The sequence below is a fragment of the Lentzea kristufekii genome (assembly GCF_033949925.1).
Classification (GTDB): Bacteria; Actinomycetota; Actinomycetes; order Mycobacteriales; family Pseudonocardiaceae; genus Lentzea; species Lentzea kristufekii.
This window is the reverse complement of the sequence record NZ_JAXAVV010000017.1, coordinates 55862-113356: the sequence shown is the minus strand read 5'-3', so window position 1 is coordinate 113356 and position 57495 is coordinate 55862. Positions and strand designations below refer to the sequence as shown.

47 protein-coding genes and 6 pseudogenes (1 of these 53 running past the window's edge) are annotated in these 57495 nt (G+C 68.3%); 24 read left to right on the top strand and 29 right to left on the bottom strand.

The window, feature by feature from the left end:
* Nucleotides 1-78 precede the first annotated feature (78 nt).
* Nucleotides 79-987 (top strand): hypothetical protein, encoded by a 909-nt coding sequence (locus SK571_RS30740; protein ID WP_319987572.1) that lies wholly within the window; start codon nucleotides 79-81, stop codon nucleotides 985-987.
* 165 nt (nucleotides 988-1152) lie between these two features.
* Here SK571_RS30740 and SK571_RS30735 read toward each other — a convergent pair whose 3' ends face one another.
* From SK571_RS30735 to SK571_RS30710, 6 genes are all read right to left on the bottom strand, one after another.
* The gene (locus SK571_RS30735) at nucleotides 1153-2124 is read right to left on the bottom strand and encodes a C40 family peptidase (RefSeq protein ID WP_319987571.1); all 972 of its coding nucleotides are present in this window, start codon (nucleotides 2122-2124) and stop codon (nucleotides 1153-1155) included.
* 7 nt (nucleotides 2125-2131) lie between these two features.
* Nucleotides 2132-3199 (bottom strand): replication-relaxation family protein, encoded by a 1068-nt coding sequence (locus SK571_RS30730; protein WP_319987570.1) that lies wholly within the window; start codon nucleotides 3197-3199, stop codon nucleotides 2132-2134.
* A 69-nt stretch (nucleotides 3200-3268) separates the two neighbouring features.
* Nucleotides 3269-5917 (bottom strand): helicase HerA domain-containing protein, encoded by a 2649-nt coding sequence (locus tag SK571_RS30725; protein WP_319987652.1) that lies wholly within the window; start codon nucleotides 5915-5917, stop codon nucleotides 3269-3271.
* Between the two features lie 56 nt (nucleotides 5918-5973).
* On the bottom strand, nucleotides 5974-7920 hold the full coding sequence (locus SK571_RS30720; RefSeq protein WP_319987569.1) for a VirB4 family type IV secretion system protein: 1947 nt from the start codon (nucleotides 7918-7920) through the stop codon (nucleotides 5974-5976).
* Nucleotides 7917-9152 (bottom strand): PrgI family protein, encoded by a 1236-nt coding sequence (locus SK571_RS30715; RefSeq protein WP_406602062.1) that lies wholly within the window; start codon nucleotides 9150-9152, stop codon nucleotides 7917-7919. The genes SK571_RS30720 and SK571_RS30715 overlap by 4 nt, the downstream gene beginning before the upstream one ends.
* Nucleotides 9153-9181: 29 nt before the next feature.
* Complete coding sequence (locus SK571_RS30710; protein ID WP_319987567.1) at nucleotides 9182-10807, bottom strand: hypothetical protein; 1626 nt, start codon at nucleotides 10805-10807, stop codon at nucleotides 9182-9184.
* On the opposite strand from SK571_RS30710, the gene SK571_RS30705 reads away from it, so the two are divergent.
* Complete coding sequence (locus tag SK571_RS30705) at nucleotides 10794-10943, top strand: hypothetical protein (RefSeq protein WP_319987566.1); 150 nt, start codon at nucleotides 10794-10796, stop codon at nucleotides 10941-10943. The genes SK571_RS30710 and SK571_RS30705 overlap by 14 nt on opposite strands.
* A 281-nt stretch (nucleotides 10944-11224) precedes the next feature.
* On the opposite strand, the gene SK571_RS30700 is transcribed toward SK571_RS30705, so the two are convergent.
* Together SK571_RS30700 and SK571_RS30695 are read right to left on the bottom strand one after the other, a co-directional pair.
* Entirely contained in the window at nucleotides 11225-11590 is a 366-nt protein-coding gene (locus tag SK571_RS30700) for a pilin (protein ID WP_319987565.1), read from the bottom strand.
* 155 nt (nucleotides 11591-11745) lie between these two features.
* The gene (locus SK571_RS30695; RefSeq protein ID WP_319987564.1) at nucleotides 11746-12654 is read right to left on the bottom strand and encodes a hypothetical protein; all 909 of its coding nucleotides are present in this window, start codon (nucleotides 12652-12654) and stop codon (nucleotides 11746-11748) included.
* Between the two features lie 914 nt (nucleotides 12655-13568).
* Here SK571_RS30695 and SK571_RS30690 point away from each other — a divergent pair.
* The 8 genes from SK571_RS30690 to SK571_RS30655 all read left to right on the top strand — a co-directional run bounded on the left by SK571_RS30690 (nucleotide 13569) and on the right by SK571_RS30655 (nucleotide 23179).
* Complete coding sequence (locus tag SK571_RS30690; RefSeq protein WP_319987563.1) at nucleotides 13569-14444, top strand: hypothetical protein; 876 nt, start codon at nucleotides 13569-13571, stop codon at nucleotides 14442-14444.
* Nucleotides 14441-15640, top strand: coding sequence for a TRM11 family SAM-dependent methyltransferase (locus tag SK571_RS30685; protein WP_319987562.1), 1200 nt, complete (start codon nucleotides 14441-14443; stop codon nucleotides 15638-15640). Before SK571_RS30690 ends, SK571_RS30685 begins: the two co-directional genes overlap by 4 nt.
* The gene (locus SK571_RS30680) at nucleotides 15637-17157 is read left to right on the top strand and encodes a DNA cytosine methyltransferase (RefSeq protein WP_319987561.1); all 1521 of its coding nucleotides are present in this window, start codon (nucleotides 15637-15639) and stop codon (nucleotides 17155-17157) included. Before SK571_RS30685 ends, SK571_RS30680 begins: the two co-directional genes overlap by 4 nt.
* Nucleotides 17154-17996 carry a hypothetical protein gene (locus tag SK571_RS30675; protein ID WP_319987560.1) on the top strand — a complete coding sequence of 281 codons (843 nt, stop codon included), beginning with the start codon at nucleotides 17154-17156 and terminating at the stop codon, nucleotides 17994-17996. The genes SK571_RS30680 and SK571_RS30675 overlap by 4 nt, the downstream gene beginning before the upstream one ends.
* 298 nt (nucleotides 17997-18294) lie before the next feature.
* Nucleotides 18295-18501, top strand: coding sequence for a helix-turn-helix domain-containing protein (locus tag SK571_RS30670; protein ID WP_319987559.1), 207 nt, complete (start codon nucleotides 18295-18297; stop codon nucleotides 18499-18501).
* A 114-nt stretch (nucleotides 18502-18615) separates the two neighbouring features.
* Nucleotides 18616-19788, top strand: a complete 1173-nt coding sequence (locus SK571_RS30665; protein ID WP_319987558.1) for a tyrosine-type recombinase/integrase — start codon at nucleotides 18616-18618, stop codon at nucleotides 19786-19788.
* Between the two features lie 147 nt (nucleotides 19789-19935).
* Entirely contained in the window at nucleotides 19936-20427 is a 492-nt protein-coding gene (locus tag SK571_RS46445) for a transposase (protein WP_406602058.1), read from the top strand.
* Between the two features lie 532 nt (nucleotides 20428-20959).
* Nucleotides 20960-23179 (top strand): helix-hairpin-helix domain-containing protein, encoded by a 2220-nt coding sequence (locus SK571_RS30655; RefSeq protein WP_319987556.1) that lies wholly within the window; start codon nucleotides 20960-20962, stop codon nucleotides 23177-23179.
* A gap of 87 nt (nucleotides 23180-23266) precedes the next feature.
* Here SK571_RS30655 and SK571_RS30650 read toward each other — a convergent pair whose 3' ends face one another.
* On the bottom strand, nucleotides 23267-23545 hold the full coding sequence (locus tag SK571_RS30650) for a hypothetical protein (RefSeq protein WP_319987555.1): 279 nt from the start codon (nucleotides 23543-23545) through the stop codon (nucleotides 23267-23269).
* Between SK571_RS30650 and SK571_RS30645 the strand changes: the two genes are divergently transcribed.
* Together SK571_RS30645 and SK571_RS30640 are read left to right on the top strand one after the other, a co-directional pair.
* Nucleotides 23544-23897 (top strand): STAS domain-containing protein, encoded by a 354-nt coding sequence (locus tag SK571_RS30645; RefSeq protein ID WP_319987554.1) that lies wholly within the window; start codon nucleotides 23544-23546, stop codon nucleotides 23895-23897. The genes SK571_RS30650 and SK571_RS30645 overlap by 2 nt on opposite strands.
* Before the next feature lie 393 nt (nucleotides 23898-24290).
* Nucleotides 24291-24692 (top strand): annotated as a pseudogene (locus tag SK571_RS30640) (helix-turn-helix domain-containing protein); the annotation flags it as partial.
* Here SK571_RS30640 and SK571_RS30635 read toward each other — a convergent pair.
* A complete protein-coding gene (locus tag SK571_RS30635; protein WP_454780189.1) occupies nucleotides 24653-25321 on the bottom strand; it encodes a cytochrome c biogenesis protein/redoxin in 669 nt (222 codons plus the stop codon). The pseudogene SK571_RS30640 and the gene SK571_RS30635 sit on opposite strands and share 40 nt — an antisense overlap.
* Here SK571_RS30635 and SK571_RS30630 point away from each other — a divergent pair.
* From SK571_RS30630 to SK571_RS30610, 5 genes are all read left to right on the top strand, one after another.
* Nucleotides 25320-25694, top strand: coding sequence for a DinB family protein (locus SK571_RS30630; RefSeq protein ID WP_319987551.1), 375 nt, complete (start codon nucleotides 25320-25322; stop codon nucleotides 25692-25694). The two genes, SK571_RS30635 and SK571_RS30630, sit on opposite strands and share 2 nt — an antisense overlap.
* 150 nt (nucleotides 25695-25844) lie before the next feature.
* Nucleotides 25845-26054, top strand: a complete 210-nt coding sequence (locus tag SK571_RS30625) for a hypothetical protein (RefSeq protein ID WP_319987550.1) — start codon at nucleotides 25845-25847, stop codon at nucleotides 26052-26054.
* 39 nt (nucleotides 26055-26093) lie between these two features.
* The gene (locus SK571_RS30620) at nucleotides 26094-26429 is read left to right on the top strand and encodes a hypothetical protein (protein ID WP_319987549.1); all 336 of its coding nucleotides are present in this window, start codon (nucleotides 26094-26096) and stop codon (nucleotides 26427-26429) included.
* Nucleotides 26426-26866, top strand: coding sequence for a MerR family transcriptional regulator (locus SK571_RS30615; protein ID WP_319987548.1), 441 nt, complete (start codon nucleotides 26426-26428; stop codon nucleotides 26864-26866). Before SK571_RS30620 ends, SK571_RS30615 begins: the two co-directional genes overlap by 4 nt.
* A gap of 228 nt (nucleotides 26867-27094) precedes the next feature.
* A complete protein-coding gene (locus SK571_RS30610; protein ID WP_319987651.1) occupies nucleotides 27095-27430 on the top strand; it encodes a YnfA family protein in 336 nt (111 codons plus the stop codon).
* A gap of 283 nt (nucleotides 27431-27713) precedes the next feature.
* On the opposite strand, the pseudogene SK571_RS30605 reads toward SK571_RS30610, so the two are convergent.
* A pseudogene (locus SK571_RS30605) lies at nucleotides 27714-28118 on the bottom strand (YkvA family protein); the annotation flags it as partial.
* A gap of 146 nt (nucleotides 28119-28264) precedes the next feature.
* Between SK571_RS30605 and SK571_RS30600 the strand changes: the two are divergent.
* Both SK571_RS30600 and SK571_RS30595 read left to right on the top strand, forming a co-directional pair.
* A pseudogene (locus tag SK571_RS30600) lies at nucleotides 28265-28653 on the top strand (ArsR/SmtB family transcription factor).
* A 13-nt stretch (nucleotides 28654-28666) separates the two neighbouring features.
* Nucleotides 28667-29788 (top strand): annotated as a pseudogene (locus SK571_RS30595) (heavy metal translocating P-type ATPase); the annotation flags it as partial.
* A 97-nt stretch (nucleotides 29789-29885) separates the two neighbouring features.
* On the opposite strand, the pseudogene SK571_RS30590 reads toward SK571_RS30595, so the two are convergent.
* The 4 genes and pseudogenes from SK571_RS30590 to SK571_RS30575 all read right to left on the bottom strand — a co-directional run.
* A pseudogene (locus SK571_RS30590) lies at nucleotides 29886-30155 on the bottom strand (cytochrome c biogenesis protein ResB); the annotation flags it as partial.
* A 253-nt stretch (nucleotides 30156-30408) separates the two neighbouring features.
* Nucleotides 30409-30576, bottom strand: a pseudogene (locus SK571_RS46440) (M56 family metallopeptidase); the annotation flags it as partial.
* A 353-nt stretch (nucleotides 30577-30929) separates the two neighbouring features.
* Entirely contained in the window at nucleotides 30930-31283 is a 354-nt protein-coding gene (locus SK571_RS30580; protein ID WP_319987546.1) for a BlaI/MecI/CopY family transcriptional regulator, read from the bottom strand.
* A gap of 26 nt (nucleotides 31284-31309) precedes the next feature.
* Nucleotides 31310-32245 carry an NlpC/P60 family protein gene (locus SK571_RS30575; protein ID WP_319987545.1) on the bottom strand — a complete coding sequence of 312 codons (936 nt, stop codon included), beginning with the start codon at nucleotides 32243-32245 and terminating at the stop codon, nucleotides 31310-31312.
* Nucleotides 32246-32379: 134 nt separating this feature from the next.
* Here SK571_RS30575 and SK571_RS30570 point away from each other — a divergent pair, with 134 nt between their 5' ends.
* Together SK571_RS30570 and SK571_RS30565 are read left to right on the top strand one after the other, a co-directional pair.
* On the top strand, nucleotides 32380-33204 hold the full coding sequence (locus SK571_RS30570; protein WP_319987544.1) for a DUF3105 domain-containing protein: 825 nt from the start codon (nucleotides 32380-32382) through the stop codon (nucleotides 33202-33204).
* A gap of 108 nt (nucleotides 33205-33312) precedes the next feature.
* Nucleotides 33313-34911, top strand: coding sequence for a peptide chain release factor 3 (locus SK571_RS30565; RefSeq protein WP_319987543.1), 1599 nt, complete (start codon nucleotides 33313-33315; stop codon nucleotides 34909-34911).
* 4 nt (nucleotides 34912-34915) lie between these two features.
* Here the strand turns inward: SK571_RS30565 and SK571_RS30560 are convergent, their stop codons facing one another.
* From SK571_RS30560 to SK571_RS30550, 3 genes are all read right to left on the bottom strand, one after another.
* On the bottom strand, nucleotides 34916-35116 hold the full coding sequence (locus tag SK571_RS30560; protein WP_319987542.1) for a hypothetical protein: 201 nt from the start codon (nucleotides 35114-35116) through the stop codon (nucleotides 34916-34918).
* A 164-nt stretch (nucleotides 35117-35280) separates the two neighbouring features.
* A complete protein-coding gene (locus tag SK571_RS30555) occupies nucleotides 35281-36690 on the bottom strand; it encodes a DUF1996 domain-containing protein (protein WP_319987541.1) in 1410 nt (469 codons plus the stop codon).
* Between the two features lie 139 nt (nucleotides 36691-36829).
* Nucleotides 36830-37711 (bottom strand): DUF4142 domain-containing protein, encoded by an 882-nt coding sequence (locus SK571_RS30550; protein WP_319987540.1) that lies wholly within the window; start codon nucleotides 37709-37711, stop codon nucleotides 36830-36832.
* A gap of 193 nt (nucleotides 37712-37904) precedes the next feature.
* On the opposite strand from SK571_RS30550, the gene SK571_RS30545 reads away from it, so the two are divergent.
* Nucleotides 37905-38387 (top strand): hypothetical protein, encoded by a 483-nt coding sequence (locus SK571_RS30545; RefSeq protein WP_319987539.1) that lies wholly within the window; start codon nucleotides 37905-37907, stop codon nucleotides 38385-38387.
* 12 nt (nucleotides 38388-38399) lie between these two features.
* On the opposite strand, the gene SK571_RS30540 is transcribed toward SK571_RS30545, so the two are convergent.
* From SK571_RS30540 to SK571_RS30530, 3 genes are read right to left on the bottom strand one after another with little or no spacing between them, the layout of a single operon-like run.
* On the bottom strand, nucleotides 38400-39014 hold the full coding sequence (locus tag SK571_RS30540) for a DNA-binding response regulator (protein WP_319987538.1): 615 nt from the start codon (nucleotides 39012-39014) through the stop codon (nucleotides 38400-38402).
* Entirely contained in the window at nucleotides 39011-40150 is a 1140-nt protein-coding gene (locus SK571_RS30535; protein WP_319987537.1) for a hypothetical protein, read from the bottom strand. Before SK571_RS30535 ends, SK571_RS30540 begins: the two co-directional genes overlap by 4 nt.
* On the bottom strand, nucleotides 40131-41297 hold the full coding sequence (locus SK571_RS30530) for a sensor histidine kinase (RefSeq protein ID WP_319987536.1): 1167 nt from the start codon (nucleotides 41295-41297) through the stop codon (nucleotides 40131-40133). The genes SK571_RS30535 and SK571_RS30530 overlap by 20 nt, the downstream gene beginning before the upstream one ends.
* 379 nt (nucleotides 41298-41676) lie before the next feature.
* Here SK571_RS30530 and SK571_RS30525 point away from each other — a divergent pair, with 379 nt between their 5' ends.
* A complete protein-coding gene (locus SK571_RS30525; protein ID WP_319987650.1) occupies nucleotides 41677-41982 on the top strand; it encodes a helix-turn-helix domain-containing protein in 306 nt (101 codons plus the stop codon).
* Nucleotides 41983-42000: 18 nt separating this feature from the next.
* On the opposite strand, the gene SK571_RS30520 is transcribed toward SK571_RS30525, so the two are convergent.
* Genes SK571_RS30520 through SK571_RS30500 form a run of 5 tightly spaced genes read right to left on the bottom strand, consistent with a single transcriptional unit; the run spans nucleotide 42001 to nucleotide 52027 of the window.
* Nucleotides 42001-43521: a PfaD family polyunsaturated fatty acid/polyketide biosynthesis protein gene (locus SK571_RS30520; protein ID WP_319987535.1), complete on the bottom strand. Its 1521-nt coding sequence runs from the start codon at nucleotides 43519-43521 to the stop codon at nucleotides 42001-42003.
* Nucleotides 43518-45536, bottom strand: coding sequence for a hypothetical protein (locus SK571_RS30515; RefSeq protein ID WP_319987534.1), 2019 nt, complete (start codon nucleotides 45534-45536; stop codon nucleotides 43518-43520). The genes SK571_RS30520 and SK571_RS30515 overlap by 4 nt, the downstream gene beginning before the upstream one ends.
* Before the next feature lie 9 nt (nucleotides 45537-45545).
* Entirely contained in the window at nucleotides 45546-51128 is a 5583-nt protein-coding gene (locus tag SK571_RS30510; RefSeq protein ID WP_319987533.1) for an SDR family NAD(P)-dependent oxidoreductase, read from the bottom strand.
* A complete protein-coding gene (locus SK571_RS30505; RefSeq protein ID WP_319987532.1) occupies nucleotides 51125-51376 on the bottom strand; it encodes an acyl carrier protein in 252 nt (83 codons plus the stop codon). The genes SK571_RS30510 and SK571_RS30505 overlap by 4 nt, the downstream gene beginning before the upstream one ends.
* Nucleotides 51377-51397: 21 nt before the next feature.
* A complete protein-coding gene (locus tag SK571_RS30500; RefSeq protein ID WP_319987531.1) occupies nucleotides 51398-52027 on the bottom strand; it encodes an RNA polymerase sigma factor in 630 nt (209 codons plus the stop codon).
* A 209-nt stretch (nucleotides 52028-52236) separates the two neighbouring features.
* Between SK571_RS30500 and SK571_RS30495 the strand changes: the two genes are divergently transcribed.
* Nucleotides 52237-53706: a CehA/McbA family metallohydrolase domain-containing protein gene (locus tag SK571_RS30495; protein WP_319987530.1), complete on the top strand. Its 1470-nt coding sequence runs from the start codon at nucleotides 52237-52239 to the stop codon at nucleotides 53704-53706.
* A 43-nt stretch (nucleotides 53707-53749) separates the two neighbouring features.
* On the opposite strand, the gene SK571_RS30490 is transcribed toward SK571_RS30495, so the two are convergent.
* The 3 genes from SK571_RS30490 to SK571_RS30480 all read right to left on the bottom strand — a co-directional run.
* The gene (locus SK571_RS30490; RefSeq protein ID WP_319987529.1) at nucleotides 53750-56122 is read right to left on the bottom strand and encodes a type I polyketide synthase; all 2373 of its coding nucleotides are present in this window, start codon (nucleotides 56120-56122) and stop codon (nucleotides 53750-53752) included.
* Nucleotides 56123-56142: 20 nt separating this feature from the next.
* Entirely contained in the window at nucleotides 56143-57192 is a 1050-nt protein-coding gene (locus SK571_RS30485) for an adenine nucleotide alpha hydrolase family protein (protein ID WP_319987528.1), read from the bottom strand.
* An 86-nt stretch (nucleotides 57193-57278) separates the two neighbouring features.
* Nucleotides 57279-57495: the final stretch of a non-ribosomal peptide synthetase gene (locus tag SK571_RS30480; protein WP_319987527.1), read on the bottom strand. It continues 3521 nt past the right edge of the window; 217 of the gene's 3738 nt are visible here — the last part of the coding sequence; the start codon falls outside the window, past its right edge; its stop codon occupies nucleotides 57279-57281.

Sequence of the window (57495 nt, the reverse complement as noted above, 5' to 3'; positions counted from 1 at the left end):
GATGATGTCGCGGCGACGATCGCGGGCACGCTGGCAGTTCAGCTCCCGGCGTCGGAATTGTTCTACGTCTCCTCCACCATGACCGAACTCGCCCGCCACGCGGCGAGCAGCCTGCCCGACTACCGCCTGCACCCCGAGGATCTGCCTTCGCCGGTCGGGTTCATGGTCTATGCGCAACCGCCGGTGCCGGGCACCGCATCGGGACCCCACGACGACGTGTGCATCGTGTCGTGGGGTCCCGGGCGCGGCGGCGTGTGGGTCCACACGTGGGCGCCCACGTCGATGTCACCGGCCCAGCGCGGCGTCGTGCAGATCGGCCGCAACCTCGCGAAAGCCGATCACCACGACGCGTTGCAGCGAGCAAGGGCAGCCGCCGCCCGCAACCTGCCAACGCCGTCACCGGACAACAAGCCCGCGACAAGCGAGGAGGCCGCCGATCTGTGGGGTGCTCACCTGCTCACCACGTGGCTGCCGAATCTGGAACGCGCGCCGATCCCGCCCTCGTTCTGCCCGCCGCACGGCTACGAATGGTGCGCGCTCACCCCGATGGAGTTCACGGAGATGGAAGGCTGGCCGGACGGGGTGTCCGACAACCAGTCCTCGGTCGCCGCCGAGGCCAAGATCGCCTTGCAGCGCACCATCCTCGCCACCTGGCTACTGATGGGACAGACCCTGGTCCACTCCGAACGCGTGCACGCCCCGCGCGCCGCCCGGCGCCGGATCGAGACCCTGGACCCGGCGATAGGGACTGCGGTGCGCTACATCGATCTCCGGCGCAGCCGCACCGAACCTTCCGATCACAGCACGGACGACCGGGAGAAGAGCGGACGGGAGTATCACCACAGCTGGATCGTGCGCGGACACTGGCGTAACCAGTACTACCCCAGCAGAAACGAGAATCGTCCTATCTGGATCGACTGGCATCGGGCCGGGCCGGACGACAAGCCACTCATCGGTGGCGAACGGGTCAACGTCCTGCGCCGCTGAGAAGCCGTTATCGCGGCATGAACTCCGGCCCCCCGCGTGGCGGGTGCGACAACGTCCAACGGTCTTCTCTCATAGTCGTGTTCGGCGGCGTCCGCTGTCCACGACCTGATCACGTCCTCTGGCACTCAATGACGCCCTGCCGGTAAGACGGCGGCGTGGCCCGGTTCAGCCTCGTGATCCGCCGGACACGGGACGGGTGGCGGCGAGAGGGCGTCCGATCTTGTCGATGCGCACGGTGGTGCCGGGCTCGGGCGCGTTGACCATGTGGGTGGGCGAGATGGCGATGCCCACGTGCGTGACGCTCGCGGTGCCGGTCCCGTAGTACACGAGGTCCCCTGCCTGCAGCGGTGATCCAGCTGGCACGAGTGGGCCCATGTCGTATTGGTCTTGCGCGACTCGCTCGAGCTTGATTCCCGCTGCGGCATAGGCTGCTTTGGTCAGGCCAGAGCAGTCCCAACCGCCCTCGGCAGGGCCGTCACCGCCCCACACGTACGGCTCGCCGAGCTCCCCACAAGCGAACCTCACCGCCACGACCGCGGCGGGCGCGCCCGCGAGATCACCGGCTGATTGCGAGGCAGCGCACGCGCCGGCCGCGTCGGACGCGGCCTGGGTGTAGAGGGCGGCTTGGTCGAGGACTTTACGGACGTACCAGTCGGCGCGGTTGTAGGTGAAGATCGCCCGGTAGAGGTCTGTGCCGTCGCGGGCACCGGAGTCGCACAGGTAGAAGGCGGCGGCGTGGATGGCGTCGTGCGGGTCGTAGCGCGACGGCGGGGTCCGGCCACCGGGCGGGATGATGTGCCGGGAGGTCACCGAGGCGAAGGTCGGGGCCAGAAACTGCATCACCCCTGCCGCACCGGCAACGTTCTCACCGGAGTGCACGCCCGGCAGGGTGGAACGGCCGTGATCGGTCTCGATCTTCCCGATAGCGGCAAGGATCGACCAGTCCAGCCCCGGACACACCCCGGCCGCCGCGCGGTACAGCGCGAGGTAGTCGGCGGGGATATCGGCCAGCGCGGTCGCGCTGGGCCGGCCACCGCCGCCGAGAAGCGCCGAGATCGCGCCTGACACCCCACCAACGATCAGCATCGAGATCACCAGGATCGCCGCCATCACAGCGGCACCGACCTTCACGATCATGGGGTGTTCACCTCCTGCCTGTGCTCGGTCCGCGTGAAATGGGCTTCGGTGGCATCGGCGCGGGCGCGGGAGCCGTCAGCGGCAGCGACAGGTCCGCCCCCGGCGTCGTATCGCTGCCCTCGCCGGTGCTGGGCGGTGAGACGTGCGGCCAGGCGTCGAGCAGCCGGCACAGCTCCCGCCGTGCGCTCACGCCGCCCCCAGCGGTGCCGAGGGGAAGCCAGACCTCGTCGGCGGGACTCGGGTGCGGGGCCTCGGGGTCGAGCAGCTCGGCCGCGGCGGTGGCGACCGGGACCGAGCGCGGATCGTCGAGCTCGCGCCAGGCCCGTACCAACAGCCGGCGGGCGGTGGCCTCGCGGCGTGAGGTCGGCAGCCACACCAGCAGCGGGGTGATGATGCCGGTGGCCGCGGCGAGGGCGGCGTAGCCGGCCAGTTTCCCGGCGAGCTTGGCCAGGACCTCGGTGCCGAAGTCGTACTCGAGGAAGAACTCGATGTCCCTGCCGCCGGAGCTCCAGCGGCCGTAGGCATCGGGTTTGACCAGGTCCCCGAAGTGACGGGCGCACCGGGCCTCCGACCACCACGCGCCCAGCGCGGTGTGTCCGGCAGGATCGGCGTGGCGGGCGCGGTCGACCAGGGCGGTGAACCACTCAGCGACGCCGACGGTGTGCGCGAGCCGCAGCGAGTGGGCGATACCGAAGGCCCGGTCGTGCCGGTAGCCGAGTTCCTTGACGTCCAGGCCGTCCTCGGCGGCCAGCACCGCGGCCCCGGCGGGCGCGAGGATGTAATGCATCGGCGCGGTGCCGGAGGTGATGAACGGCTGGAACCGATCGACCACGCCCCACTGGAACAGCTCCCGTAGCCGCATCCGGCCAGACCGGAACGACGGGAACGCCAGCGCGGTGATCTGGTGTGCCGTGAGCACGCGATGTTCGTGCAGCATCCGGATGATCCACCGGTCCCGCGGCGTCAACCGGCCCGCCAGCACCGCCTGGTGATCGGCGTTGTTCGCCGCACGCGGAGTCGGGCGAATTGCCTTGTGACCTCGAAGGGTTCGCTGCCTGGTGGGATTAGTGATCATGCCACAAACCTCCGAGAAGTTGTTGTGCGGAAAAGACTTTCGTCCGCTGCGCGGTGCGAGCCGCGCGAGTCAGGGCTGCTGGCGGCGCGGGTCGGCGTTGCGCGCCCGAACGCTGGGCTGGCCTCGGCGATCGCCGTTGGCCGGCCGTGTCTGCTCTGAGGCTGTGGCAGGATGCCGCGGAGAGCGAGTTGGGGCCTGCGGACCAGACACGGGCGTGACGCCACCCGGAGCACAGCTGCGCAAGGCACGACGAGCGATACCGCGGATTTCCCGTGCGCGGCCTGGGATTGCGCGCGGGAGCGGCTGGGTAAGCATGGTGAACGGCTGCGACTCCTCCCCGTTCAGCACAAGGCGGACGGCGGCGTGGTAGACACCGAGGTGGGCCAGGTCGTGATCGGACAGCCGGGGTGCGGTGTGCCGGGACAGCTCGCGGGCGTCCTCTGGACTCGCGTTGAAGAAGATTTTGCTCCGGGCGTTGGTGGACATGCCTTCCCGCAACTCGCGGGGAAGCTGGCCGAGATGCTGATGCGCCAGGGTCATCGCGACCCGGAAACCTCGTGCCTCGGCGAGCATGTCCTCGATCGGGTACGGCAAGTTCAAGAAGTTGTGACACTCATCGATCACCAGTGACGCGTCCATGCGCTGGCGTTGCGGAGTGCGGGCGCGGGCGGTGGTGGCCTGCCAGGTGCGCGCGACCACCAGTGACCCGACCAGCCGGGTGGTTTCCTCGCCGAGCGAGCCTTTCGGGATGCGTACCAGGCAGATGCCGCCGTCGAGCACGGCGGCCATGTTCACTGTGGAGTGTCCGCCTGCGATGGCGTCGCGGACGAACGGTCGCAGCAGGAACGCGCGCAGCTTGTTCATCAGCGGGCTGATCACCTGGCTGCGGCTGGAATCGGTGAGTTCCTCGTACCAGGACCAGAACCCGCGCAGCACCGGGTCGGTGACCCCGGCCGTGACCCGTGACCGGAACGCGGGATCGGCCAGCAGCTTCGGCAGGTCCGCGAGGGTCGCCACACCTTCCTGCGTACGCAGGGTCAGGCACGCGGCACGCATCACGTCGTCGGTTCGCGGCCCCCAGAACGCGGAGTACACCCGGCGGAACACCGAGACGAGATTGTCGACGGTCAGGTCGGTTTCCCCTCCATCGAGGGGGTTGAGGCACGGCGGCCGGGACTTCGAGTCCGCATCGAAGATCACGACGCGATCGCCGGCCGATTTGGGCAGCCGGGAGAGCACGTCGGTGACGAGGTCGCCCTTGGGATCGATGAGCACGATCCCGCGACCGGCCTCGGCGTCGGCCAGGATCATGTTGCCCAGCAACGTGGACTTACCGGAGCCGGTCGCGCCGATGACATGCAAGTGGTGGCGCGCGTCCGGGACGCGCAGCGCGACAGCGCGTTCGTGTCCGGTGTCGGTGACGCCGATCGGCTTGGCCCCCGGCCCCGGTGTGGCGATGCCCGGTGGCGGCGCGATCGCGCGGGCCCCGGCGCGCTGGACGCCGGGGATCGCCTCGTCGGTCGGCAGGTGCGCCAGGACAGCGAGCTCTCCCACCGACAACAGGTCGCCGTTGCCGAGACGCCGCTCGGCCAGTACGACGCCGGGGTGGCGGACGCGGTGGCGGGTGTAGTGGTTGTGCTCGGTGTAGGAGGCGAAACTTGCCGCGAGGGCGTGTGCCCGGCCACGGGCGACATCCCGTGCCGTGCGGATCTCGGTGTCGGCGGCGTCGGCGGGCAGGAGGGTGGCGACGGCGTAGCGGATGACCGTCTCGTACTGGGAGCCGCGTTGCTTGGCGACGATGGCGCGGTTCTGTGCCGCGTACTCGAGCGAGGTCTGCGGATCTGTATGCAATGCCCCTGCGCGCGTCGAGTTCCGTGCGGACCTGGTCGTCGCGCCGGGAGTGAGCAGGTCGAGCAGGCGGCCGGCCACGCGGGTGGAGCCGCCGGTGTGCACCCGGCGCGCGGCACGCCGTGCTCGGGCAACGCGGCGGCCGGTGACCGGGCGGGCCAGGATCTGCACGCAGGCGTACTCGTCGCGGCCGAGCCCGACCGGGGCACCGATCAGTGCGCGCAGCGGGTCGGCGCCGAAGTTGATGCGGATCGGGAGCGCCTCGGACCGGGCCAGGCGCAGTTCTCCGCCGATGACCAGCCGCCGCTGCCCTGCCTGCGGTGGTGGCAGGGGTGGTTCGGCGGGACCGACGCGGGTGTGCGAGCCGGGCCAGGCCGCCTCGACCGCGCGTTCGACCAGGCCCGGCGGGATCACCCCCGGCACCCACAGCCGGATGGCGACCCCGGCCTCAGAGAACAGGTACTCGCACGCCACGTGCGGTTGCCCGGTGAACCACCGGCGCCAGGCCGGGCGCAGCAGCCCGACGAGGTTGGCCCACAAGGCCTCGCCGCCCGCGGGATCCACCGTGGGTGGCGCGAGCACGGTGACCTGGCGGGCGTCGGCGACCAGCCTCGCGTGGCAGCGCCGCGCCCACCGGCGCCGGCCGATCAGGAATCCCGCGACGCCGACCGCGAGCACCGGGACGACGACCGGCCCCCAGGTCACCGCCCACTCCCGCAGGTGGCCCAGCAACCTGAGCAGTGCACCGCCGGGGTCGCGCAGGTAGTCCCCGAGCCACCCGTCGGTCAGGCCCGTCCGCACGATGGCGTGAGCAACCAGCGGAGCGGACAGCTCGGAGCGGGTGAGGGCAGCCGGAATCCAGGCAAGCATCACGAGTTCTCCCAAGAAAGTAGCGAAATGCTCGATCAGAGACAGGACGACCGGAGTCAGGGGGCGTCGAGTTCGATGTCGTCATCACCGCCGAACGATCCGAACTCATCGCCGTCGGTCGCGTGCGCCTGCTGGTCGGCGAAGCCGAGATCGACGAAGGACTGTTCGTCATCGGACTCGCCGGTGGGGTCGGCGTCCGCCGCGTACCCCGCGAGTTCGGCGGGCGCACTCGTAGCGAGATAGTTCTCGCTCGGCGAGGCCACACTCTGGAAGGCGACCCGCTGAGTACCCGACGACAGCAAGCCCTGGCCCCGGTCAGCTGACAGCAGGAATTGACGTTCCCCTGCCGACAGGTCAAAGGTCTGGGTGATCTCGTCGATGGCTTGGGACGCTTGCCGCAGAAGGATCTGGGTTGCCGCGTTCGCGACCACGGCTTTGCCGAGATCGTTACCGAGCACGTCGGCGGTGTCCTGGGTCGCGACGGTCAGTCCCGCCCAGTGCTTGCGGGCGGCTTTGGCCATGCGGAACAAGAAGTCCGCTCCGGACGGGTCTTTCATCAGCAGCCACGCCTCGTCCACGACCACCAGGCGCGGGCGCCGAATCGCGGGATTGGACACCCGCCGCCACACCGCGTCCAGGGTGAGCAGAGTGCCGATGGCTTTCAGCTCGTCGGGCAGGTCCCGCAGGCTGAACACCACCAGGTGACCTTCGGGAGTGGTGGAAGTCGGCCCGTCGAACAACTGCTTGAACGCGCCCTCCACATAGGGATGCAGCCTCGCCGCGAGCTCGGCCGCGGCACGGTCGCCGGCCTGGCCCGCGGTCGCGAGCTGATCGCGCAAGGTCAGCAGGGTGGGTGCGGGTCGGGTCCAGGTGCGGGCGTCGGCGGTGATCCCGGCCGACTGGTAGGTTGCGGCGATGCCCCGGTCTAGCGCGGCCCGTTCGGCGGCCTGCAACTCGCTGCCGACGAGCACGGAGATGACGGTGTGCAGGAACAGCGACCGGCGCACGAGCGCGTCGCGTGGCGCGGTCCGGTGTCCATCTGGGCGGGTGTGGATGGGCAGGTCGAACGGGTTGAGCCGGACACCCGCGGCACCGAGGTGGACATAGGTGCCGCCGACCGCGTGTGCGAGGCGAGCGTATTCGTCCTCGGGGTCGACGACCGCGACTTCGATCCCGCGATACAGGCTGCGCAGCAGCTCCAGCTTGACCAGATAGGACTTGCCCGCGCCGGAGCGGCCGAGGATGACGGAGTTGTGGTTGTGCATGCCCGCGCCGAAACGGTCCCAGTGCACCAGTCCCTGCGAGCCGACGTTGTAGCCGTAGAGCACCCCGGACGGCGCGGCCACCGAGGTCGGATCGGCCGCGGGTAGGTCGGGCGAGGTGAATGGGAACGCCGCGGAGAGCGCGGAGGTGTCGAAGGTGCGGCGTATCCCGATCAGGTCGAGGCCCATCGGCAGGGTCGACACCCAGCCCTGCAGTGCGCGGTAGGTGGTGTGCTTGGCGTCGAGCAGCAGGCTCGCCGCGAGCGACCGCAGCGCCGCTACCTCATCGGCCAGCGCCCGCTCGGACGGCGCGTGGATTGTGAGATACAGGCCGACGCGGAACAACTTGCCTTCACCCCGAGCCACGCGAGAACTCAGGTCGTAGGCGTCCTCAGTGGCCGCTTCGACGTGCGGGTCGTACAGGCGGCCGTGCTCGGCGGTGTGCCGCCGACCCGACTCGAGCTTCGCGAGCTGCTTCTTCAACCGCGAGGCGGCCGTAGCCGGGTCGATCGGCTCGACATGCAGCGCGACGTCCAACCGACCGGGATAGGTCAACAATGGTGTGAGCCAGCCGGGGTGGACCTCACGCGGGAACCCGGTCACCGCGAAGCTGGAGACCCACTCGGTGCCGACCTCCAGGTGCCGGGCACCGATGGACAGTGCGTCCGGGGTGAACGCGGTGGCCCGCTGGTTGGCGGCAGCCCGGCGGTGGCCGCGCCGGGAACGTGGTCGGGTGGTCATCGCACCCGCCCCCTCTCTGGGAAGTCGTCGTCTTCGTCCTCGTAGTCCCAGCCGTCGTCTTCGTCGTCTGGTTCGTGCTCGCCGGTGTTGGCGGTGCCGCGGCCGGCCTGCCAGAGCGGGCGGTCGTCGGCGAGGTCGCCGTCGGCCAAGTCGGTGCCGCCGGCGGTGGTGATGACCTCGTCGGCACCGGCTAGCTCCGCCGAGGGCGGCAGCAGGGTGTCCGGGTTGCACGCCGAGGCGAGCACGGCGGTGGCCTGCCTGGCATCCAGCGGGGTCACCACGATCCCGGCGGGCGCGAGCAGCTCGATCGCTTCGTTCAGGCGGCGCACCAACCGGGATTCCGCCGCGCGCCGCGCCGCGGCGCTCGCCTGGGTGGGCTCGCCGCGCCCGCGGCGTGTGCCGCGGGTGAGCGAGGACAGCACCGCGAGCGGGCCGGGGCCGCCGAGCCCGTCGGCCGGCGCGGTGGCGCCGAGCGGCTCGCGCAGGATCAGCAGCACCTGGCGGCGCAGCAGGTCGGTCTGCTCACCGAGCTGTACGAGGTAGTCGGCGTGCTCGAGGGCGGCGGCCTCCAGCGCCGGATGCGGTAGCCCGCCCGCGCGTGCCCGCAGCCCCTCGATCTGGCCGGACAGATCGAGCCGTTCGGTGCGCACCAGCACCTGCACGGGCGCGGTCAGGCTGTGCAGGTAGCGGCCGAAACTGGCGACCAGGGACTCCTGCTCGGACGGTGTGCGCAGGGCAAAGTTCACGGTCGAGGCGACCGCTACGACGGCCAGACCATCGGTGCCCAGGTCCACGACGCCGGTGTCGGTCACCGCCTCGGCGGGCAATCGCAACGCCGATGGCGAGATCTCCTGCGACTTCGGCACCGTGGTCTTGCCGGCCTCGGCCGACCTGTAATTGCCAGTGCCCGCGGTCCGGCTCGCCGTCGTGACGGCGGTCTGGGCGGTCAGCCAGTGCGGCGCGGGCCGCACGCCTTCGGGGGCGGCCACTTGGTGGCGTGGTCGGATGCGTTGCCGGATCGCGGCGACCAGCAGCCGGTCCATCGAGATCCCGTCACGCTGGCCGAGCGCGATGACTGCCGCGCCCACCCCGACCGGGATCGCCACCGCGAGGAACACCGGCAGCGGCACGACCGCGCGAGCGGCGGTCCACGCGGCGTAGAGCACCAGGCCGGTCACCGCGAGGATCGCGAGCTGGCGGGCGGTCAGCGGGCCGACGACCTTGTCAGCCATGTCGACGTCAGCGGGTATGCGCACAGGATTCACGGGGTACCTCCAGGCGTGGGTGGCGGCGGCGAGGAGCGCCGCGGGCGTGTCGGAAGGTCCAGCGGGAGTCGCAGCTGCCGGGCTGCGGGCGAGGCCGGTCGCGGTGGTGGCGGCGCCGGTGCGGGTGTCGCTGGTGGGACGCGGCGTACGCCGTCCAGCGGCAGCGGGTACTGCCCCGAGCGACTCGGCCGGTTGCCCTTGTACGGGTCGAACGGCAACTCCAGCTGTGTGCCGCGTGCCCGTGCCGGAGGCGGCGCCGGGGACGGTGCCGGGCTCGGCGGACGCGGTGTGCGGCGCACACCGTCGAGCGGCAGCCGGTACTGCCCGGAGCGGTCCGGCCGGTTACCCCGGTACGGGTCGAACGGCAGTTCCAGCTGCTGCCCGCCACGACGCCGCCCACCTGTGCGCGGCGTGCCGGGCGGGACCGGAGGCGGTGGCGTCGGCTTGACTCGCTCGACATCCAGCGGCAACCGGTACTGGCCGTCCCGTCCGAGAACCGGCTTGTTCTCCGGCCAGTCGCCGCCCAGCGGCAGAGTCAGCTGGCGGCCCTGCCTGGCAGTTGGTTTCGGCGCGGGAGCGGGCTTGGGTGTGGCGGCCGGCCGGTGGCGGCGCACACCGGCCAGCGGCAGCATGTACTGCCCATCGGCGGTGGTGCGGGTATGGGCGTAGGGGTCCGCCGGTCCACGGCCACCGCCGCTTCCTCCTCGGCCGCCACCGCCGGTGGGGTGTGGCCTGCTGCCGCTACGGCCCCCGCCACGCAGCAGGCCGAAGGTCTTGTACGCCACGAACGCGCGCACCAGCGAACCGAGCATCGAGCGCTTGCCGCCCCCGAGTTGGACGTGGTGCATGACCCAGCTCGGGATCTTCACCAGGATCCAGAGCAGCCCACCCGTGGCGATCAGATTGACCACACCATCCGGCGTCGGCCCGAGGAAAGTGAAGCCGCCTTCCGAGAAGAACACCCGCAGGGCGGTGATCAGCGTGAGCGACTGTCCGACCTGGATGCCGAGCACTCCGAAGAACGCGCGCCACCACCAGAAGGCGACGCCTTCCGTTTGCGCCGAACCGTGACAGCTCAACGCCATCGGGGCGCCCGCGACCAGCACGGCGGTCAGCGCCACGCGCACGACGTAGCTGCCGATCAGCGTGACAAGGAGAACGACCAGCCCGAGCGCGATCAGCACACCGAAGAAACCGGCCGAGGTAATCGAGTTCATCACCGTGTGGGTCAGCAACGCCGACAACGTCTGCGCCGCGCCACTGGGGTCCACGCCCCCGCCGACAAGCGCGTAGGACAACGCGTTGGCGAACTCGATCGCCTTCGCCGCGAAGATCCAGGAGAGGTTCGCGGCGAGGAATCCGACCACGAGCCGTGGCGCGGCCTGGCGGATCGTGGTGCGGGCCTGCAGCGTCTCGTAGGCCATGACCACGATCCCTGCCACCATGATTAGCAGCGCGTAACTGGCGATCGCGATCCCGCGCGAGGACTCCCACAGCTCACCGATCCGCGGCAGCTGATCGAGCGTCGGCGTGGCCAGCAGCGTCTGAGCCACCAGCCGCAACAGCGAGTTCAACGCGGCGACAACCAGCGCCCAGAAGAAGCTGTTGATGCCGTCGGCCATGCACGCGCCGATGTCGGTGATGCCGCACTCCCCGCTGGGCGGGCTGAGCGGCGTCACCGGTGGGGGCGGGCTCGGCGTTGTCGTGCTCGGCGCGGTCGTGACGGGCGTCGACGACGTGGTGCTCGGCGGGGTCTGAGGGGGGCCGCTCGGTGGCGGTGCAGGCGGGCATGATGTCGGCGATGAGGTGCCGGGCTGCGGGCAGGGGGCGGGCGTGACCGGGCTCGGTTGCGCCACCGCCACCGCGGCACCACCGCTCACGACCGCGAGCAACACGACCAGGAGCAGCCACAGGGCGCGCCGACGCAGGACGCCGCGCCAATCGTCAGCAGACCGGGCCAGGATGGGGCGCGGCAGGCGCGGGCTGTGGCACGCCGGGGTGCGGCGAGCGTGCCGCACGGGGATGGTCGCGGACATCGCCTACGCCCCCACGATGCCTTTGAGCACGCTGACGACCAGCGGGGCGAGCGCGGCCAGGCCGTAGCCGATCGCGGCGGCCTTGAAGCAGTCCTTGGCCTTCTCGTGCTCGCCGGGATCGCCCCCGCCGATGACCCGGCGGACTCCGCCGATGGTGAGGAACACCGTCGCCAGCAGGGCGAGAATGCCCATCAGCCAGTTACGGATGTTGGTCAGGACCTGGTCGACCGACTGCACCTGCGCCAGCACCGTGACGCTCTCCGCCTGCACGGCCGAGACGGGCATGACCAGCACCACGACCGCCACGCCGGCCAGCACTACGAGCGTGCGCCGCAGGCAGGCTCGCCACTCCGCCGCCGCAGTAGACATCCGAGGTGTGACGGTTGCGGCGGTGCACGAGCTCGAGGCGTGTAGGCGCGTGCGCCGGGCTCGGCGAGCCAGTCGAACAGGCGGGCTCACAGGACTGCGGCGAGGGCGGAGCGCGCCACTGCGGTGGCGCGGTGAGCGGTGAAGGAGGGAACGGGTCAGGCGCATCGCGGCACTCCCGGAGTCGGGTCCGACGGCCGCCGGGTGGTCCCGGTCGGACGGTCGGGCGAGGTGGTGTGTGCGGGAGCGGCTGCTTCTGTCCCGCAGCCCTCGACTCCGGATTTCGGGGTCTTTTTTGACACGTCGCCCCGAACTTTTTCTGACGACTTCCCACCGACAGTGGTCACTGTGCGTGCCTGACCGGGTGGAGGTGTCGAGGGGCGCGCTGCTTGGCGGGCGGCGGCGATGACGGTCGCCGCGTGGATCGCCTGGACCTCCACCGCGCCTTCGCCGCGTTCACCGGGGTCGTCGTGCGCGGCCTGCTCGCGCAGCCAGGCGACCAGCCGCCGCTCGGCGCGGACGCGGATGTGCGCGAGGGTGTCGTAACTGACGCCCCAGTCGGCGGCGGCGTGGGCGAGGGTGTACTCCGGCTCCAGCCGGGTGGCGCCGATCAGCTCGGCTTGCTCGCCGGTGATGACTCCCTCTGCGACCGCGCGGGCGAGCACGAAGTCCTCGTGTCCCCACGGCGGGCGCGGCTCGCTGGAGCGGAACGCGTCCTCCGACGGCATCGGACGCTCCAGCGCCTCCCGGATGAACAGGTGGCCCGCGCGCAACGCCGCGCAGCGCAGCCGCCACATCACCCACGGCCGGGTCAGGTCGATCGTCGCCAGCTCCGCGAGGAACCCGGTCAGCAGCGCGGCGTGAATGTCGTGGTGGTCGTCGACGAACGGCTTGCACAAATCGGCGGCAATGTGGAACAGCGCGGGCAGCGCGACGCCGACACACCCCACCGTCGCGGCACCGCCCTTGTCGCGCGAGCGGGTGACCAGGTGCACCCAGACCGGGTCCACGGTCGACATCGGCAGGTCCGGGTCCAGCAGCAGATCCCGCAACTCATCCAGGGGCACCCGCCGCCGGGGCAGACCTGGGAAACGCCAGCCGTCGACCCAGGCCGGGCGCGGTCCAGTGACCAACCATTCGAACGCCGTCCGCGCGGCATCCAAGGGCAGCGAGTCACGCCCCAAAGGAACACAACTCAATACGTGACGCGAATCCATGACCGGGCTCCTCGTGTGATCGCAGAACAACGGCCAGACAAGGAAGCCAAATCAAGTCCACCACAACGCCACCAAACCGCCACCGGAAGTCCACCAAACCGCCGCCGGTGATCTTGAGTGATCGTTTCGCACCGCCACAAAGATCACTGCACGTTCATGCGGAAGGTTCCTTGAAGATCATTTGATGATCGCCCGAAGTAGGCACTGAACTGTGATGACGATGCGTTGGTGGCGTTTCGGTGGCGATCCGGTGGCGGCCCGGAAGCCCTGGCCGCAGCATCTGGAACGCGTCGCGAGCGAGACGGAGAAGATTCGGCAAGATTCTCTGCCGGCGTTCCCTTGTGGCATGGACCTTCTGGCCTTCTTCGCGCACGGGTATGAGCGCCTAATCCTTCTGCGACCCTCGGGCAGGCAGCTTGGAACAAGATTTTTAAGAATGTTGAGTACGGGCTGTCAAAAAACAGCGCGGATTTCGGAGTTGCGAGATGTACGAGAGAGCGCCACAGGGCGCGCCGCACCCGAGTTTCTGCGAGGAACCCATGGCTCAGCCCGAGCACACCGCGCGCCGTTCGGCGCCACACGGCCCAACGCGACGCGACGACACCACCCACCCGGCAAACAGCCGTACGGTAACCCGCTCCGGCGCCGAGCGCCGCCCCTATCCGACCGCACCGTCCACCACCAGGATCAGCCCCGCCACATCCAGTGCGCCCAGTGTCCGCACCCGGTCGCGCGGCTCGGCCCCGACGCCGATCCCGGCGACGGTGTGGACGGCCGGCCCGGCGCCGATCGACCTCGACACGGCCTGGCCGGCACCGTTCATCGAAAAGATCGTCGACGCGTTCAGTCAGCCCGGCGGACGAGTCGCGCTTCTGCCCTGGCCGACCACGCAACCGACCCCCGACGACCGTCCACGGCTCACGTCGGTCTCCTCCGACGCGCTGCTCGAACACGCACCCGCGGCCGAGCCCGACGACGCGCTGGCCGACGCGCTCGCCGCCGTCGAAGAGCTCGGCCGCAACGGCCGGGTGGTGCGCGTCGCGGCGGACCCGACCACCACCGGTCCAGGGATGCCGCCGTTCTGGGCCGACCTCGTCGGCGACGCCGACCACGCGGCCGTGACCGTCGGCGCGCCCTCGCACTCGGGCACCGGCGACGAGTTCCCAGGCGGTGTCCAGGACGCGGCATCCGACACCGACTTGATCATCACGAGTCTGTGTCCCGAGCACGGCGGCGACCGGTTCAGCGATCTGGTGGCGCTGGTCGCGGCCCGGCTGCTGCGGGTCGGCGGCATCCTCGTCGTACTCACTCACTGTGACTGGCTCGCGGGTGAGCTGATCGACCCGACCGGCGCGGTCGTGGCCTCGGCACAGAACGCCGACCTGCTCTACCTGCAGCACATCGTGGCCCTGCACGCGCCGGTGCGCGACGGCCGGTTCGCCGACGACCTCCTCGCCGATCCCGACGGCCCGGCGGCCGAGAACGAGGCCCGCGCCCGTCACCGCGCGGCCGTGCGCGGCCTGCCCGAACCCCATCGGCGCATCCACTCCGACGTTCAGGTCTTTGCCCAGCCGCATGACCACGAACCGCCTCGCCCGAGCGCGGCCGACGCGGCACGCGAGAACGGAGTCATCCGATGACCAGCGCGCCGATCCCGAACCCCGCCCAGCCCGCACACCACCGCCCGGAAGGCACGCCCGTGGCCGACGACCGCACCCCGCACGCCCTGCCCGACACCTCCGCCACTCCGGCTCCGCCCAGCGCGGACAACCCGGCGGACAACCCGGCGGACGACCCGGCCCAGCGCGTCCAGCGCACCGTCATCGGCGCTCCCCGTGGCACCACCGGCATCGCCTCCGAGCGAGCCGCTGACGACGCGGCGAGGGACACGGCGGTGTCGGTGTGGACGACCGCGCAGACCTCCCCAGCCGCCCAGCGCAAGGGCCGCTACGTCGCCGACTCGACCGCGCACCCGGCCAAAATGCTGCCGACTGTCGCCGCGCACGCCATCGCCCACTACACCCAGCCGGGCGACCTGGTGCTCGACCCGATGTGCGGCATCGGCACCACCCTCGTCGAAGCCGTGCACGCCGGACGCCGCGCCGCCGGCATCGAGTACGAACCGCACTGGGTCGACGTCGCCCGCGCCAACCTCCTCCTCGCCCACCACGCCGGTGTGACCCACGAGGGCCGGGTGTTCCACGGCGACGCCCGCCAAATCGCCGCACTCCTCCCGCCCGAGTACCTCGGGCAGGCCGCACTTGTGGTCACCTCACCGCCGTACGGGCCCTCCACCCACGGACAGGTCGCGGTCGCACCGGGCAAAGGAATCCAGAAGTACCACCACCTCTACGGCAACACCCTCGACCGCGGCAACCTCGCCAACATCGGCCACCACCGGCTGCTGTCCGGCTTCACCCGCATCCTCGCCGGACTCGTCCCGTTCCTGCGGCCCGGCGGGCACATCGCCATCACCATCCGCCCCTGGCGCGAACACGCCGAACTCATCGACCTGCCCTCCCAGATCCGCGCCTGCGGACTGCACGCCGGCCTGATCCCCGTCGAGCGCTGCGTCGCGCTGCTGGCCCGCGCGGCCGAGCACGATCTCGTGCCGAGGGGCTCGTTCTTCCAGCGCGACTTCATCCGCAAACAGCGCGAAGCCGGGCTCCCGTTGCACCTGATCGCGCACGAGGACGTGTTGGTGTTCCGCACGCCGCTCACTCCCCAGAGTTCACGCGAACTCAAGTGTTCTCAACACGAACCCGGTGTCGCGACGCGGTCACTGTCGAGGGTGGGCAGTGGGGTTTGCGCCGAACCCGAGGGTGTGGCGGCATGAACGCACCGCCCCACCGTGCCCGGCGCGGACCACAGCCCACGCCGGGCACGGTGATAACAGCCCTGCCGCAAACGCTGCGCGTTCCCGAGAGCCTGGGTCCCGTCGTGGGATCCGTCTGCACTGGCTATGGCGGGCTGGACCTCGGCGTGCTCGCCGCATTCGGCGGGGGCCGCATCGCCTGGTGCGCCGACCCTGACCCGCACATCCGCCAGATCCTCGATGCGCGAATGCCCGGCGTGCCGAACCTCGGCGACCTCCGCGCCATCGACTGGACAGCGGTGGAGCCGGTCGACGTGTTCACCGCGGGCTGGCCCTGTCAGGACATCTCCGCCGCCGGGCGGCGCGCGGGCATCGAGAAAGGCACACGCAGTGGACTGTGGACCAACGTCGTGGAGGGCATTCGGATACTACGACCAGCGTTGTGCGTGCTGGAGAACGTCTCCGCGCTTCGCTGGCGCAACGGAGGACTCCACCGTGTACTCGGCGACCTGGCCGAAGCAGGGTATGACGCGCTCTGGCACAGTGTTCGCGCCGCCGACGTCGGATGCGCGCACCGACGCGAACGCGTGTTCCTGCTCGCCTGGCCCCGCACTCCCGTCGCCGCGAATGCTGCCGACTCCGCAAGCACGCGATGGCGATCACCGAGGTGCGGCCGACCCGACACGCCGCCGGGCGCTGGGGCACCAGGTCAGCCTGCACGACGCGGTGCACGCAGATGTGAAGCTGTTGCCCACACCGACGGCGATCAACCCGAACGACGGCGAGGATCCCAGCCTCTGGCTGCAACGTCGGGAGAAGCACCGCGCACGCGGGATCAACGGCAACGGGATGGGCATGCCGTTGTCCATCGCGGTCAGACTGCTGTCGACTCCCACGGCGTCGGACGCGAAAGCGTCCACCCACTGCACCCACGATGGTGGCCCATCGCTGACGGATCAGTGCCGACTCCTGCAGACGCTGGCCACGTCGAGCAACCACGTAACGAGGCGGCCGACGGTCCTCCTGCCGACACCGCGAGCAACCGACGGAACCAAAGGCTGTCCAGCGCAACGCGGTTCCAAGGGCGACCTGATGCTGCCGTCGGCGATCATCCAACTGCTGTCCCGCGCCACGCCGAACGGCACTGTCTAGCGTCCGAGGAGGACTCCGCCACCGAGCTCACCGCACCACCATCGGCAGCGCACGCAGCCGTGGACTGGGGTGAGTACGCCCCGGCCGTGCAGCGATGGGAACGCCTGCTCGGTAGGCCCGCGCCTTATCCAACCCAACCAGGACAACACGGCCGCCCGGTATTGGCTCCGGCCTTCGTCGAGCACCTCATGGGCCTGCCACAGGGCTGGGTCACAGACCTTGCGTTGCCTCGCACCGCCCAACTGCGAGCACTGGGCAACGGCGTGGTTCCCCAGCAAGCAGCCCACGCCGTGTGCCTGTTGCTGGACGACCTCGCCGAACTCCTCGGCATCAGAACCAACACCAATCACCGGCCACAGACAGGGCAGGAGGTGACTGCGGCATGACCACCACACACCCGAAGGCGGCCGACACCCCACCCACCTTGAGGCTGCTGTCCCTCGGCGCCGGAGTGCAGAGCACAACAGTTCTGCTCTTGGCGTGTGAGGGCGCGATACCGCCCTTTGACGTCGCGTTATTCGCCGACACCGGCTGGGAACCGCGCGCGGTGTACGCGAACCTCGAACGGCTCACCGCGCACGCCGAGAAGCACGGCATTCCGGTACGGCACGTCTCGGCTGGCAACATCCGCACCGACGCGCTCGATCCTCGGCACCGCTTCGTGTCCATGCCCTTGCACACTCGGAACCCGGACGGGAGCAAAGGGCTCGCACGCAGGCAGTGCACCAACGAGTACAAGATCACCCCGCTGAAGAAGGCCGCGCGGGAGCTACTGGGATATCCGCATCCGCGACGGGTACCGCGAGGGGTGTACGCCGAGCAGGCCATCGGGATCAGCACCGACGAGTTCACTCGTGCCAAGGATTCCGGGCTGCGGTTCCTGCGCAACGTCTTCCCGCTGATCGATCTCGGCTTCGATCGGGCTCGGTGCATGGAGTTCCTCGCCGAACGAGGCTTCGGGGAGACCGTGAAGTCAGCCTGTGTCGGTTGCCCGTTCCACGGCAACGCGGGCTGGCGATGGGTGCGCGACAACGACCCGGACGGCTGGGCAGAAGCAGTCGAGTTCGACCGCGCCATCCGCCACGGCTACCCGCACGCCACCACCCAAGGGCAGGAGTTGCGCGGCCAGTACTTCCTGCACCGCTCCTGCCTTCCGCTGGACCAAGTCGACCTCGACGCGCCCCCCCCCCCCCCAAGTCCAGGAGCAAGAAACACCTACGACTGATCACCACCGACTCGGCAAACGGTGTCGCGGAGGACGGTGACCCTGATGGCTGCTCGCCGTGGTCGTGTCGTTCCGGCGAACCGGTCAGCACCACGGATCAGGGACACCGCAAGCGTGCTGCATGAGCGCCGAGCCACACCACCTCCGCGGTTCTCGCCAGCACCGTCGAGTCCCGTCCGATCCGCGATCCAGCCGACCGCCGCTCATCCCGACACCGGACGGAGACGTGATGACCGCCCGCCGCTCAACACCTACGCCATCCGGCCACCACCAAGAGCCACCCATACCGCCGGAGTCGGTGACTCGGCTCTACACACCGGCCCAGGCCGCCGAACTCCTGATGGTGCGCGAGTCCTGGCTACGGCGTAAAGCCGGACAACGCACCATCCCGTGCACCTTCCTGGGCAAGCACCTGCGCTTCTCGGCCGCCAACCTGCGCGACATCGCCGACTCCGGCAACCACACACCCCAGACACGCCACAACCGCCCACGCCGAACCGGCTGACACCAAAAGAACTTCGCCGACACCTATTGCCCTTCGCAGCCAACAGAGCGTCCATGGGCATGTCACACCAACTAGCCGCCGACAGCTTGAACATCGTCACAACCGGGGGACACCATGGCCTGGTCCGAAAAACACGGCAAGATGTGGCGGGTCCGCTACTTCAAAGACGACGGCACACTGGGATCGGTCCCTGGGTTCCCCAACAAGTCATCGGCCGACAACTACGCCGACACCCTCGAAACCGATCAACGCCGCGGCAGCTGGATCGACCCGGCGGCAGGTCGGATCACCGTGGCGGAATGGGCCGACGACTGGCTCGACGCCCTCGACCTGTCCCGCAACACCGAGACCCAGTACCGCAGTCTGGCGACCAACCACATCCTGCCCCGCTGGGGCGAGACCTCCCTGACCGACATCACCGGCCTGGCCGTGGCCGCCTGGCGCAAGCAACTCTCCGCCCGCTGCGCGCCAGCCACCATCACCACGATCGTCAAAGTGCTGTCGATGATGCTGGCCGACGCCGCCGACGACAAACTCATCGCCGCCAACCCGATCCGCCCTCGCCGTCGGGGCAAGCGTCACCGCGCGAAACCTCGTGAGCGCATCTGGGCCACCCAACAGCAAGCCTTGTGCGTCGCCGACAACGCCGCCGCACTCGTCGGACCATGGGCGGGCACCCTCATGATCACCGCCGCCTGGACCGGCGCACGATGGGGCGAACTGACCGGCCTGCAACGCCACAACACCCACCTCGACGACGCGTGCATCGTCATCGACCCCGACATCGGCGCGCTTCACGAGATCAACGGCCACTTCGAACTCGGCCCACCCAAGACCGCCGAATCCGCCCGCACCATCACCCTCCCGCCCTTCCTGATCCCCCTGCTGCGCCGACACCTCGACAACCACGACCACAATCACGTCTTCGTCACCGCCGAAGGGGAGTACCTGCGCCGCTCCAACTTCTCCCGCCGAGCCATGCGCCCCGCCGCCGACGGCAACCTCAAGCGCACAGCACCGCCCGCGCGCATCGAACCGGTCCAACCCGGACTGACCTTCCACGGCTTCCGACACAGCCACAAAACATGGATGATCGCCGACGGCGTCCCCGAGATCGCCCAAGCCGCACGCCTAGGACACACCCTCGAAGACAAAATGCAGAAGGTCTACTCCCACATCGCCGCCGAAGTCGAACACCGACTCATCACCGGACTACAAGACCGCTGGGACAAAGCCGTCGCGGACTCAGCCACACCGGAACCACACACCCGCTGGCGACGCCCGTAATCAGCGCCGCTGGCGGGCAATTCCCTTCGGTGTCATTGGCTCGTGCGAGTGACACCCGGCGATTCACTCCATTTGTGCGACGTATGGTGTCGGCAGGTTTTCCAAACGGGCCTCGACGCGTGACATCGCGGACTTGCATCAGATCCGGTGGTTCCGGATGGGCGGGCTTGCCGAGTCGCTGAACGCGGCGACGAAGTTGACGTCCTGCACGGTTGTCTGACTCTCCGACCACCACCTGACCATCGACGCCACCGGCATCCCCCTGGCGTGACTCTTACCGGCGGTCACCGCAACGACGTCACCCAGTTGATCCTGCTGATCGACGTCATCCAGCCGATCCACGGCGTGGTCGGCAAGCCATGCAATCGGCCCCAGTGGCGCTATGCCGACGATGGCTACGACCGCGACAAGTACCGGCGCCAGGTCCGCGCCTGCGGCATCACACCCGTCATCGCTTGCCGCGACGTCGAACGTCGGCTCCGGTGTGGGCATGGTCCGCTGGCCGGTCGAGCGCACCTTCGCCTGGTGGGAAGGTTTCCGCCAACTCCGTGTCCGCGCCGAGCGGCGAGCCGACGTCCATCAGCCCTCCTGAGTCCGGATTGCTCAATTGTCTGTCTGCGCAAACTCATTCTGAACTGATCAATTACTGCCTTCGTGGATTGGACATTGGAGTGGTCATTGGTCTGGTTGCCGGGGTCCTGACATGCCTGTACAGGATGTTGGTAGGCCATGGCCTCGGGCTTGGTGTTGCGCCGTCTGGGTGAATGAATTGGGTTGCGGTAACTATTAGCGAGCGCGTTTCGATCACCTGGCTAGACACGCCTGGTGTTTTCTGGATCACTGGCTAAATCGTGCCTAGGCAATCTGATGCTATTGGCCGGTGACGTCCGATGAAGATGCTAGAGCGTTCGCTGCAAATCTGTTGCAGTGTCGTAGATGTGCTCTCGCGTCGACGGTTCCGATCCATTTGGATGGAGTGGCGATGAGTCGTGAAGATCGACCGGTTAGATCGTTATCGCGATTGGCTCTTGTTGTTGTGGTGATGGCTGGCGGCAGTGTGCTGGTCCCGTCGGCTGCGCACTCGGAGCCAGGCTCTGCCTCAAGTCCGAGCGCAGCGTCGCTCATCGACCTGCGCAGCCCAGACCAAGGGATCACCGATCCGGTTGCGTCCATGCGGCCGCTGGAGCGTGATTGCGCGGCTGGGCAGATCGACATCAACACCGCCGCCGTCAACGAGATCGCTCGGACGCTACGCCTGGCAGATCCCGTAGCGGCGTCCGTCGTGAGCGGGCGCCCCTGGCACCGGTCCGCCGACCTGATCTCTGTCCCCGGCATTGGCCCGTCCAAGTCGGCGTTGCTGGCAGAAGCCGTCTGCGCGACACCGACCGAACTACCGCCTCGGGCGCCGCTGGCCTGCGTTGCTGGCAGCGACGCCGTGGACCTGCAATCAGCGACAGTCGAACGGATCGAGGCCCGCACGGGTCTGGGGCGGCCGGCCGTCGAGCGACTGGTTTCCGCGCGGCCACTTCCACAGAACTTGGAGCAGGTCGTGCCACCGCGAGTGCCGGGACTGTCGCTACCGGCCGTGAAAAGGCTCGTGGACACGCGCGCGGTCTGCGTCACCCCCGCGCCGTTCCGATTCGCTGGCACAAGCTGGCGTTGGGCAACAGGCGCGCACGGTGCGGTGACTGTGGGAAGCGACCCGAGGTACGTCCTGTACGTGCCGCCGGGGAAGATCGCCGGGGAAACCGGTGCCTGGGCGACGGTGAAGGCACTGCCAGGCGAACTCGGCGTGCTGCCGAGTGCCGATTTCCACATCCACGGTCAGTGGAGGCCCGAGGTCGCGGTTCGAGTCCCCGCTCCGCCGCACTCCGACGATGCCGAGGACGTGATCGTCGCCCACGATCGCGGTGACGGTGAGATGTCCGCGTCGTTCGACCAGGGCGCGATCGAGTCGGCGACCCCGTACGGGCGCGTGGTCACCGCGGCCGCGTCCTCGCTGAGCACTTTCACGACCTATGTCTCCAGCGGTTGCGACGATCCGGTCCGGCGGACGGGCCTGTTCGCGTGCTCCGACACCGCCCGCAGGGACACCACCGCTCAGGCGTTGTCCGTGCAATGGGCGACGGCGACCGCAGCACGTCAGGCGCGGTCGGCGACCAACTGCGATGTCCGCAACGTGCGTGCCCGCACCATCGGCTTCACAACCGGCGGCCTGGGCTGTACCGCCGACATGGACGCCGAGTCCGGTGTGTGGACCTTCGCGAACGACAGCGGTCTCTTCTCCGGTGTGGTGTTCCCGGCCGTACCGAGCGAGGGCACCTTCGAGCGCAAGATCACCCGCGACGACATGGGTGTTCTGAGCGGTTGGTTGGCCGGGACCATGATCGAGGGAGGACACCTGCCGCCGAAGACGACTCTCACGATCCGCAAGAACGTCGGTAGCGGTGACACCACCCTGAGCACTGCGGCGGCACCTGGTCATTCCGCGGTGTGGATCGGGGCGCAGCAGTTCATCTCCCTTGCCGACGAAGCGCTCGACCTGCTCCCCGTCGACGAGGTTCTGAAGGCCCATCAGGCTTACATCAGCTGTGTGGGCACGGTCGGGCTGATCACCGGTCCGGACACGGTGGGGTCACTGTTCGAGTGTTTGTCCGGTCCCATCGCGGAACTGGTCGAGTTGGCGGCGGCACGGTACGCGACAGGGGATGGTCTCAAGGCCAGACTGGCCAGCAGTGCAAAACTGATCGGCAAGTTCTTCGGCCGCGCGTTCATCGTCGTCGATCTCTTCGTCTCGGCGGGAAGCATTTGGGAGAGCCAGAACCGCACCGTCAAGATGCGAACGCTGGCACCTCCGCCCGCGCCACCCGTTGGTGGGCAGTTCGGCGGTCCGTCCGGCGATGGCAGCTTCGTCGCCCGGGACGACGATGGTCGTGCCTATGTCGTCGAGCCGATCTCCGCAGGAAGCGCCTCGTACCGGGCGGTCCACATCGCGACCAACGGCGATTTCAACTGCCTCGTGCAGAGTCGGTTCGTGTTCGACGACATCCAGTGGTCGCAGAACAGCGATGGACAGATGGTGCTCGTCCTTCCCGGTGGAGGCACCGCGCCGGTCGTCGATCGAAACTTGACGTGTGATCCGTCAGGTCCGGCCTGGAACCACGTCGGTGTGCGGCACGGAGGCAACGTTCCTGACAACGTCATCGTGAAGATGCCGGACTGGTTAGGCCGTGGATCGTGGTTCATCAACGGTGAAGGCAAGATTTCCCCCATCGCGGATGGCGGAACCTATCTCTGCCTGGCACACAGGCACCCGGTCATCTACAACGTGCCACTCGACCGCATCCAGGCGTGGCCGGACGTGGCCGAACACCCGGCGGCCTGTTCGTAACACTTGTTGCTCAACGCGGTAGTGCGCGACGTACGCCCGTGCTCCGGTCGGACATCGATGCTCGGCCGGAGCATCGGCGCTGGACCTCTAGTTGCGCGGCCGGGACATGGGCGCCTGGGCTGGCGTGAACTGCTGCTCGGTCCGTGCCTGCACGTCTTCGGCGGTGGCGAGAAGCGCAACGGGACTGGTCACAATCTCACCCGCCTTGCTGTAGGGAGAGAACGTGCGCGCGCCGAAACGTCGAGGAATCGCGGTGATCATGCCGCCTGGCGGCGCGGTTCGTAGCATCTGTGCCAGGACAACGGCCGGGGAATTTTGAGTGAGGTGTTCAGTGACTTCAGGCGAGACGGCGGCGGTGGCCAGCATGCAGACCAGCGACCATGACGGCGTGCTTGTCGCTGTCATCAGCGGCGAACTCGACATGATCAGCGTGGACGGAGTCGGGACAGCCCTGTTCGATCACCTGGCCAAGCAGCCGGACGGCTTGGTGGTGGAGCTGGCCGTGGAATTCATGGGCTCGTCCGCGTTGTCGATGCTGCTGGAGCTGCACGGGCGGGCACAGCGCGCGGAAGTGGGGTTCGCCATCGTGGCCACGGCCGTGGCAGCCGCGCGTCCCCTGATGGCCAGCGCCCTGACCCAGGTGCTACCGGTGGCTCAGTCGGTGGACGAGGCCGTGAAGTCGATCCAGGAGGAACGCAAGCCGGGCCAGCAGCTCTGATGATGTTGCCGGTGTAGACATCGCCGCGCCGGGTACAGACTGGATGCCGAGGCTGGTTCGCCAGACTTGGTGGAGGCCGCGCATGTGGTCTGGCCAGTCTTGACGCGGTGCGTTAAGCAGCCAGCCTCCGCGCTGTCTGGTCGCGCGGCACGGGCGGCTGAAACACTGTCGCCCGTGCCGCGCCCATCAGGCTCTACCTCTGATCGCTGGCGGGTCGGCCTCCGACCGCACGGACACCGAGCTCGGCTGGCAACACCTCTGGTAGGGTGAGTTCTAAAGGTGGTCGCAACACCTGCCCTTTAGGGAGTCGTTGTGGTTCCACCTGGCCCTCCCGGGTCGTCGGGTCCGCTGACCGAGCAGCGTGATCACTACCTTCGTCTGATGGCGCAGGGCATGAACAACTCGGAGGCGTGCCGGACCGTCGGCGTCTCGCGCGGAACCGGTATCCGATGGCGGTTCGGCCGCACCGTCGTCGGTCACAACGGCACGAAACGCACCTACGCACCAATCACGCCGACCGCCCAGATCTCCGAGCGTTTCCTGTCCGAGGACGAGCGGATCACGATCGCGGATCGCCGCGCCGCAGGGCTCGGCATCCGCGCCATTGCTGCGGAACTGAGCCGCAGCCCTTCGACTGTCAGCCGGGAGATCCACCGCAACCGCGACCCGCTGACCGGCAGGTATCACCCCCACCGGGCTCAGCAGCTTGCCCAGCAACGCCGGGCAAGACCGACCCTGGGCAAGCTGGCCAGAGATCACGAACTGCGCGAGGCGTACTCAGGGGAGTGGACGCCGATGACCTGAAAGCCGGCGTCGCGGTAGGCCTTGTCCCACGCGGTGACGTGCGGGATGGAGCGCTGGCAGTTGATGCAGGAGTAGGCCCAGAAGTCGAGCATGACGACCTTGCCCTGCAACGCTTTCAGCTCCAGCGGCTGGGAGTTGATCCACTGCTGGATGCCGGTGATGTCCGGCGCGGTGCCGCAGCTCTCCAGCTCGGCGGCGCCGTCGGAGCGCTTGTCGAGGTCCTTGTTCTGGTCGTTGACCAGACCGCCGAGGTTGAGCGCCCGCTTGACCTGCTCGGAGTTGTTCACCTTGTCCTGCAACGAGCTCGTGTAGTCCGGGATCACGCGCTGCAGCAGCTGCGGCAGGTTGAAGACCAGGCCGAACGCGAGGGCGATCATCACCACACCGGCGGTGATGCGGATGCCGCGCTGACGCTTGCGGAAGGACTGCACACGCTCGGCGGCCCGGCGGCCGGCGGGCGCGAAGATCAGCAGCGGGATGGCCGCGCCGACGGCGAACGTGAGCGTGAGGACGACGGTCTCGGTGCCGATCCGGCCGGTTGACCCGGCGACGGTGATGGCGGCCAGAACCGGGCCCGCGCAGGGAACGTAGACCGCGCCGAGAGCCAGGCTGTTCCACATGCTGCTCGGCTTGCTGATCATGCGCGCGTTGCTGGCATTGGCCCGGATCATGGCGCGTCTGCCGCGGTGGGCCGGTTCTGCCTGGGCGAGACTGCTCAACGCGGGCACGAAGCCGTTCGACGTCGTCAACTTCGCCGGCTCATGGCTTGGCGGCAGCGTCATGCCTCGCCGGGCGATGGTCGTCCTGTGCGACCGCACCATCGCGGCGCTGCATCGGCGCCTCGACCGGGAGAACGAGAACAGCCTCGCGAAGGGCATGCCCTACCCGACTCGCTGGGATCCGTTCTTCCGCGAGTTCATGACCGTGGCGGACCTGTACCGCTTCCCGGTGCAGCACTTCGACTTCCACCGGGACCAGCTCTCGCTCAGCTGACCTCCGTGCGCTTGAGCATGCGGTGCATCGCGTGGGTGCGTCGCGGCCGACGCCTCGCAGGGTCGCCGACGAGAGACTGCGTTCGCCGGAGTTCTCACCTTCGCCGAGTACGGGGAGGGCCTGCAGGCCACCGATTTCGTGGACATTGAGGTGACGCCGACCTTCGAGGCAGCGGACGGGATGCACGGAGCGATCGTGCGCGCGACCAAGCCGGCCGATTCGATGGACATCCCGGTTGTAGCACAAGGTGAAGCGTCGTGCTGTGGCGTCAGTGCGTGTTGCACGCCGACCGAGCAGGCAGTCGAGCCGGGCGTGACAGTGATCGAAGCCAAATCCGCTGCTGGATGCGGCTGTCAGTGACTTGCATCTGATACCTGGGTACGGGCTTACCGTCGAGGCATGAGCGCAGAAGCTGAACTTTGGGCCCCGCAAGCCTGTACGTTGCCCACCGGGGAGCGGCCCTTGCGCGTCGCCGAGTTCGACGCGTTGTTCGCCGAGGCGGTGCAGAACGTTCGGCGCGTCGACTCCACTTCTGTGTCTCTGGACCTCCAGCCGCAGTTGGAGGTGGCCGCGCGGGTGGCCGACCTCGTGGTGCGGGAGACAGGCTGCTGTTCGTTCTTCACTTTCAGCTTGGTCGCGACCGGCGACAGCCTCCGCCTGGAGATCAAGGTTCCAGCGAAGCACGCCGATGTGCTCGAGGCGCTTGCAGCACGGGCGGAAGGGATGTCGACATGAGCGGGCTGCGGGCGGGGGAGGTCGCCGATGCCGCAGGCGTGAACCGGCAGACGCTGCGGTACTACGAGCGGGTCGGCCTCCTCAGAGAACCGGACCGGACGCTGGGCGGGCACCGGATGTACCCGGCGGAGACGGTGACCGTCATCCGGGTCATCAAGGCCGCCCAGCGACTCGGCTTCACCCTCGGCGAGGTGGCCGATCTGCTGGACCTCGGCAGTCACCGGCACGGCAAACCTGGACTGCAGGCGCGCGCCACCGCCAAGCTGGCCGAAGTCGAGACCAAGATCGCGGATCTGGAGATCATCCGGGACACGTTGAAGACCGCGGTAGCGGCAGGATGCGACGACCTCATCGCGTGCTCGCACATCCCGTCCTGCCCGCTGCCGTTCGCCGGCCTCGCCGAGGGGAAGGCTGCCGATGCCGGCTCCTGCTGCTGACAAGGTCCGTCGGTTCGCGTGGCTTGTCGGAGCCGCGTGCCTGCTGTGTTGTCTCATGCCGGTGTTGGGAGTCGCCGGGGTGGCGGGCTTCTTCTCTGCGGTCGGCTTCCGGGACGTGCTTATTGGTCTTGGGATCGGTGCCGTGGTGGGCGTTGGCGCGTGGTTGCTGGTACGGCGTCAGCGACGGCACAGCTGCGCCGGCGACGCATGTGGATGCCAGACTTCCGGATCATGACGGTTCTGCGTTCGGTCGTGCTGTTCGTGCTCGCCGCGGTGGCGGAGATCGGCGGCGCCTGGCTGGTGTGGCAAGGACTGCGGGAAGACCGGGGTCTGTTGTGGATCGCCGGTGGTGTGCTGGCGCTCGGGGCGTACGGCTTCGTCGCGACGTTCCAGCCCGACCCGAATTTCGGACGGATCCTCGCCGCGTACGGCGGAGTGTTCGTCGCCGGATCACTGGCCTGGGGCATGGTGCTGGACGGGTTCCGGCCGGATCGATGGGACTACATGGGTGCGGGCATCTGCCTGATCGGCGTTGCCGTGATCATGTACGCGCCCAGGGGCTGACGTCGGCTCATCGAGCGTGGCTGCGACGCACAGCGTCGATCACCTTCTGGGCTGTTGGTACGTCCAGCCGGCACGCGCGCATGTCCGGTGCGCCCTTGTGGTCGTTCATCACGTCGATCCCGTCGACCAGGACCGTGGGCGACGGGAAATCGCCGATCCTTTCCATCACGGGGACGGTGAGATCGAGTTCGCACAGCGCCTCAGCCACCACGGCCTTGGCTGCCGCCGCGTTCGGGCAGTCCGGCGCGAGCAACAGTTCGACGCGCGGCTCGGACCGGCTGGCGAGTCCTGTTAGCCATGTCAGGGCGGCGAAACCGTCGTCAGTGCCCGGCCAGTGCACGCGGACCGCGTCGAGTCCGGCACGGCGCACGACGCCGCGCAGCACGGCGATGACGATGATCGCGTCGTCGGCGTATCCGATGGCGGGGATGAAGTCGGGGATCAGGTCGATCGGTACGGCGAGGTAGAACAGCAGCAGCCAGAGCCGGACGCGGACACCGCGGGGCAGCGTCTTGTCCGCGGCCAGGCGGCGTACCAGCCGCAGCACGTCGGGAAGTACTCGGAGTGCCTCGCGCAGCAGGCCGCCTCGGGGTCTGGCGATGAGCAGGACGATCACCAGCGCCAGCCAGGTGAGCAGCAGGCCTGCGGCGATGGCGATCGCCACGTCCGCGACGGCGGAGCCGGTCACGACGTCACCACGAGGTTCGCCGTCGGCTGGGGTACTTCGATGCGCACGGGGCTGAGAGTGTCACATGGGACCAACACATCAATGAGTGTTGAGATGACGCTCATCGAAGTCTGCTCCAACGTATCAACGAGTATTAGGATGTCTCTGTGACTGACGAGCGCAGGGACACCTGTGACCTGTTGTGCCTGGACCTGCCGCATGCCGAGGAGATCCGGACGGGTCTGCCCGAGCTGCCGCGATCGAGGTGGCAGCAGCGGCGGCGCGGGCGTTGGGTGATCCGACCCGGTTGCGGATCGCGGCGGCGTTGCTGACCGGCGGGGAGCTGTGCGTGTGCGACGCCTCGTGGGTCGTCGGCGCGGCGCAGAACCTGACCTCGCACCACCTGCGCCAACTCAAGATCGGCGGGTTGGTGTCGTCGCGGCGGGACGGCCGGCTGGTGATGTACGCGCTGACCGGTCGTGGGCGGGCGTTGGTCGCCGCGGTCTTGGACGAGTCCGCGCCTGTGTTGGCGGACAGCAGAATGCTGGAGGGGTAGTAGTGGCTGACGAGTGCTGCAGGAACCACGCCCGAAGACGACCACGACGCAAGAAGATCAGCAGGCCGACGACCACGGCGACCAGGGGCCGGGGAGTTGGTGGCAGGTTCGTGAGCTGCAACTGGCCGTTGTCGCGGCCGTGCTGCTGGCGGTCGGCTGGTGGGTTGGTTCCACGGGCGCTGAGCTCGTGGGCAACGGGCTGACGCTGGCTTCGGCGGTAGTCGGTGCGGCCTCGTTCGTGCCGGGTGCGTTACGCAGCCTGCTGCGCCGCCGGATCGGCGTGGCCACCTTGATGACCATTGCCGCGATCGGCGCGGTGGCGTTGGGGCAGATCACCGAGGCTGCCATGCTCGGTGTGCTGGTCTCGATCGCCGAAGGCTTGGAGCACTACGCGATCGCCCGCACCCGCCGAGGCTTGCGGGCACTGCTGGGGCTGGTCCCGCCGACCGCCTCGGTGCTGCGGGACGGGGCTTAGCTGCAGGTCGCACCGGACGAGCTCGTGGTCGGCGACCGGATGGTGCTGCGGCCCGGCGAACGCGCCGCGACCGACGGGATCATCCGCACCGGACACACCAACCTCGACCTGTCCGCGATCACCGGCGAGTCGGTGCCGGTCGAGGCCGGACCTGGCGACGCGGTGCATGCCGGCGCGATCAACGGCGGTGGCGCGATTGAGGTCGAAGTCACCGCGCGGGCTTCGGATTCCTCGCTGGCGCGCATCGTGCACATCGTCGAAGAGGCCCAGGACCGCAAGGGGGTTGGCCAACGGCTGGCCGACCGCATTGCCCGGCCGCTCGTTCCGGCGATCATGATCCTGGCCGCGCTCATCGCCGGGCTCGGTGCGTTGCTGGGCGACCCGATGGTGTGGCTGGAACGTGCGCTGGTCGTGCTGGTGGCCGCTTCGCCGTGTGCGCTGGCGATCTCCATTCCGCTGACCGTGGTCGCTGCCGTGGGGGCGGCGAGCAGGCAGGGTGCGCTGGTCAAGGGTGGTGCCGCACTCGAGGAGCTCGGCCGCATCGGCACCGTCGCGCTGGACAAGACCGGCACGCTGACCCGCAACGCGCCGCGCGTGGTCGACGTTCTGCCCGCCGGCGAGAGCACTCGTGAGCAGTTGCTCGCCGTCGGAGTCCTGCTGGTGACCGGCCTGTGGGGCGAGGCGGTCATCTGGTTGCGCGGGCCCATCTCCGGCTTCAGCACGCCCCTGTGACTGGTGAGGGTCGGCGGTTGCGACGCTAGGACTTCTGCGCCGCAGGGGTTGTGCCGACTGGTTCGGATAGGAGCAGTTCGCGGGACACCGCGGTGAACTCCTCGCCGTACCCGGCCTGGTCGGTCCGCGCGAGGCCGCCGAGCTCCACCAGAGCGCGCCCGTCTCCGTTCGGTGTCACCCGCACCCACACGCGGCGTCGCTTGATGGTCAACGACATTCCCAGGCCGAGGGTGATCAGCGCGGAGAACACCAGCACCCACCCTTGCGTGGGATCGTGGGAGATCTGGATCGACACCGGCCATCGCGAGAGCAGTCGGAGGCGTGCCACCACCGGTCATGGTCAGCAGCGCGGACCGCACAGCTTCGGCTCCGTGCGCGCGAGCCGCGGTGGCATCGGCGGCCAGTTCGACCAGCGCCGCGACCAACTCGGGCGACCGGCGGGTCAGCGGCGTGAACGGCACCGCGGAGGCAAGCGCCTTGGCCAGCCCCACCAGCAGGTGGTGGCGGCCGAGAAGATGCGCTCGTTCGTGCTCGATCACCGCGGCGACCGAGGCCTCGCTCAGGTGCTGGTTGAGGCCGTCCGTCGCCACGATCAATCCTGGGCGCCCGGCCAGGCTGTAGGCGAGCGGCCGATCGTGAGGGATCCACCACGTCGGAATCGCACCGGGCTGACGTTGTGCCACGAAGTTCAGCGCGTCCCGTTGCTTGCGCTGCATACGTCCCTGGGAGCGATGGTGCCGCACCAGCGAGGTCATGAGCTTCAGCGCGACACCGAGCAGGATCGCGGCGAACAGCAGTCCAGCGATCTCCTCGATCCGGGGAGAACCTCCGTGCTGCAACGTCTGCCAGCACTGGTGCACGAGGCCGACCAGTAGGGGCGCCGGGCCGTGACCGGGCAGCACCGCGATCACCACCGCCGCCGTCACCGTGGTCAGGCAGCCCGCGACCATCATCAGCCAGCCGGTCAGCAGGACCCCGGCGGGCGCGCGCATGGCCAGCAGCCTGTCCAGCATCCGCGGACCCGCCCACGCGACGGTCAACGCGCCCAGCAGGAGCGCGACGGCGACAGTCATCGACGCTTCCGCAGAGCCTTGCGCAGCACGCTGGCCTCTTCCTCGGTCGCCGACTGCGCGAAGTGCAGCAGCACGCTCTCGGGATCGTCGGTCGACTCCAGAACCGCGCGCAAAGCTCTGGCCTCCGCCTCCGCACGGGTCATCACGGCCCGGTAGTGGAACGCCCGGCTGACCTTGACGCGTTCGACCCAGCCCTTGCGGTGCAGGTTGTCCAGCACCGTCATGACCGTCGTGTACGCCAGTTCCCGCTCCTGTGACAGCTCGTCGAGCACGTCACGGACCGTCCGGTCGCCGTCACCGCGCCACAGCACGTCCATGACCGCCGACTCGAGCTCACCCAGCCCTTGCATGGCACCTCCGTGCGGGAAGGATACGGTCACCCGGCGATCCGACGCGCTCCCATGAGGTGCCCGTCGCCACGGCTCGACCGGATGTCGACGACCTGGCCGTCGGTCGGCGAGTCGACCATCTTGCCGTCGCCCACGTACATGGCGACGTGGTGGATGGTCGCGGGATTGCCGGTGCCGTCGTCGTAGAAGAGAAGATCACCCGCCACCAACGCGTCGAGCGGAACCGCCCTGCCCGCGTTGAACTGGGCGGCGGCGACCCTCGGCAACGTGATGCCGGCCTGCTTGTACGCCCACAACATCAGGCCGGAGCAGTCGAACCTGTCCGGCCCGGTGCCGCCCCACAGGTAGAGCGACCCGCGCTTGGACAGCGCCGCCTGCAGCGCGGTGTTGGCCGCGCCGGGCGGGCCGAGGTAGCTGCCGTTGTCCTTGACCTGACTGAGCCCGTTGCGCACCGCTGGAGTCAGCGCGCCGAGCGCCGCCTTCACTTCCTTGATCTTGCCGTCGAGTTCCTTCTGTTTCCCTTCGACCTCGCCGACCAGCTTCTCGGCCGCCTGAGTGGCCTCCTTCGCCTGCTGACGCGCGGTCTCAGCCGTGGTGACCGCGGTGGCCAGTCGAGTGAGCGCCTCGGCGTTGTCAGCGGCGATGAGGTCCATCGCGGACATCCGCTCGAGGAAGTCCTGCTGCGAGTCGGCGACCAGCATCGCAGACAGCTTGGTCAGCCGTGCGCCCTCGAACGAGGCCGTGGTCAGCGCGTCCACCTGACCGCGGAACTTGTCCTCCTCGGTCCTGGCGCACTTCTCCGCTTCGTCGGCCTTGGCCAGGTCAGCGCGCTTGGCGGTGAGGTCCTCACGCGCCTTGAGCAGGTCCTCGTTGGTCTTCGCCGCCTGCGCACCCAACTCGTTGTAGCGCGCTAACGGGTCCTGAGCGGGCTGTGCGGACGCGGGTACGACCGCAACCGTCACAAGTGCGCTGGTCAGAGCAATCGGCAGGAGTCGCCGCTGTGCCGGCACCTTGCCTCCATCTACTAGGTGGCATAGTTTCCGGCGCGAGCTTAGTACTAGTCTCAATAGTAGTTGCCGACCGGTGGGAGCTGGGGATGACGAGTGGCCGCAAAACGAAGCAGCGGCGTGCCAAGAAGCCGATCGTCAGCACCAAGGCGACACCATGGGGCACGATCATCGCCATCGTCGCGGTGCTCGGACTGGCCGGCGGCGTGTTCGGCTACGCGTTCGTCAGGATCTCCGCGGACAACGATCGCGAGGCCGCGTTAGCTCAGTGGAAGCCGTCGGACACGAACAAGGATCCGTCCGACAAGATCACGGGCGTCGTGAAGAAGGAGTTCCCCGCCGCCAAGCACGTGCAGCCGGCCGAACGCGTCGCCTACGAACACAACCCGCCCATCGGAGGCGCACACGACTCCCAGTGGGCCGACTGCACCGGCGTCGTCTACGACAAGCCCGTGCGCAGCGAGAACATGGTCCACTCGATGGAACACGGAGGACTGTGGATCGCCTACAACCCCGACCAAGTCACCGGCCCGGCGTTCGACAAGCTCAAGGGCAAGGCCGAGGGCGTCCCGTACACGATGCTGTCGCCCTACCCCGGTCTCGACAAGCCGATCTCGCTGCAGACCTGGAGCCACCAGCTCAAGCTCGACAGCGCCGATGACGAGCGCCTCGACCAGTTCATCTCCTCGCTGCTGCGCAACCCGAACACCTACCCCGAAGTCGGCGCGTCCTGCGAGAATACGCAGTTCCTCTCGAACCCGGCCCCGTTCGAGCCAGTTCGGCGGTACTGCACAGCCGTCCGCACTCCAAAGGCCCATGCGACGTACGCGACGTACAGGCCGAGGGCGGTGGCGCCCGCGATCGTGGACGACATCATGACCTCATCCTATGCATATATTGCAATCTACGCATGAATGCTAGGCGGCCTGGTCGGCTGGCGCAACAGTGCGGCCACATGGACCTGTCGAGCCGGTCGACGCTTTGTTCGAATGGCGGATCAGCTGACCGGATGGAAGGGGACCATGAACTCGCGTGTGACCGATGTGCCATACGAGGCCGCGCGACGGCGTGCCTTCGCGGTGATCAGTCACCCGGACGCCGGCAAGTCGACGTTGACCGAAGCGATCGCCCTGCACGCCAAGGCGATCACCGAGGCGGGGGCCGTGCACGGCAAGGCAGGCCGCCGCGCTGTCGTGTCCGACTGGATGCGAATGGAGCAGGCGCGGGGGATCTCGATCACCTCCGCGGTGCTTCGGTTCTCGTACCGCGGCACCTTGATCAATCTGGTGGACACACCAGGACACGCTGACTTCTCCGAGGACACGTATCGAGTCGTGTCCGCCGTGGACAGCGTGGTGATGTTGCTCGATGCGGCGAAGGGGCTCGAGGCGCAGACGTTGAAGCTTTTCGACGTCTGCAGATCGCACGGCCTCCCAGTCATCACGTTCGTGAACAAATGGGACCGGCCTGGCCGTGATGCGCTGGACCTGTGCGACGAACTGGCGGCCCGCGCCGGGTTGCAGCCGATGCCGCTCACCTGGCCGATCGGGCAGGCGGGGGAGTTCCACGGGGTCTTGGACTGCCGCGACCGGACGATGGTGCGCTACCAACGCATCGCCGGCGGGGCCATCGCGGCGCCGGAGAAACGTCTGGAGTCGGCCGAGGCCGCGGCCCAGCAGGGCGTCGCGTGGTGGCGAGCCTGCGAGGAGGCCGACCTGCTCGCCGCTTCCGGCGGCGGGTTCGACCACGAGCGGTTTCTCGCCGCCGAAGCATCACCCGTGCTGTTCGGTGCTGCTCTGCTCAACCACGGTGTCCGGCCTCTCCTCGACTTCCTGGTCGACTTCGCGCCGGCTCCACGGCCGAGGATGGATGCCACCAGGCGCCCGAGGTACCTCGACGCTCCTTTTTCTGCCTTCGTGTTCAAGGTGCAGACGGGCATGAACCCGGCGCACCGCGACCAGATCGCGTTCGCGAGGGTGTGCTCCGGTGAGTTCGAGCGGGGCATGGTCGTCACGAACGGCACCACCAGTAGGCCGTTCGCAACGAAATACGCGCAACAGGCATTCGGCCGGCAACGGACGACGCTGGACGTCGCGTATCCCGGTGACGTCATCGGACTGGTGAACGCGACGGCACTAAGAGTGGGCGACACGCTGTTCGGTTCCGGTCCGCCGGTGCGCTTCCCCCGGCTGCCGAGCTTCGCCCCGGCTCACTTCGCCGTGGCGCGGCCCACGGACATCGGCCGCGGCAAGCAGTTCAGCCGTGCCATTGCGCAGTTGCGGACCGAAGGAGTTGTGCAGGTCATGCGATCCCAGCGTCGTGGTCAGGGAACCGCTCCGGTGCTCGCCGCGGTTGGACCGATGCAGTTCGACGTTGCCCTGCACCGGATGGAGTGGGAGTTCGGCGCGCCCATGACGCTGGAACACCTGCCGTACACGGTCGTGCGGCGGCTGAGTGATCCAAGTCAGCGCTCACTCGTCGACACCGGTCGACGTAGCGAGGTGCTGGTGCGGGACGACGGCATGGAGCTCGCCGTGTTCGCAGGGCAGGTCGAACTCGCTGTGCTGCAACGCTTGTGGCCAGATCTGAAGCTCGACCACCTCGTCGGCGGCATCGGCTGACCACTCATGCCCTGAGCTCTCTGTTGGCGAGTGCTTCCCGGAGCAGGACGGACTCGCGGTCGGTGGTCGACTGGGCGAACCGCAGCAGCACCGCCTCCGGATCTCCGGAGGACGCGATCACGTGGCGCAGTGCCCTGGCTGCCGCCTCGGCGCGGCTCACCGCAGGCTCGTACCGGTAGGCCTTGCCCTCGAGTTCGCGATTCACCCAGCACTTTGCGGTGCAGGTTGTCCAGCACGGTCAACACCGTCGTGTACGCGCTCCGGATCGAAGTCGGTTCCAACCGAGCCCGGTGACATCCTCACCTACCGCAACGAAAATCCCCGGTGCCGCAGGAGGCGGCATCGGGGATTCCACTTACCCGAACAACGTCACTCGCGGCACTTCTTGCCAGTGTTGACGCAGTTGACGAGGCGGTTCATGATCTTCTGCGACATCACGTTGGCGAAGTCGTCGTGGTCGGTGAGCGGGTTGTGTTCCTCTTCCGGGAACGAGTCGACCGAGTACAGGCGCGCCTGCTGGACGTTCCTGGGGATGTTGTAGGTCAGGGAGATGCGCAGCTGCGGAACGGCCTTGAAGCCCTTCTTGCACTTGCCGTTCTGGTCCGGGAAGACGATGTGGTCGCGGTGGTTCGCGGAGTCGATGTTCTTGCCGTCCCAGCAACTCGGGAAGTCGTGGACGCGCTTGACCTTCGAGCCCTGCGGGCAGATCGGGTACTTGTCGATCAGCACCTTGTCCTCGAAGCCGCTGCAGGTCCACGATGCCTTGGCGTTCTTCGGGCCGTTCTGGCCGGCCTTGGCGTCACCGTAGAGAACGCGGAGGAACTTCGGCATCGCAACGACCTTGCCGGTCGGCGAACCGCGGAACTGGAGATCGACGACTTCCGGGCGCTGAATCTCACCCTCGTTGCCCGGCAGCTCGTTGTTCGCGTTCTCCTCGACGTTGTTCTGGTTCTTCTTGTTCTCGGTGCCTTCGGCCTGGGCGTTGTCGCTGTTCTCGCTGCCGTTCTCGAGGCCCTTGTTGTTCTGGTCCTTCAGCTTGCAGGGCGCGAGCTGCTTCAGCTCGGGCGCCTGCTGGTTCAGCCTGCGGAAGGCGATCTCCATGCGGTCCAGCGCCGCGACTCGCTTGTCCTTCAGCGGGCCGAGAATGGCGTTCTGCACGAAGTTCGGGCCGCCCTGGCCCTGTGACGAGGCAATGCGCTTGTCGGCCTCGTCGATCTGCTTCTCGATGTTCTCGAGCTCGCGGCTGATCTCGGCCTGCGCCTTGTCGGGGACGTCCTCGGGCAACGCGGAGGCGACGTCCGGGCATTCGACGGTAGGCGCGGCCTTGTCTGCCTTGTCTTTGTCCTGCTGCGCCTTGTCGTCCTTCTTCGGCGGTGCTTTCTCCTCGTCGTCCTCGGCCTTGTTGATGCGGATGACGGGCCAGAAGTAGGCGGACTTGTCACCGTTCTTGCAGGTCGTGCCGGCCTTCTGCAGCGACTTGTTGTTGGAGTCCGCGTTGGTCGAGAGGTTGCCGACGTAGTCGTGCAGGTGCTGCGCACCATTGCGAACGCCAGGCTGCGCGATGAAGTTGTCCGGGTTGAAGTGCCCGTTCTCGTTCCGGCCGCAGTCGACGGTGAACGTGCCTGTGGTGGCGTCGTTCTCCGGTTTTGGTTTCTTGACGTTCGGCTTCACCTTGGTGATGTCGACGAACAAGCCTTCGTCCAGAGCGCCGTCGGCAAGCGCCGTGCCGTCGGCCGAACCTACAGCCACCACCGCGGCACCGCCAGCGACCAAGGCCATCGCCGCTGCTGCGGCGGTCAGCCAGATCGTGGATTTCCTCCGGTGAAAAGCCATTTGCCACCTCGTGTATTCCGATAAAACGGCATGGCGAAGCTGACGGCGGTTAGCCGTGTCATTCGGGTTGAACTTCGGTGTGCGGTTAGTGCGACCGAGATTTACGTCTCGTATTCTTCTTGGACCTGGATATCATTCGCATTCCGACCAGTGCGAGCGCGAGCACCGCTATCGCGCCGAAGAAGACGCCGTTGTTCTCACCGAATACGCCTTGTTCGGCGGTACGGGTGAACCTGGTGCCCTCCGGCACAGTCGGGATCACGCCGTCGGTCGGGTTGGCCGAGGCGTCCGCTCCCTGCTGATCTCCACTGGCATCCGGTGCCCCGATGCTGTTCGTGGGAGGAGCGAGCGGTTGCGGTGACTCGATCGCGCCGAAGTCGACGCGTCCGGTGTCCTCCATTGCCTTGATGTGCTCGAAGACGGTGATCATGGCCTGCGTGGAGAGGATGCGGATGAGCTCGTTCTTGGTGCCCGCCCGGATCTGCGCGGCATAGGCGTAGACCTTGCCGTGAGCCACGCGGAGCCGGTTGGCGAAGACGGAGTCGAACTCGTCACCGTTGGCCGCGTCCATCTCGGCGAGCCAGCCCTTCTGCTCGTCGGTGGCCTCCTGCGGCAACGTGACTCCGAGCAGCACGCCCGCCCGGTTCACAACGTTGTCCAGCAGGGTGTGCCCCTCGATGAGGTGCTTGCTGGCCTCCTGGATCTTCGGCTGGTCTGCCCGCTTGGCCCTGCCCTTCTCGCCGGCGGGCTTCTCCCACAACCCGGCCTGCTTGACCCGGTTCATGAAGTCCCGGTCCGCGGGCCCGAGCGGACCCCACTGGGTCTGCACGACCTCGTCGCCCGTCCCGCCACTACCGGGCGGCGGGGTCGAGATGGGGGTCGAGGGGTTGGCGGGCTGGCCGATCGCGCTCCCGGTGTTGACCAGCACGGCCAGCACGCAGCCCGCCAGCGCGACGATGAGTCGCATCGGCGTTGCCAAGTCCATGGGGAGTCGCACGAACGGGGATACGGCCAGGAATGGGGACGCGCCTCAGTTCGAGACCTCGACGTTATCAAACCGTTATCCAACTCCGCGCAACCTAGCTCTCGGTTCGGGTTTGAACCACGTCGCCGCGCCATTCGCAGGGAAGGAAAAGACCGTCTGCCACGGGAGGACGCCGGTGTCGAGGAAACGCGCGGTCACGCTGGCACTGGTTCTTCTGGTGGGCGCCTGCGCGACGAATCCCGAGATCTCACCCCGGCCCGCTGGGTTCGCTACCGACAGCGAGACGTCACCCGACGACAAGATGGAACTGCAGGTTCTGCGGTCTCCGAACCTCGGCGAGGTCCTCGCGGACCACGAGCAGTACACCTTGTACCGGTACGACGAGGACACAACGAATCCACCGAAGTCGAACTGCGTCGAGCCTGACTGCACGCTGAAGTGGATACCTTTGCTGACGGCCGAGATGAAGACGACCACCGGCATCGACGCCGCACTCCTCGGCGTGGTCGAGCGATCCAACGGCACCAGACAGGTGACGCTGAACGAACACCCGCTGTACCGCTACGCCCATGACGAGAAGGCCGGCGACGCGACCGGTGACGGCCTCGGTGGCGTGTGGTTCGCCGTTGCTCCGAACGGAGAGAAAGCCCGGCGCTGAAAGGCCTGTGGATCAGGGCGTGTCGCCGTTGAGTTCCTCCGGCGCCACCAGGTTGTCCTCGATCGCGCGGGCGAGTAGCTCCGACTTGGAATACGCGGAGCGGCCTGCCTTCTCGTACTTCTGGCGTGCCCGGCGGATGTACATGTCGACGGTGTGCGGCGAGACCTGCATTTTCCGTGCCACGGAGGCCTTCGACGACGACTGGAACCAGAGCAGCAGTGCGATGCGTTCCTGTTCGGACAGCTTCGGCCGGTCGGCGCCGCCGTCGCTGATCAACGCTCCCGCCATCACCGGGCCGACGTACGGCTGGTCGGCTGCGACGGCGACCACCGCCTTGACGAGATGCTCGCGTCCTTCGTGTTTCGCGACGAACTCGCGCGCGCCGGACTCCAGCGTGCGCAGGATCAAGCCATGGCCGGTGAACTGCGAGTAGACGACGACGCGCTGGCCCGTGTCAGCCAGCTTGGCGACGTTGTCGAGGTCCATCCGTCCGTGCAGGCTGAGGTCCAGCAACACGACGTCGGGTTGCAGTTGGTCGTCGGCGGCCAGCTTGTCGACGTTGTCGCCGGTGTGGACGACCTCGATTCGTGAGTCTCCGGTGAGCCAGCTCGCGACCCCCTCGATCACGACGGGATGGTCATCGATGATCGCGACCCGGATGGGGCTGTCCAATGCGCTTCCAGCCACAGGCGTCCTTCCTCCTCCTGAACGTCGATCGAGACTTCTTCGGTTGGTGGCTCGCGAAACTGCTCGAGCGGTGTGCCGCTGCCGTCGGCGAAGACGCTGACGGTCACGGCGTCGCTCTCCGCGAGCACGGTGATCCTGGCGTGAGTTTGCGTGGCGACAAGCGTCACCAGTGCTGCCTCGGTGATCGCACGTCTTTCTGTCGTTGCGATCTGGGGTACGTCGCCGATCACGATGAGTTCGACGACCACTCCGCGTCGCTCGGCTGCGTCGGCGCTGGCTTGGAGTTCGTGCAGCAGCGGGGTTTCGACCGTGTCGCTCTCGGCGAGGAGTCTGCGCATCCTGCCCACCGCGAGTTCACAACGTCTTCGTACCGCGGGATCAGACGGTTCGATTCCGCCGTGCGCGAAGTCGGTGAGCAGTCTGGTGAACTCTCGGTCCATCTCGGCGAAGCGGCGCAGGCGCCCGGTCTGGACGGCTCGCGCGGCGTTGTCCTTCGCGGCGATCAACACACCTGAGTGGGTGGCGGAGATGGCGGTGCGCACCGAGTGAATGATCACTCTGTCGACCAGCACCGCGCAGATCTGCACGCCCACGGTGATGAACAGTCCGCTGAAAAGCCTCAGCACCACCGGATGTTCCGGCTGCTGCATCAACACCAGGGTGGCGAAGCTGAGCGAGGGAAGTCCGATCAGGACCCCGCCGACGATGTTCAGCTGCCAGTGCAGGATGAGCAGAACACCGATCCACCCGATCGTCCCCGACATCCAGCAGCCGATCTCCTCGACGGCGTTGCCCGGGATGTAGGCGGCGACGGTGGCGATGCTGATGCCGGTGGCGCACAAGGCAAGTACGCGAATCGCATAGGTGCCGACCTGCAGTCGCGCCATGATCACCGCGATGACGACGGTGAGCGCGGTGAGCGCGATCGAGACCATCGCCGCCGGGTGAACGAACGGGGCCGGCTTGTCCGCGGCCAGTGCGTGCCACACGTTCCACGCGGCAGCCATCACGACGACAACGGCGGTCATGGTGCGGTTGTTGCTCTTTCCGGCCCGGTCAGCTGTCGCCGCGAACACGCCACCACCGCATCGTCACGCTCGTGCCCTTGCAGCGCCCGCTCTGGACGTCGGCGGTGCCTCCTACCGCACTCATGCGGTCGACGATCGACCCCCGCAGCCCACGACGGTGGTGCGGAACCTGCCGGGTGTCGAAGCCCCGGCCGTCGTCGCGCACTGTCACCTCGATTCCGTCACCGCACTCTCTGACGCTCACCGAGGCGATTTGGCTCCCTGAATGTCGAGCCACGTTGGTGAGGGCTTCGGCCGTCGCCTCGGTGAACGCCATGACGACGTGTTTCGGCAGGCGAACGGGGACGAGGTCGAAGTCGATGCGCAGCTGGGGAAGGCCGGGAACCCAGGTCGATTCGAGAGTCTGCAGGGCGAGGTCGAGGCTGCTGTCGGAGAGGTCCTTTGTGGGTGCCGTGCGGTCACCCGCGCTCTGCAGCGTGCTGAGGTCCGCCGCAGCGCGCTGGCGCAGCATCGTGCTGCCGTCCTGAACGGCGCCGGACGCCACCATAGTCAAGGTCGCGAGGCCGGTGTCGTGGAGCCTGCGCTGGTAGTCGTCCTCGTCGGCACGCACGGCCGCGGCTATGACGGCGTGCACGTAGGCCGACGCGGCGTGAGTGACCGCCTCGTCGACCTGGCGGACGGCGTTGTTCAGGAGGTGGATCAGTACCGCTGTGACCGTTCCCTGCGCCACCAGCATCGCCACGATGTACGCCGACGCGCCACCGACGTGCTGGGCGGACGCCAGCACTGCGCACACGATCAGGCCGCCGGAGGCGGAGAAGAGCATCTGGCCGGCGAGCAACGATCCGATCGCGAGCAGGATCGTCCAGTCCACGTGGTCCGAGGGGGACGGGAGGAGCCAGTCGTCGATCGCGCAGATCATGCCCACGATCGCGACGTCGGCCGCCGCGGCGAGAGAGTTCGCGTTGTCCAGTACCGCGACGGCGGAGATCACCGACCAGAGGACCATCGCCGAGACGACCAGACCGAGCTGGGCTCCGGACACGCCGTGAGCGGCGCTCGCCACAACGACCGTTCCCGCAGTGGTGACGAGCCTGACCGCAACGGCGATTCTTGTGAAACCGATTCGCAAACGCTGCTGGGTCAAGCTCACGCGCTGCTTCTCGCGCGCGCTGTCCAGAGTCCCCGTCTCCACGTTGCCCCCCTTGCCATCAAGTATGTCCGAGTGGACACGGCTTGTGCTGGGGTTTTGTCCACGCAGGAAGGTCTGGTGGCGAATATGGGCCGATCGGTGTATTTTTCTGCGGCCTCTAGGAGGTAGCGCTGTTATCTACCCATGCGTAGGGTCACTGAGTGACTACTCGGATATCCACCGGTAGTTGAGTGTTACGCGTTCCCTGTTCCCTGTTCGCGTGTCATGCCGAATCGGTGTGCGCTCGGTACGGTCCCGGTTGTGGGGCTGAGAGACGGCAGGGGTCTTCTTCACTCGCCCTTCACACGATTTATTTCGCTGATCCGTGCCATTCGTCGAACCGACTGGTGCGTTCGGGTGATCCTGCGTGATCGACAGCAGGATGGAGGGGGACGTGGTAATGCGGAGTTCTGTTGCTGGCGGGCCGCGCGCAATCGTGCCCGGACCTGTGCGGTTGCCGCTCGGGCCCTGGCTACGCGCGCGACGCCGTGGTCGAGGGCTGACCGTGCGAGCCGCCGCTGAGCTGGCTGGGATGTCACCTGGCTTTCTGTCGATGCTCGAGAACGGGACTCGGCGGCTCAACCGCCACCGGGACATCGTCGCGCTCGCCGCGGTTCTTCGGGTGACCGAGGCTGAACTGGTTGAATTTGAATCAACCGAGCCGGAGTGCCTGCGGCTCGGTGCCTGAACCAGTGTGTTTGATGGCCTACTGCCTGTCCGAGTCGGTGGGGCAGTAGGTCCATTCGAACTCATCGCGAATGGAACCTCCAGCTAAACGCAGCTGCGTCGCCCTGACGTTGAAGGCCGCGCCTTTCATGAGGTGCAGCGCGACCTCGGCGACCTTTCGTCGGCCAGGATCCTTGAGGAAAGTCGATCCCGCCCATTCGTTGAACCCCGCGACCGCTGGCCCGCACCAGACCTGGTAGTCGAGACGGCGGTTTTCGTCGCCAGTGCTGGCCCAGCGCGACGCCATCCCGAGGTACCAGCGGAACAGCAGGGCCATGCGGCGTTTCGGATCCTTCGCGGCACGCTCCAGCTGGCTGGGATCCCGCCGGGAGAAGTACTCGGTCACCTCACGCCACACGTTTTCGAGCGGCTGCCGGAAGATTTCTCCTTCGAGCTTGATCCGCTCGTCGTCTGGGATCGCTTCCACGCCGTCGTAGCGCCGGTACAGTTCGTACAGCCGCTTGGCGCGCATGGGGAACATCGTGTTCCGGCGGAGCACCTGGATCTCGGCGCCGAGCTCGAACATGTCCGCCGCGGGTGCCATCTGGAAGTCCGCCAGACCGGCGGCGGCCAGCGCCAGACGGACGGCGGGCGACGTACCGGCTTCCACACAGGCCTGGTTGATCGAGCCGGTGACAACGTAGTCGGCGCCCATCGCGAAGGCACCTGCCACTGACTCAGGCGTGCCGATCCCGCCCGCCGCACCGACTCCGACTCGGATCTCGTACTGGCCCGCCGCGGCATCGCGCTGTCGGATGATTATCGGCAGCAGGACGGGCAGCGGCCTGCGGTCGGTGTGACCGCCGGAGTCGGCCTCCGCCGTGATGTCGTCCGCCACAGGAACGAACTGGGCGAGCTCTGCCTGTTCAGCGGTCACGAGCCCCGCCCTGACCAGTTCGGCGACGATCGACTCCGGTGGTGGGGCGAGGAAGCGCGCGGCGACCTCGGGCCGTGACACCTTGGCGATCACGCGGTTCGCAGCCATGACCTCGCCGTCCGGACCACGGGACAGGCCCGCGACCCGGTACCGCACGATGTTCGGGCTGAGCATCACGAACGCCGAGGCCTCCACGCAGCGGACCTCGTGCCGCAGGAACATCTCGACGGCGCCCTGTTCCAGTGCCGGCTCGCTGGGGCTGCTGATCAGGTTGCAGGCGAACGGCAGTCCGGGAATCTCGCGCGCGAACCGCAGCAGGGCCTGTTCGATCACGTCAGGAGTGAGCCCCGCAGCGCCGAAGGACGCCAGGAAACCCGCTCGGGCCATGGCGACGACCAGGTCGGCGGAGGCGATTCCGCCGGCCATCGCACCGCTTTGGTAGGCGTAGCGAACTCCGTGGCGCTCGCGGAACGCGGCGGAGCCGAGCCGGCTCGCGGGCAGCGGACCGACACTCGCGACGACTTCGCTGTCGTCGGCCGGGCGCTCGGTGGTCAAAATGCCGCCGCGCAGCAGGTGAACGGCCGCGTCGAGGTCGGCCAGCGGGGACTGCTCGATCGTTGTCATCGTTGTGGCTCCACGGAATCGGGGAGGGAACGGGTGAGCGCGGCAACGGCGTGCTGCTGCACCGCGTTGTGTGCGCGCAGGACGTGGCGGTGTGCCAGGACCACCTGAAGGGCGAGCACCGGCTCAGGGCCGGGAACGCGGTGACACACGAGCCGGGCGAGGGCCCTGGCGACGGCAAGACCGGTGGGCACGCCCCGCTGGTCGACGGACACCGCGACGTGCGGGCGGTCGCCGAGCGTGTCGCGGATCCACCTGGTGCAGCTCGCGGCCGGACCGACCTCGATGAAGTACCGGTAGCCACGCTGATAGGCGGCGTCGACCAGCCTCGGAAAGTCGACCGGGCGGGCCAGCGTGTGCGCGATCCGTTGTCCTGGAGTCGATCCGACCGGCAACGAGGCCGGTCCGAACTCGTACATCGACAGCAGTTCAGCGTCAGGGACTCGGCACACTTCGTGCGCGTGGAGGTCGACCAGCTGTTGTCGCGAACCGTCGAGCAACTTGCTGTGCAGCACGTGGGTCGTGGGTGACTTCGCCGACGAACGATCCAGCCTCGCCAGCACTTCGGCACACCTCGCCGGATCGCCGGCGATCACCGTCTCCTCCGGCGTGTTGATGTGGGTGAGGAAGACGCGGTCCTCGTCGCCGATAGCAGCTAGCACGTGTTCAGGGCCCGCAAGCACGACGTGCGAGGCCCACACCTCGCCGTCGGGGTTCGCCCACGCCTGCCGCACGACGTCCTTGCGCCCGCTGATGCCGTTCTGGACCAGCGGGCTCTCGTCCAATGAGGACGGTTCCCAGTCCGCGAAGTCGAGAGCCGACAGCGCGAAGAGCATGCTGGCCTCACCGAAGCTGTAGGCCAACGCGCCGTCGGGGCGCAGTCCGAGCTGGTCGCGCAGCATCCGCGTGTGCAGCACGGCGACGTTGAGGCCGATGTTGACCATGCCAGCCAGGTCGTCGCGCAATGCGCGCTCGTGTCGCATCGCCGCAGCAGGACCAGGTGTGAGGCCGAGGCCGTGGATCGTGTCGAGGCGGTAGCGCTGAGCTGGTTCGGCGGTCTCCCGCTCGAACTGGTCGCGCAGCGCGGGGAAGAGATCGAACAGGTCCTCGGCGACGTCCGGGTAGGCGGTGAAGCCGCCGGGGTACACGAACGCGACGCGGTAGGCGGCGCCGATGGGAGCGGTGGTGCAGTAGCTGCCCGCGGGTGTGGCCCACTCGCCGCCAGGCGGGATTTCCGGCAGCCCGCGCACTGCGGCCGACAGCTCGTGCCGCAGTTGTTCCTCGTCGGTTCCCACCAGCGCAGCGCGCCATTGTCCGCGTCGTCCGGCGTGCTCTTCGACGAGCGCGTGTGCCGGGCGACCCGCGGCGAGTTCGTCGAGGCATGCCTGTGCGGCCACCACGATCTCCTCGACGCTGTTTCCTGGCAGTACGAGCAGAAACGGGAGCGCGGCGGCGGCCGGGGGCGTGGCGCCGAGGAGAACAAGGCGTTCGGCGTCCGCATCGACCACCGCGGTCACAGGACTTTCCTTGCGCCTGCGCAGCCACGGGCGGGTCACGGCAGGAGCGGTGAAGCCGGCGGCGGTCAGCGCAGGCTTGCACACCTCGGGCACTTCGAGAGCCGACTTGGGCAGCCTGCGGGCAGCGATGTGTCGTGCGACATGAGCGACCGCTGCAAGAAGTCCGGGACTGGCGTTGATCGACTTACCGGGCGCCGAGCTGGGGTAGGAGGCCGCTACCGAGGTGAGCCGTGCCACCGACACCTCGCCGGCGAGCTCGACGTGGTCGGGTTCGCACGGTCCGCCGGTGAGATCGAGTGCCGCGTAGGTCCGTTGGGGGCCGGCGGCGGCCAGCACGATCGCGGTGGTGTCGTCGAGCAGCACCACTGGCGACTCGTCCTCCTGGGCCACCAGGAGCAACTGTTCCAGCGAGTCGACCCTCACCACGTGGGCGGTGTCGACCGCGGCGTCTCGCAGGGCGGCCTCCGCCGTGTCGCCAATGCCGATGATCGATGTGCGCATGTGCCTTCCTCAGCGGCCGAACTTCGCGGCGAGATTCGAGGTGGTGACGAGTTCGAGGCCGGTGAAGCGCAGCAACACCCGTCCGTCGGGTGCGCACGCCGTCACAGTGCAGACGGCTTTCGGGGCCTGGTCGACGAGGTTCTCCACGACGACCACGAACTCTTCATCCAGCGGTGCGTGCACCTCGACCCATTCCACCCGAGTGGGCAACGCGGACCGGCCCAGATCCCGCGACACCACCAAGGCGGCGGCCTGTGGCAGGAGATCCGCGCGAACCGGGTCGTAGTCGTTGGTGGCGCACAGACCGCCTGCCAGCGTGCGGGCGAGCAGCGTGCACCGGAAGGCGTTGTCGCAGGCCTCGGTGATCCCCTGGAACGCAGGGCCGTGGAACAACGTGCCGTCCAGGTACGGAGTGATCGGAATCCACTCCACAGGGAGCTCCAGCTTCTCGGGCTCACTCAGTTCGAAGTGGACCGCCGCGCTGTACCTCGGCTTTCCGGCGTCGTCGTGCACGCGCACGTCGTCACCGGCTGAGCTGACGACGAGCTCCGACGGGCGGTTCTCATCCAGGACGAGACCGCGGTGCACGGCGACCCGGCTCAGTCCGCGAGGCTGCCGGTGTTCGACGGAGGCGAGCATCGCGCCGATCGCACCGGTCAGCGGGAGCACGGGCACGCCGCCGATCGAATGGTCGGCGAGCACCGGATCGGTCTCGAGTGCCGCTGTCCGCAGCGTCCGGCCGGTCGTGAGTCCGGGCCCGGCCTGGACGACCGCGTCGGTCGCGGTGCACAGCTCCGTGAACAGCCGAGCGCCCGCACCGACGTCGATCAGCTCGACGCCGCGTTCGGCGAACCGGTGAGCCAGCTCCGGCGTGACCATGCCGCCCGCCCAGGCGCCCCACGCCACCGAGGTGACCGACGCGTTCGGCAGAGCTGTGCGCAATGCGCGAGCCATGCCGTCGAGCGCCTGGTTCGCCATCGCGTAGGCCGCCTGTCCGGGGTTGCCGAAGAGACCGGCGACCGAGGAGAACAACACGACGTGGCGGAGCCGTTCGGTGTCGAGCGCGTCGAGCACGTGGCCGAGCCCGTCGACCTTCACTGCCAGCACGTGACGGGCGAGGTCGAGATCGACTTCGACGACCCGCCGGTCGGCCAGCACGCCCGCGCCGTGCACCACTCCGGTGATGCGTTCGGCGTGTGGAGCCAGCGCGGCACGGACGTCAGCTGCATCGGCGACGTCCATCGTCACGTACTCGGCGCCCTCGATCGCCGCGAGCGTTGCCCGGATCTCCCGCTGGGCTTGGATCTGCTTGACGAGTTTCGCCACTGCCCGCGGTGTCGGACGTCCGTTCGCCGACAACCGTTCGGTCACAGCCGCCGTCAGCTCCTGCTCCAGGACGCTGTCGCTCCAGGAGTGCTCGTCGGTCAGTTCGGTTCGGCCTGCCAGCACGACCTGGCAGCGGTATCGCGCGTGCAACTCGCGTGCGCATGCAGCCGTGACGCCCTGGCCACCGCCGATGACGAGAAGAACGTCATCGGCGTTCGGTGCGTCAGTGGTCGTCTCGACTTCGGCGTGACGGTCCGGGGCGATGGTCCACCTGCGTCCGTCGTGACCGGCCTGGTGCAGCGTGATGTCGGCGTCGTGGATCTCGGCGAGGAGCAGGTCGGCGGAGGTCTCGTCGTCGATAGCCGGGTGGAGGTCGACCGCGCGGCAGAACAGGTTCGGGTGTTCGTGTGCGAGCGTCTTGACCAGACCTGGCAGGCCGGCCAGCGCGGAGTGTGCCGGGTTGATCGACACCTCACCGAACCGGCCGTCGATCCGGCTGACCGTCACGAAGGCCGACCGGCCCGGTGTCTCGGAGAGCACCTGGGCTGTTTGCTTGGCGGTGGCCAGCGCCTCTGCCAGCGTGGTCGCCGCCTCGGTCACCGTTGCCGGTTCGCCGGAGATGTGGACGACGAGGTCGAGCCATCCGTCCACTGTGGACGTGACTTCCCAGCCTCCGCCCCGCAGGGCGTCTGCCAGCCGCTTCGCCAGACCGCACTCGCCCCTGACGAGCGCCCGCTTGACGACGTACGCGTCGTGCGTAACGTCCGGTGCGGGCAGCGGGCGTGGACGCACCGGCGTGACGCCGGGTGCGTCCTCACCTGCTTTTGGGCCGACCACCTCCTGCGGGACGCCGGTCAGGAGGTCGTTGATGTCGGTGAGCGTGCGCAACTCCGCCAGCTGCTCGGGTTCGAGCTCCGGCGTGGTGGGGAAGCGTTCCCGCACGGCGCTCATGATCTCGACCCGCTTGATCGAGTCGACGCCCAGGTCGGACTCGAGGTCCATGCCGGTGTCCAGCACCGCCACCGGGTAGCCGGTCTGCGCCGAGACGATCTCCAGCACGATGCCGATCGTCGGTTCGGCGGCCGGGGCCGCAACGACCACGGGAGCGACTGCGACTGGCGCGGGAGCGACGGGTTTAGGTGCGACGATCGGCGCGGGAAGTGGTGCAGGTGAAGGAATCAGGGCTGGCGCCTGGACGAGCGGTACTGGAGTCGCGGCAGGCAGGGTGCCCTCGTAGGACCCCGCGAGATGGGCGAGGCGCAGCACGGTGTCGGCGGCCTGCACGTGGGTGCGGCCCAGTTCGAGGCTGTGCTGGACGAGTGCTTTGACGCCTTCGGTCAGCGCCGGGTCGATCGGGCCGCGTTGAGCCTGGTCGCGCAGGAGCCCTGTGAGTTGCTCAGAGACGCGCAACTGTCCGCGCAGGTACTCGCCGTGGCTCGCGAGATGTTCTGCCAGTAGAGAGCCCGCGGCAGGCGTCGCCGCCGGAGCCGATGTCGGGGCAAGGGCCGGCGCCGGGGGAGCGGCCAGTTCGTCCAGGTAGGCGCGTCGCTCGTCGGCGACGTGGTTGGCGCCGGTCACCAGGATCGCCATCCTCTCGGTGTGCTGGGGTTGGGGTGAGCGCGTGAGGTGGCGGCCGAAGCCGGTGAGCCCGGCCCCGAGAACGGCCAGTCGTGCCGCCGTCCGCTTCAGGCTGTAGTCACCGTCGCCGTGAGGGCCGTCGTCGGCGGACAGCACCACGACGTCCGGGCGCTTGGCCAGGATCCGGCGGATCAGACCGCTGAGGACCTGCCTGGGGCCGAGTTCCACGAACACGCGGAAGCCGTCGTCGTGCATCTGCTCGATCTGGGGAGCGAAGTGCACGGGCTCCCTCAGTTGCCGTGCGAGCACATGGGCGTTGGTGGCGGTGTCGGTGCCGTACTCGGCGCCGCGGGTGTTGGCGTAGACGGGGACTGCCGGAGCCTTCACGACGATCTGGTCGACGGCCTCGCGGAACGGCACCAGCGCGTGCTCGACGTACTTGGTGTGGAAGGCGGCGGCGACCGGCAGCCGCGAGATGCGCGGACCGGTCATCTGCAGCGCCTTCACGAGCCGAGTGATGCTCTTCTCGCCACCACCGACCACGACCTGCTGCGGTCCGTTCACGTTGCAGATCCACAGATCCGGCTCGTTCGCGATCAGCCCTTCCACGTCGCGTTCCGACGCGTACACCGCCGCCATTGCGCTCGGCTCCGCCCCGTCGCCGGCCATGGCCGCGCCCCTGGCCGCGGTGAGCCGGAAGAGTTCGTCGGTGGAGAGGCTTCCCGCCGCCCACAGCGCGCCGAGCTCACCCAGGCTGTGGCCGACCGCGCCGTCCGGCATGAAGCCGAGGCCGCGCAGGTACGAGAACTGGCCGGCGGCGAGTGCGGTGATGGCGGGTTGCGCGAAGTCGGTTCGGCGCAACAGGTTCTCCTGCGCCGTCCGCTCCTCGTCGCTGAAGACCGGGGGAGGGAAGACCACCTGGCCCAGAGGCGGAGTGCCGGGGAACGCCAGTGCCGCAGCGTCGAACGCCTCGCGCACAGCAGGCACGGACAGCGCGGCCGCCGAACCCATGCCGAGGTACTGGCTGCCCTGCCCGGCGAAGACCGCGGCGATCCGGCCAGTGATGGCACGCCTGCGGTAGTACGCGGAGCCGTCGACCTCGAAGGATTCCGGGTCAGAGCTCAGCCGCTGGATCACCTCGGTGCGCAGCGTGTCGAACTCGTCCTCGGTCTTGGCCAGCAGCGCGACACGGGCGTGCTCGGCGGGAATCGGTGTTCCCGTCGCGGGCTCGGTGGCCAGCAGCTGGGTCAGGGCCTCGGTGCCGGGCGCGTGCCAGATCCGCACCTCGGTCGTGGGATGCAGCACCTCGGTCTGCGGTGCGCCGGCTTCCTCGACCACGCAATGGAAGTTCGTGCCGCCGAAACCGAACGCCGACACCCCGGCACGGCGACGGGGTCGATGCGGCTCGACGATCCACGGTCTGGTCGTGCTGTTGACGTAGAGCGGGGAATCGGCGAACACCGCGGCCGGGGTGTCCACGTTGATGGTGGGTGGCAACACCTTCTGGTGCAGCGCCAGTGCTGTCTTGATCAGCCCGGCGGCACCCGCGGCACCCTTGGTGTGCCCGATCTGCGACTTCACACTGCCGACCGCGACGCTTCTGCGGGCGGCACCGCCGAGAACGTGGCTGAGCGCTTCGAGTTCAGTGCGGTCGCCGGTCGGTGTTCCTGTGCCGTGGCACTCGATCAGGCCGATCGTCTCGGGCCCGACGCCCGCGTCGGCGTGTGCCCGGCGCAGCGCGCGAATCTGTCCTTCCGCGTTGGGCGAGTAGATGCTCTTGGAACGGCCGTCGCTGGAGGAACCGATGCCCCTCAGGACTGCGTAGACGCGGTCGCCATCACGTTCGGCGTCGGCCAGGCGTTTGAGGGCGAGCATGCCGACGCCCTCGCCGATCAACGTTCCGTCGGAGGCGGCGTCGAACGGACGAATGTGGTCGCCGCGCGACAGAACGGTCGTCTTGGCGAAGCACATGTACATGAAGATGGTGTTCTCGATGTCGCATCCGCCGGTGAGCATCAGATCGGCCCGGCCGGACTGCAGCTCTGACACGGCGACGTTGACCGCGGCGAGCGAACTGCCGCACGCGGCGTCGACCGTGCAGTTCAAAGCACCGAGGTCGAACCGGTTGGCGACCCTGCCCGCGACCACGTTGCTCAGCAGGCCGGGGAAGGCGTTCTCCTCCCACGGCGCGAACGCGCGGTTGAACCGGTCGACGACCTCGTCGGCGTCCTGAGCGGACAAGCCGCTGTGGTGCAGCACCTGGCGCAGGACCGGAGTCTGCAGCCGCGCCGACAGCGAGTGCTGCAGGGTGCCGGTGCCCGTCATCCCGAACACGGCGCCGGTGCGTTCGGGCGTGTACCAGGACGAACCCGGAGCGCCCGCGTCGGAGAGCGTGTCCCTGGCGACGGTGAGCGAGAGCAGCTGGACGATGTCGGTGACCTCCATGAGGTTCGGCGGCATGCCGAACTCGGTGGGGTCGAACCGCACCTCGGGCACGAAGCCACCGCGCACGCTGTAGGTCTTGTCCGGCGTGGCCGGATCGCGGTCGAGGAAGTCCTCGACGCGCCAATGGCTTTCCGGCACCTCGGTCAGGCAGTCGTTGCCCGCCAGGACGTTGCGCCAGAACGCGCCGATGTCGCGGGAACCGGCGAACAGTCCGCCCAGCCCGACGATCGCGATGTCGCTCATGCGGGAGCAGCCGCCTCACTGGCGACGTGCTCGGCGAGCCGCGAGATCGTCGGGAAGTACCAGAGCGTGGCGGAGTCGATCTCCACGCCGGCCCACTTCGCGAGCTCGTCCGACAGCACCAGCACGTCCGTCGAGTCCAGGCCGAGCTCGTTGAAGTGCCAGTCTGCGGCGATCTGGCTGGGGTCGAACCCCTTGCGCCGCGCGACGGCGTCGACGAGCCACTCCCGCGCGGATTCCGTTGAGAGCATCATGAATTCACGTCCTCCAGGTCAAGCTGTCGCGCTCAGCTGCACAGAACGGCCGGAGCCGTCCGCGGATACAGCGTCGGCGGTGTCGGCAACCGCGAGATGGCGAGGAACACCCAGTTCCTCGCGCAGCAGGTTGAGGATGCGTCGGCGCGTCGGGCCGATGGATCCGTGCGGAATGCGCAGCCGCCTGCTGATCTCCGCGTAGCTCAGCTCGTCCTCGCTGAACAGCAGATCGAGCAGCTCGCGTTGCGGTGTGCTGAGCACGGACTTGGCTTCGTCCAGCCGGGAGTGCACTGCGGCGAGGTCGAGCAACTCCTCGGCGGTCGCCTCGGTCGCGGGCAGCTCGAGCAACTCCAGCCCGTCACCGACCGGGAGGTCCCGCTTCGGCCGTCCGACGTGACGCAACGCCTCGCGCTTGGCGACGGTGACGATCCACGCGCGGATCTTGTCGGGTTCGCGGATCACGTCGATCCGCTGGAACACCCGCGTCCAGGTCGCCTGGCAGGTGTCCTCGGCGTCGTCGGCGTCCAAACCGAACGAACGGACCGTGACCCACACCAGCGGCCGGAACGAGTCGATGAGCTCGGCCCAAGCGCGCTGGTCTGACTGCCGGCAACGGGCGACGACCGTACTGATGTCCGATGGCGGCACGACACGATCCCCCTGCTGTGTGAACAAAAGCCGTTGCCAGCGAACTTAAGCGCCGCTCAAGCCGTTTTGTTCACAGTCGTGATGCCCTGGAGGATTCTCTTGGCGGGCAGGGAGTTCGCGGACGAGCCAGCCGACGTTCATCTCACGTTCAAGGTGGCGGCTGATACTCGCCCGGCCGCATCGGCACCCTGGCGAGGAGAGATCGTTCGATGACAGATTCGAGTTCCGGGCAACCGCAGGTCTCACGGCGACAGCTGGTCAAGTTCGCAGGAGTGGGCGCGACGTTCGTCGCGGCCGGCTCCGTCGCCGCGCCGGCACAGGCGGACAGCGCGCAGGAACGCGGCTCGCGCAACCGGTCCTGGCGGGCCGGTGACCACCACGTGCACTCCGAGTACAGCGGGGAGTTCGACACCTCGGTCACCCCGCCGCGGTTCCACAAGGGAGCCGACGCGGTCTACCCGATCGTCACCAACGCGATCATGGCCAAAAACTTCGGCCTCACCTGGGCGATGTGCACCGACCACGGCGGACCGACGCACTCGCGGGTCAACCTGGAGCAGGCGTACCCGGACCTGTTGCTGTCCCGCAAGCTCGTGCCAGAGGTGCTCCAGTTCTGGGGCATGGAGTTCGATGCGCCCGCGCTTGACCACCACACGCTGATGATCCCTCGGCACGACGACGAGGCGAAGATGCTCTTCGAACTGGAGAGCCGCTTCGCGAAACGCGACGCTTTCCCCAACGATCCCGGCCGTGACACCGAGGCCAAGATGGTGGAGTTCCTCAAGGCGGCCAAGGACATGCGGCAGAAGCCGTTGGTGATCGCGCACCACGCGGCCCGGTCCGCCACCGGCCTCGGCGTGTACGGCCAGGACACGCCCCGCGAGTTCCGCAACGGCAACGACGCCGCGCCGGACGTCTACGTCGGCTTCGAAGGCTCGCCCGGCCACCAGGCGGGCCCGCTCGTCGGCGGTGCGCGCGGCGGCTACGGCAGCCACCCGACGTACGGCGGGTTCGACCAGATGACGGCCCGGGTCGGCGGCCTGTGGGACTCGCTGCTCGGGGAGGGACGGCGCTGGTGGATCACCGCGACGTCGGACTCGCACGTGCACTGGACCCGTGGCGGCACGGACTTCTGGCCAGGTGAGTACTCGAAGACCTACGTGCACGCGCGTCAGGACTACGCCGACATCATGGACGGCCTGCGCAACGGCCGGATCTTCGTCACGACCGGCGATCTGGTCACCGGCCTGGACGTCACCGCGAGCAACCGGGGCAAGAAGGCCGCGGTCGGCGAGAACCTGACCGTGCGCCGCCGCGACCGCAACGACGTCGAGATCGAGATCTGTTTCCGCCCGTCGAAGGGGAAGAACGGAAACGGGGTCAGGCCGGAGATCCGCCGCGTCGACCTGATCGTCGGTGAGATTACCGGGCCGAACGCCAACCGCGATGCCGACACCAACCCGACCACCAAGGTGGTGGCCAGGTTCGGGCCGGACCAGTGGCGCCGCGACGGCGACGAGTACTACGTCCGGCACACGCTGCGGGACGTGCAGACGAACCTTTACGCGCGGGTTCGCGGTACCGGCACCAACGAGGACGAACCGCTGGCCGACGGCAAGGAAAGCCCGTGGGACGACCTGTGGTTCTACTCGAACCCGGTCTTCGTCCATCGCGTCTGAACAGCAGGGCGGGAGGCCTCTGCAGCCTCCCGCCCGATCGTGGTCAGTGCGCCGCCACGGGCTCGCGGGTGCCGTCGGACAGCAGGGCGGCGACGAATCCGCGGATCGTCGGGTGCTCCGCGAACGCCGACGCCGGCACCTGCCTGCCCAGCTCAGCGCCGAGCTTGGCGGAGATGTCGATGAGCACGAGCGAGTCCAGGCCGAGCTCGAACACGTCCTGGTCGGGATCCGGCGGCCCGTCCTGCGCCCCGAAGATCCGCATGACCTCCTCCTGCACGTACCCGACAATCGACGCCTCGTCGGTGAGCAGCTGCCGCGGCTGCTCGACCGTGGTGGTCTGCGTGCCCACCGCGTACCGCTTCCGCTCGAACGGGTAGGTCGGCAGCGGAACCCGGCGCGCTCGCTCGTCCGCGTAGATCTTCTGCCAGTCGACACCGGCACCGGCAGTCCACATCTGTGCCAGCGCGCTCAGCAGAGGCCCGCGGCCCGTGGCCACGTCGCCGAGAGCGACCCACAGCGCTACCGGATCACCGGCGGCGAATTCGACGGCCGCGTGGCCCTCGGCCTTGGCCAGGGCCTCGCGCAGGTCCGACGTGCCGGACAGGCACGCGATGGCGAGTTCGCCCAGACCACCGCGGACGGCGGCGGACGAGATTCCCCAGGAGAGCAGCAACTCGGTCAGCGCGAGCTGCGCGACGAACGCGGCCGCCGGCGAGGAGGTACTCAGCAGATCGCGGGCATTCCCCGCATTCGCGCGGGCCGCGACGGAGTCGACCAGCAGAGCGAACGCGGGCAGCTCGTCGTAGAGGTCGATCGCACCAGGACACGTTGTAGAGAAGCTGAAGCCGAACCTCGGTGCGGCTTCAGCGGTCGCGGTGACGACGTTGTTCTCATCGCCGATGGCGAGGGTGAGCGCGGCGCTGCGGACATCGCCACTGCAGCGAACGGCCCGCCTGTACCGGTACGCCCGCCGCCCCACCGCGAGCGTGTGCGCCACGTCGGCGAGTTCCAGCTCGGGATGCGCACGCAGGTGCCGAGAGAGCCTCTCGGTCGCGGTCTCCAACGCGGCCGGAGTGCGCGCGGACAGCACGAGCAGCTGGTCCTGTTCGGGACGCTCCGCGACGACCGAAGCGGGTGCCTGTTCCAGCACGACGTGGGCGTTGGTGCCACCGATGCCGAACGAGCTCACTCCGGCTCGCCGTACAGGCGCCTGCCAGTCGGCGGTCTCTGTGCTCACCCGGAACGGCAGGGTGGCCTCGTCGACCTCGGAGTTCAACGAGGTGAAGTGCAGGCTCGGCACCAGCTTCGCGTGGTCGAGCATCAGCGCGGTCTTGATCAGCCCGGCCACGCCTGACGCGGCGTCGAGGTGACCGATGTTGCTCTTCACCGACCCGATGGCGCAGCCACCCGCGGGCAGACCGGGGCCGAATGCCTCGGTGAGCGCGGTCAGCTCGATCGGGTCGCCCAGCGGCGTGCCCGTGCCGTGCGCTTCGACGTAGCTGATGGTGTCGGGCGAGATCCCGGCCACCGCCTGCGCCTCGGCGATCACGGCGGCCTGCCCCTCGACGCTGGGAGCGGTGTACCCGGACTTGGCGGCGCCGTCGTTGTTGACCGCACTGCCCTTGATCACGGCATGGATGTGGTCGCCGTCCCGCACCGCGTCGGCGAGCCGTTTGAGGACGACGATGCCGACGCCGCTGCCGAGCACCGTGCCCTGAGCCTGCGCGTCGAACGGCCTGCAGTGGCCGTCGGGCGAGAGGATCATGCCCTCCTGGTGCACGTAGCCGTCGACCTGAGGAGTGCGGACGTGCACGCCACCGGCCAGCGCGATCTCGCATTCGCCGCCGACCAGGCTCATCACGGCCTGGTGCACCGCCACGAGCGATGTCGAGCAGGCGGTGTTCACGCTCATGCTGGGCCCGCGCAGGCCGAGCTTGTACGACAGCCGGGTGGCCAGGAAGTCCTTGTCGTTGGCGATCATCAGCCGGTACCGCTCAGGGCCGGACGCGGTGAGGTAGCGCTCGTACAGGCCGTGCAGCAGGTGGGTGTTCATGCCGGCGCCGGCGAACACACCGATCGAGCCGTCGAACGAGTTCGGGTCGTAGCTGGCGCGCTCAAGCGCCTCGTGCGCGCATTCGAGGAACTGCCGGTGCTGAGGGTCGAGGATCTCGGCGTCGTCGGCGGTGATGCCGAAGTGATCGGCGTCGAACATGTCCGCGTCCGTGAGCGTCTGTCCAACCCGGACATACGCCGGATTGGCAAGCACGTGCGGCGGAACGCCTGCCGCGAGCAGTTCGTCGTCGGTGAAGTGGCGGGCCGATTCGTGGCCCGCGCACAGGTTGCGCCAGTACGCGTCCACGTCCGCCGCGCCGGGGAACCGGCAAGCCATGCCGACGATCGCGATGTCGAGTGCCATGATGCTCCAGGTTGGTCAGGTCAGCGGCGGGGCAGTGGGATGCCGAACTCGGCCGCGGTCTCTTTCAGGTCGAGGCAGGTGCGGGCGACGTGGGCGGCGGCGTCCTCGGTGGCGCCCAGCATCGAGAAGAGTTCGATCAGCTCCCGTTCGTGTTCGGCGGGATCGCCCTCGTTCGCGGAGATGGCGAAGAGGGTGGTGCGCAGCCGTTCCTCGAGCTCGATCACGTTGAGCGCCTTGGGGAACTTCAGGCTGAACGAGGTGCGCTGCTGGTCGGGATTGCGATGCGCCGCACGGAGATGACTGGAGGCGTTGATCTTGTAGTACATGCTGCCCCAGTGCGTGTACGAGTACAGGTTCAGCAACCCGAACAGCCGGCAGTGCGTCTCCAGGGGTGAGGCGCTGTAGAGCCCCTTGTCCTTCATTTCGGCGACCATCTGGTCCGGGTCGTAGTCGTAGCGCGACCCGATGTACGGGAAGACGATCCGGGGCAGTTCCTCGGCGGGAGCGAAGAGGATCTCCTCGATCCTGCCCTTGAACACCTCGTCGGTGAGCTTTGCGCCGAACGTGCGGTAAAAGCCCTGCACGACCTTCCGGACGTCCGACTCCATGGTCAGGATCTGCTGAGGATCGGCGCACAGCGCGATGCAGGGGATCTTCCGTTCGAACGCGACGAGGATCGCGCGGATCAGGAAGAACGACCGGCACGAGTAGCAGGGCAGCTTCTCGTCCAGGTACTTGCCGGGCTTCTCCGGCGAGCGGGAGAAGATCTCCGTCATCACCTTCGTGATGCCGTCGTCGTCCGAGTCCAGCAGGAACTCGGCATCGATCTTGTCCCGCATGCCGCGCACGTTCTGGACGGAATGCTTGCTCTCGAACGGGATGTCGAAGGTGTAGGCCAGCACGCGCTTGCCCAGGCCGTTCACGAACCGGTCGAGCATGAACGTGCTGTCCTTGCCGCCGCTGTACATGAAGAGGCAGTCGAACTCGCTGGCGGCGTTCGGGCCCGCGGTGACGAACTCCCGGTACATCTCGCTGGTGTAGCGGAAGTTCTCGACCAGCTCGGTCGCCATGGTCAGCTTGCATAGATTGCACGTACCGTCGTCGTCCAGCGTCACACCGGGGTGTTGTTCCCCCAGCGAACACACCTTGCATGAGGTCACTTTCGGGGCTCCCCGTCTCCTGTTGTCCTGACCGAACGCAACGCGCGCAGATCAGCGAGTCCTGCTGCGCGCCTCCCGGTGTCCGCCTTCGCCCGCGCTGGCGTCCTCGCGGTGAGGTGACCGGCCATCGCGCGCACGGTCGGATGGCTGAACATGTCCACACGTGTCACAGGGACGCCGAACTCGTCGCGGAGCCTCTTCACCAACTGCATC

Excerpts from the sequence above, each read along its gene's own strand:
- SK571_RS30740 (WP_319987572.1), top strand. The coding sequence starts at position 79 with ATGACCGAACTCGCCCGCCACGCGGCGAGCAGCCTGCCCGACTACCGC.
- SK571_RS30735 (WP_319987571.1), bottom strand. The coding sequence starts at position 2,124 with ATGATCGTGAAGGTCGGTGCCGCTGTGATGGCGGCGATCCTGGTGATC.
- SK571_RS30730 (WP_319987570.1), bottom strand. The coding sequence starts at position 3,199 with ATGATCACTAATCCCACCAGGCAGCGAACCCTTCGAGGTCACAAGGCA.
- SK571_RS30725 (WP_319987652.1), bottom strand. The coding sequence starts at position 5,917 with ATGCTTGCCTGGATTCCGGCTGCCCTCACCCGCTCCGAGCTGTCCGCT.
- SK571_RS30720 (WP_319987569.1), bottom strand. The coding sequence starts at position 7,920 with ATGACCACCCGACCACGTTCCCGGCGCGGCCACCGCCGGGCTGCCGCC.
- SK571_RS30715 (WP_406602062.1), bottom strand. The coding sequence starts at position 9,152 with ATGGCTGACAAGGTCGTCGGCCCGCTGACCGCCCGCCAGCTCGCGATC.
- SK571_RS30705 (WP_319987566.1), top strand. The coding sequence starts at position 10,794 with ATGCCGTCGGCCATGCACGCGCCGATGTCGGTGATGCCGCACTCCCCG.
- SK571_RS30710 (WP_319987567.1), bottom strand. The coding sequence starts at position 10,807 with ATGGCCGACGGCATCAACAGCTTCTTCTGGGCGCTGGTTGTCGCCGCG.
- SK571_RS30700 (WP_319987565.1), bottom strand. The coding sequence starts at position 11,590 with ATGTCTACTGCGGCGGCGGAGTGGCGAGCCTGCCTGCGGCGCACGCTC.
- SK571_RS30685 (WP_319987562.1), top strand. The coding sequence starts at position 14,441 with ATGACCAGCGCGCCGATCCCGAACCCCGCCCAGCCCGCACACCACCGC.
- SK571_RS30680 (WP_319987561.1), top strand. The coding sequence starts at position 15,637 with ATGAACGCACCGCCCCACCGTGCCCGGCGCGGACCACAGCCCACGCCG.
- SK571_RS30675 (WP_319987560.1), top strand. The coding sequence starts at position 17,154 with ATGACCACCACACACCCGAAGGCGGCCGACACCCCACCCACCTTGAGG.
- SK571_RS30665 (WP_319987558.1), top strand. The coding sequence starts at position 18,616 with ATGGCCTGGTCCGAAAAACACGGCAAGATGTGGCGGGTCCGCTACTTC.
- SK571_RS30655 (WP_319987556.1), top strand. The coding sequence starts at position 20,960 with ATGCGGCCGCTGGAGCGTGATTGCGCGGCTGGGCAGATCGACATCAAC.
- SK571_RS30645 (WP_319987554.1), top strand. The coding sequence starts at position 23,544 with ATGCAGACCAGCGACCATGACGGCGTGCTTGTCGCTGTCATCAGCGGC.
- SK571_RS30650 (WP_319987555.1), bottom strand. The coding sequence starts at position 23,545 with ATGCTGGCCACCGCCGCCGTCTCGCCTGAAGTCACTGAACACCTCACT.
- SK571_RS30630 (WP_319987551.1), top strand. The coding sequence starts at position 25,320 with ATGCTGCTCGGCTTGCTGATCATGCGCGCGTTGCTGGCATTGGCCCGG.
- SK571_RS30635 (WP_454780189.1), bottom strand. The coding sequence starts at position 25,321 with ATGTGGAACAGCCTGGCTCTCGGCGCGGTCTACGTTCCCTGCGCGGGC.
- SK571_RS30620 (WP_319987549.1), top strand. The coding sequence starts at position 26,094 with ATGAGCGCAGAAGCTGAACTTTGGGCCCCGCAAGCCTGTACGTTGCCC.
- SK571_RS30615 (WP_319987548.1), top strand. The coding sequence starts at position 26,426 with ATGAGCGGGCTGCGGGCGGGGGAGGTCGCCGATGCCGCAGGCGTGAAC.
- SK571_RS30580 (WP_319987546.1), bottom strand. The coding sequence starts at position 31,283 with ATGCAAGGGCTGGGTGAGCTCGAGTCGGCGGTCATGGACGTGCTGTGG.
- SK571_RS30570 (WP_319987544.1), top strand. The coding sequence starts at position 32,380 with ATGACGAGTGGCCGCAAAACGAAGCAGCGGCGTGCCAAGAAGCCGATC.
- SK571_RS30565 (WP_319987543.1), top strand. The coding sequence starts at position 33,313 with ATGAACTCGCGTGTGACCGATGTGCCATACGAGGCCGCGCGACGGCGT.
- SK571_RS30555 (WP_319987541.1), bottom strand. The coding sequence starts at position 36,690 with ATGGCCTTGGTCGCTGGCGGTGCCGCGGTGGTGGCTGTAGGTTCGGCC.
- SK571_RS30550 (WP_319987540.1), bottom strand. The coding sequence starts at position 37,711 with ATGCGACTCATCGTCGCGCTGGCGGGCTGCGTGCTGGCCGTGCTGGTC.
- SK571_RS30525 (WP_319987650.1), top strand. The coding sequence starts at position 41,677 with ATGGAGGGGGACGTGGTAATGCGGAGTTCTGTTGCTGGCGGGCCGCGC.
- SK571_RS30520 (WP_319987535.1), bottom strand. The coding sequence starts at position 43,521 with ATGACAACGATCGAGCAGTCCCCGCTGGCCGACCTCGACGCGGCCGTT.
- SK571_RS30515 (WP_319987534.1), bottom strand. The coding sequence starts at position 45,536 with ATGCGCACATCGATCATCGGCATTGGCGACACGGCGGAGGCCGCCCTG.
- SK571_RS30510 (WP_319987533.1), bottom strand. The coding sequence starts at position 51,128 with ATGAGCGACATCGCGATCGTCGGGCTGGGCGGACTGTTCGCCGGTTCC.
- SK571_RS30505 (WP_319987532.1), bottom strand. The coding sequence starts at position 51,376 with ATGCTCTCAACGGAATCCGCGCGGGAGTGGCTCGTCGACGCCGTCGCG.
- SK571_RS30495 (WP_319987530.1), top strand. The coding sequence starts at position 52,237 with ATGACAGATTCGAGTTCCGGGCAACCGCAGGTCTCACGGCGACAGCTG.
- SK571_RS30490 (WP_319987529.1), bottom strand. The coding sequence starts at position 56,122 with ATGGCACTCGACATCGCGATCGTCGGCATGGCTTGCCGGTTCCCCGGC.
- SK571_RS30485 (WP_319987528.1), bottom strand. The coding sequence starts at position 57,192 with ATGGCGACCGAGCTGGTCGAGAACTTCCGCTACACCAGCGAGATGTAC.